Annotated in this window: 57 protein-coding genes and 2 pseudogenes (1 of these 59 running past the window's edge); 37 read left to right on the top strand and 22 right to left on the bottom strand. The window is 57.7% G+C overall.

Annotation, left to right across the window (positions count from 1 at the left end; all coding sequences use genetic code 11):
- The 3 genes in view from MOV14_RS02815 to MOV14_RS02805 are tightly spaced (at most 6 nt apart) and all read left to right on the top strand, a layout consistent with a single transcriptional unit that may run on beyond the window.
- A protein-coding gene (locus tag MOV14_RS02815; RefSeq protein WP_318537719.1) for a hypothetical protein crosses the window boundary here: on the top strand, positions 1–491 show its end. It extends 844 nt beyond the left edge of the window; 491 of the gene's 1,335 nt are visible here — the last part of the coding sequence; the start codon falls outside the window, past its left edge; the stop codon is at positions 489–491.
- Position 492: 1 nt separating this feature from the next.
- Positions 493–1,161 (top strand): hypothetical protein, encoded by a 669-nt coding sequence (locus tag MOV14_RS02810; protein ID WP_318537718.1) that lies wholly within the window; start codon positions 493–495, stop codon positions 1,159–1,161.
- 6 nt (positions 1,162–1,167) lie between these two features.
- Complete coding sequence (locus MOV14_RS02805; protein WP_318537717.1) at positions 1,168–2,562, top strand: glycosyltransferase; 1,395 nt, start codon at positions 1,168–1,170, stop codon at positions 2,560–2,562.
- 479 nt (positions 2,563–3,041) lie between these two features.
- Here MOV14_RS02805 and sppA read toward each other — a convergent pair whose 3' ends face one another.
- Positions 3,042–3,968 carry a signal peptide peptidase SppA gene (gene sppA / locus MOV14_RS02800; protein ID WP_318537716.1) on the bottom strand — a complete coding sequence of 309 codons (927 nt, stop codon included), beginning with the start codon at positions 3,966–3,968 and terminating at the stop codon, positions 3,042–3,044.
- Between the two features lie 40 nt (positions 3,969–4,008).
- Between sppA and MOV14_RS02795 the strand changes: the two genes are divergently transcribed.
- Both MOV14_RS02795 and MOV14_RS02790 read left to right on the top strand, forming a co-directional pair.
- Complete coding sequence (locus tag MOV14_RS02795; RefSeq protein WP_318537715.1) at positions 4,009–5,415, top strand: dihydrolipoyl dehydrogenase; 1,407 nt, start codon at positions 4,009–4,011, stop codon at positions 5,413–5,415.
- A 79-nt stretch (positions 5,416–5,494) separates the two neighbouring features.
- A complete protein-coding gene (locus tag MOV14_RS02790; protein ID WP_318537714.1) occupies positions 5,495–6,682 on the top strand; it encodes an MFS transporter in 1,188 nt (395 codons plus the stop codon).
- 65 nt (positions 6,683–6,747) lie between these two features.
- Here MOV14_RS02790 and MOV14_RS02785 read toward each other — a convergent pair.
- Positions 6,748–7,002 (bottom strand): annotated as a pseudogene (locus MOV14_RS02785) (DUF981 family protein); the annotation flags it as partial.
- 189 nt (positions 7,003–7,191) lie between these two features.
- Here MOV14_RS02785 and MOV14_RS02780 point away from each other — a divergent pair.
- Positions 7,192–7,488 carry a Sec-independent protein translocase subunit TatA/TatB gene (locus tag MOV14_RS02780; RefSeq protein WP_318537712.1) on the top strand — a complete coding sequence of 99 codons (297 nt, stop codon included), beginning with the start codon at positions 7,192–7,194 and terminating at the stop codon, positions 7,486–7,488.
- On the opposite strand, the gene MOV14_RS02775 is transcribed toward MOV14_RS02780, so the two are convergent.
- Positions 7,485–8,222, bottom strand: a complete 738-nt coding sequence (locus MOV14_RS02775; RefSeq protein ID WP_318537711.1) for a HesA/MoeB/ThiF family protein — start codon at positions 8,220–8,222, stop codon at positions 7,485–7,487. The two genes, MOV14_RS02780 and MOV14_RS02775, sit on opposite strands and share 4 nt — an antisense overlap.
- Before the next feature lie 58 nt (positions 8,223–8,280).
- Here MOV14_RS02775 and mobB point away from each other — a divergent pair, with 58 nt between their 5' ends.
- The 3 genes from mobB (at position 8,281) to MOV14_RS02760 (ending at position 9,870) form a co-directional block, all read left to right on the top strand.
- On the top strand, positions 8,281–9,024 hold the full coding sequence (gene mobB / locus MOV14_RS02770) for a molybdopterin-guanine dinucleotide biosynthesis protein B (RefSeq protein WP_318537710.1): 744 nt from the start codon (positions 8,281–8,283) through the stop codon (positions 9,022–9,024).
- Positions 9,025–9,143: 119 nt separating this feature from the next.
- A complete protein-coding gene (locus tag MOV14_RS02765) occupies positions 9,144–9,539 on the top strand; it encodes a HEPN domain-containing protein (protein WP_442786691.1) in 396 nt (131 codons plus the stop codon).
- Positions 9,526–9,870: a nucleotidyltransferase domain-containing protein gene (locus tag MOV14_RS02760; RefSeq protein ID WP_318537708.1), complete on the top strand. Its 345-nt coding sequence runs from the start codon at positions 9,526–9,528 to the stop codon at positions 9,868–9,870. Before MOV14_RS02765 ends, MOV14_RS02760 begins: the two co-directional genes overlap by 14 nt.
- A 109-nt stretch (positions 9,871–9,979) precedes the next feature.
- Here the strand turns inward: MOV14_RS02760 and MOV14_RS02755 are convergent, their stop codons facing one another.
- Complete coding sequence (locus MOV14_RS02755; RefSeq protein WP_318537707.1) at positions 9,980–10,342, bottom strand: nucleotidyltransferase domain-containing protein; 363 nt, start codon at positions 10,340–10,342, stop codon at positions 9,980–9,982.
- Between the two features lie 148 nt (positions 10,343–10,490).
- On the opposite strand from MOV14_RS02755, the gene MOV14_RS02750 reads away from it, so the two are divergent.
- A complete protein-coding gene (locus MOV14_RS02750; RefSeq protein WP_318537706.1) occupies positions 10,491–11,444 on the top strand; it encodes a hypothetical protein in 954 nt (317 codons plus the stop codon).
- Positions 11,444–12,136, top strand: a complete 693-nt coding sequence (sfsA, locus tag MOV14_RS02745; protein WP_318537705.1) for a DNA/RNA nuclease SfsA — start codon at positions 11,444–11,446, stop codon at positions 12,134–12,136. The genes MOV14_RS02750 and sfsA overlap by 1 nt, the downstream gene beginning before the upstream one ends.
- On the opposite strand, the gene MOV14_RS02740 is transcribed toward sfsA, so the two are convergent.
- Both MOV14_RS02740 and MOV14_RS02735 read right to left on the bottom strand, forming a co-directional pair.
- Entirely contained in the window at positions 12,133–13,905 is a 1,773-nt protein-coding gene (locus tag MOV14_RS02740; RefSeq protein ID WP_318537704.1) for an aldehyde ferredoxin oxidoreductase family protein, read from the bottom strand. The genes sfsA and MOV14_RS02740 overlap by 4 nt on opposite strands.
- A 6-nt stretch (positions 13,906–13,911) precedes the next feature.
- Positions 13,912–14,307, bottom strand: coding sequence for a 4Fe-4S dicluster domain-containing protein (locus MOV14_RS02735; protein WP_318537703.1), 396 nt, complete (start codon positions 14,305–14,307; stop codon positions 13,912–13,914).
- 94 nt (positions 14,308–14,401) lie between these two features.
- Between MOV14_RS02735 and MOV14_RS02730 the strand changes: the two genes are divergently transcribed.
- The 5 genes from MOV14_RS02730 to MOV14_RS02710 all read left to right on the top strand — a co-directional run bounded on the left by MOV14_RS02730 (position 14,402) and on the right by MOV14_RS02710 (position 18,674).
- Positions 14,402–15,520 carry a CBS domain-containing protein gene (locus MOV14_RS02730; protein WP_318537702.1) on the top strand — a complete coding sequence of 373 codons (1,119 nt, stop codon included), beginning with the start codon at positions 14,402–14,404 and terminating at the stop codon, positions 15,518–15,520.
- A gap of 399 nt (positions 15,521–15,919) precedes the next feature.
- Positions 15,920–16,276 (top strand): hypothetical protein, encoded by a 357-nt coding sequence (locus MOV14_RS02725; protein WP_318537701.1) that lies wholly within the window; start codon positions 15,920–15,922, stop codon positions 16,274–16,276.
- The gene (locus MOV14_RS02720; RefSeq protein ID WP_318537700.1) at positions 16,257–17,063 is read left to right on the top strand and encodes an ATP-binding cassette domain-containing protein; all 807 of its coding nucleotides are present in this window, start codon (positions 16,257–16,259) and stop codon (positions 17,061–17,063) included. Before MOV14_RS02725 ends, MOV14_RS02720 begins: the two co-directional genes overlap by 20 nt.
- Positions 17,064–17,229: 166 nt before the next feature.
- Positions 17,230–17,973: an ABC transporter permease gene (locus MOV14_RS02715; protein WP_318537699.1), complete on the top strand. Its 744-nt coding sequence runs from the start codon at positions 17,230–17,232 to the stop codon at positions 17,971–17,973.
- Between the two features lie 56 nt (positions 17,974–18,029).
- Positions 18,030–18,674: a phosphoribosyltransferase gene (locus MOV14_RS02710; protein WP_318538119.1), complete on the top strand. Its 645-nt coding sequence runs from the start codon at positions 18,030–18,032 to the stop codon at positions 18,672–18,674.
- A gap of 12 nt (positions 18,675–18,686) precedes the next feature.
- Here the strand turns inward: MOV14_RS02710 and MOV14_RS02705 are convergent, their stop codons facing one another.
- Positions 18,687–19,760, bottom strand: a complete 1,074-nt coding sequence (locus MOV14_RS02705; protein ID WP_318537698.1) for an L-threonylcarbamoyladenylate synthase — start codon at positions 19,758–19,760, stop codon at positions 18,687–18,689.
- Positions 19,761–19,914: 154 nt separating this feature from the next.
- Here MOV14_RS02705 and MOV14_RS02700 point away from each other — a divergent pair, with 154 nt between their 5' ends.
- The 8 genes from MOV14_RS02700 to MOV14_RS02665 all read left to right on the top strand — a co-directional run bounded on the left by MOV14_RS02700 (position 19,915) and on the right by MOV14_RS02665 (position 29,369).
- Complete coding sequence (locus tag MOV14_RS02700) at positions 19,915–20,613, top strand: dolichol kinase (RefSeq protein ID WP_318537697.1); 699 nt, start codon at positions 19,915–19,917, stop codon at positions 20,611–20,613.
- A gap of 155 nt (positions 20,614–20,768) precedes the next feature.
- Positions 20,769–21,428, top strand: coding sequence for a peroxiredoxin (locus MOV14_RS02695; RefSeq protein ID WP_318537696.1), 660 nt, complete (start codon positions 20,769–20,771; stop codon positions 21,426–21,428).
- Positions 21,429–21,521: 93 nt separating this feature from the next.
- A complete protein-coding gene (locus MOV14_RS02690) occupies positions 21,522–22,847 on the top strand; it encodes a DNA double-strand break repair nuclease NurA (RefSeq protein ID WP_318537695.1) in 1,326 nt (441 codons plus the stop codon).
- Positions 22,831–24,444 carry an ATP-binding protein gene (locus MOV14_RS02685; protein ID WP_318537694.1) on the top strand — a complete coding sequence of 538 codons (1,614 nt, stop codon included), beginning with the start codon at positions 22,831–22,833 and terminating at the stop codon, positions 24,442–24,444. The genes MOV14_RS02690 and MOV14_RS02685 overlap by 17 nt, the downstream gene beginning before the upstream one ends.
- A 2-nt stretch (positions 24,445–24,446) precedes the next feature.
- Entirely contained in the window at positions 24,447–25,610 is a 1,164-nt protein-coding gene (locus tag MOV14_RS02680; protein WP_318537693.1) for a metallophosphoesterase family protein, read from the top strand.
- Positions 25,604–28,141, top strand: a complete 2,538-nt coding sequence (locus tag MOV14_RS02675) for an AAA family ATPase (protein ID WP_318537692.1) — start codon at positions 25,604–25,606, stop codon at positions 28,139–28,141. The genes MOV14_RS02680 and MOV14_RS02675 overlap by 7 nt, the downstream gene beginning before the upstream one ends.
- Positions 28,142–28,175: 34 nt before the next feature.
- A complete protein-coding gene (locus MOV14_RS02670; RefSeq protein ID WP_318537691.1) occupies positions 28,176–28,619 on the top strand; it encodes an RpiB/LacA/LacB family sugar-phosphate isomerase in 444 nt (147 codons plus the stop codon).
- Between the two features lie 21 nt (positions 28,620–28,640).
- A complete protein-coding gene (locus MOV14_RS02665; RefSeq protein ID WP_318537690.1) occupies positions 28,641–29,369 on the top strand; it encodes a family 16 glycosylhydrolase in 729 nt (242 codons plus the stop codon).
- Here the strand turns inward: MOV14_RS02665 and MOV14_RS02660 are convergent.
- Positions 29,366–30,031 (bottom strand): DUF554 domain-containing protein, encoded by a 666-nt coding sequence (locus MOV14_RS02660; protein WP_318537689.1) that lies wholly within the window; start codon positions 30,029–30,031, stop codon positions 29,366–29,368. The genes MOV14_RS02665 and MOV14_RS02660 overlap by 4 nt on opposite strands.
- Before the next feature lie 229 nt (positions 30,032–30,260).
- Here MOV14_RS02660 and MOV14_RS02655 point away from each other — a divergent pair, with 229 nt between their 5' ends.
- From MOV14_RS02655 to MOV14_RS02645, 3 genes are read left to right on the top strand one after another with little or no spacing between them, the layout of a single operon-like run.
- Positions 30,261–31,253, top strand: coding sequence for a pyridoxal-phosphate dependent enzyme (locus MOV14_RS02655; protein WP_318537688.1), 993 nt, complete (start codon positions 30,261–30,263; stop codon positions 31,251–31,253).
- Positions 31,232–32,293, top strand: coding sequence for a DUF1611 domain-containing protein (locus tag MOV14_RS02650; RefSeq protein WP_318537687.1), 1,062 nt, complete (start codon positions 31,232–31,234; stop codon positions 32,291–32,293). Before MOV14_RS02655 ends, MOV14_RS02650 begins: the two co-directional genes overlap by 22 nt.
- Positions 32,293–33,759: a hypothetical protein gene (locus tag MOV14_RS02645; RefSeq protein WP_318537686.1), complete on the top strand. Its 1,467-nt coding sequence runs from the start codon at positions 32,293–32,295 to the stop codon at positions 33,757–33,759. The genes MOV14_RS02650 and MOV14_RS02645 overlap by 1 nt, the downstream gene beginning before the upstream one ends.
- 402 nt (positions 33,760–34,161) lie before the next feature.
- Here MOV14_RS02645 and MOV14_RS02640 read toward each other — a convergent pair whose 3' ends face one another.
- From MOV14_RS02640 to MOV14_RS02595, 9 genes and pseudogenes are all read right to left on the bottom strand, one after another.
- The gene (locus tag MOV14_RS02640) at positions 34,162–34,980 is read right to left on the bottom strand and encodes an ABC transporter permease (RefSeq protein WP_318537685.1); all 819 of its coding nucleotides are present in this window, start codon (positions 34,978–34,980) and stop codon (positions 34,162–34,164) included.
- A gap of 51 nt (positions 34,981–35,031) precedes the next feature.
- Positions 35,032–36,036: an ABC transporter ATP-binding protein gene (locus tag MOV14_RS02635; RefSeq protein WP_318537684.1), complete on the bottom strand. Its 1,005-nt coding sequence runs from the start codon at positions 36,034–36,036 to the stop codon at positions 35,032–35,034.
- Positions 36,037–36,509: 473 nt separating this feature from the next.
- A pseudogene (locus tag MOV14_RS10005) lies at positions 36,510–37,463 on the bottom strand (radical SAM protein); the annotation flags it as partial.
- 58 nt (positions 37,464–37,521) lie between these two features.
- On the bottom strand, positions 37,522–37,857 hold the full coding sequence (locus tag MOV14_RS02620; protein WP_318537681.1) for a PqqD family protein: 336 nt from the start codon (positions 37,855–37,857) through the stop codon (positions 37,522–37,524).
- A gap of 88 nt (positions 37,858–37,945) precedes the next feature.
- A complete protein-coding gene (locus MOV14_RS02615) occupies positions 37,946–38,683 on the bottom strand; it encodes a hypothetical protein (protein WP_318537680.1) in 738 nt (245 codons plus the stop codon).
- Positions 38,684–38,721: 38 nt separating this feature from the next.
- On the bottom strand, positions 38,722–39,516 hold the full coding sequence (locus tag MOV14_RS02610; RefSeq protein WP_318537679.1) for a hypothetical protein: 795 nt from the start codon (positions 39,514–39,516) through the stop codon (positions 38,722–38,724).
- A gap of 118 nt (positions 39,517–39,634) precedes the next feature.
- Positions 39,635–39,910, bottom strand: a complete 276-nt coding sequence (locus MOV14_RS02605; protein ID WP_318537678.1) for a DNA-binding protein — start codon at positions 39,908–39,910, stop codon at positions 39,635–39,637.
- 53 nt (positions 39,911–39,963) lie between these two features.
- The gene (locus tag MOV14_RS02600) at positions 39,964–40,815 is read right to left on the bottom strand and encodes a helix-turn-helix transcriptional regulator (protein WP_318537677.1); all 852 of its coding nucleotides are present in this window, start codon (positions 40,813–40,815) and stop codon (positions 39,964–39,966) included.
- 64 nt (positions 40,816–40,879) lie between these two features.
- Complete coding sequence (locus MOV14_RS02595; RefSeq protein ID WP_318537676.1) at positions 40,880–42,778, bottom strand: S16 family serine protease; 1,899 nt, start codon at positions 42,776–42,778, stop codon at positions 40,880–40,882.
- 155 nt (positions 42,779–42,933) lie between these two features.
- Between MOV14_RS02595 and MOV14_RS02590 the strand changes: the two genes are divergently transcribed.
- The 3 genes from MOV14_RS02590 to MOV14_RS02580 all read left to right on the top strand — a co-directional run bounded on the left by MOV14_RS02590 (position 42,934) and on the right by MOV14_RS02580 (position 44,977).
- Positions 42,934–43,281, top strand: a complete 348-nt coding sequence (locus MOV14_RS02590) for an Mth938-like domain-containing protein (RefSeq protein ID WP_318537675.1) — start codon at positions 42,934–42,936, stop codon at positions 43,279–43,281.
- Positions 43,282–43,322: 41 nt separating this feature from the next.
- Positions 43,323–43,583 carry a hypothetical protein gene (locus tag MOV14_RS02585; RefSeq protein ID WP_318537674.1) on the top strand — a complete coding sequence of 87 codons (261 nt, stop codon included), beginning with the start codon at positions 43,323–43,325 and terminating at the stop codon, positions 43,581–43,583.
- Between the two features lie 248 nt (positions 43,584–43,831).
- Positions 43,832–44,977, top strand: a complete 1,146-nt coding sequence (locus MOV14_RS02580; protein ID WP_318537673.1) for a transposase — start codon at positions 43,832–43,834, stop codon at positions 44,975–44,977.
- Positions 44,978–45,176: 199 nt separating this feature from the next.
- Here MOV14_RS02580 and MOV14_RS02575 read toward each other — a convergent pair whose 3' ends face one another.
- A complete protein-coding gene (locus MOV14_RS02575; protein WP_318537672.1) occupies positions 45,177–45,461 on the bottom strand; it encodes an ATP cone domain-containing protein in 285 nt (94 codons plus the stop codon).
- A gap of 153 nt (positions 45,462–45,614) precedes the next feature.
- Between MOV14_RS02575 and MOV14_RS02570 the strand changes: the two genes are divergently transcribed.
- Genes MOV14_RS02570 through MOV14_RS02560 form a run of 3 tightly spaced genes read left to right on the top strand, consistent with a single transcriptional unit; the run spans position 45,615 to position 48,083 of the window.
- Positions 45,615–45,947, top strand: coding sequence for a DUF4870 domain-containing protein (locus MOV14_RS02570; protein ID WP_318537671.1), 333 nt, complete (start codon positions 45,615–45,617; stop codon positions 45,945–45,947).
- A 53-nt stretch (positions 45,948–46,000) separates the two neighbouring features.
- Positions 46,001–46,654: a corrinoid protein gene (locus MOV14_RS02565; RefSeq protein WP_318537670.1), complete on the top strand. Its 654-nt coding sequence runs from the start codon at positions 46,001–46,003 to the stop codon at positions 46,652–46,654.
- Between the two features lies 1 nt (position 46,655).
- On the top strand, positions 46,656–48,083 hold the full coding sequence (locus MOV14_RS02560) for a trimethylamine methyltransferase family protein (RefSeq protein WP_318537669.1): 1,428 nt from the start codon (positions 46,656–46,658) through the stop codon (positions 48,081–48,083).
- On the opposite strand, the gene MOV14_RS02555 is transcribed toward MOV14_RS02560, so the two are convergent.
- A complete protein-coding gene (locus tag MOV14_RS02555) occupies positions 48,080–50,458 on the bottom strand; it encodes a plasma-membrane proton-efflux P-type ATPase (RefSeq protein WP_318537668.1) in 2,379 nt (792 codons plus the stop codon). The two genes, MOV14_RS02560 and MOV14_RS02555, sit on opposite strands and share 4 nt — an antisense overlap.
- 299 nt (positions 50,459–50,757) lie before the next feature.
- Between MOV14_RS02555 and MOV14_RS02550 the strand changes: the two genes are divergently transcribed.
- Entirely contained in the window at positions 50,758–51,003 is a 246-nt protein-coding gene (locus tag MOV14_RS02550; protein WP_318537667.1) for an AbrB/MazE/SpoVT family DNA-binding domain-containing protein, read from the top strand.
- Positions 50,979–51,437 carry a type II toxin-antitoxin system VapC family toxin gene (locus MOV14_RS02545; RefSeq protein ID WP_318537666.1) on the top strand — a complete coding sequence of 153 codons (459 nt, stop codon included), beginning with the start codon at positions 50,979–50,981 and terminating at the stop codon, positions 51,435–51,437. The genes MOV14_RS02550 and MOV14_RS02545 overlap by 25 nt, the downstream gene beginning before the upstream one ends.
- Before the next feature lie 75 nt (positions 51,438–51,512).
- Here MOV14_RS02545 and MOV14_RS02540 read toward each other — a convergent pair whose 3' ends face one another.
- Complete coding sequence (locus tag MOV14_RS02540; protein WP_318537665.1) at positions 51,513–52,592, bottom strand: hypothetical protein; 1,080 nt, start codon at positions 52,590–52,592, stop codon at positions 51,513–51,515.
- A 139-nt stretch (positions 52,593–52,731) separates the two neighbouring features.
- Between MOV14_RS02540 and MOV14_RS02535 the strand changes: the two genes are divergently transcribed.
- Both MOV14_RS02535 and MOV14_RS02530 read left to right on the top strand, forming a co-directional pair.
- On the top strand, positions 52,732–53,217 hold the full coding sequence (locus MOV14_RS02535) for a nitroreductase family protein (RefSeq protein ID WP_318537664.1): 486 nt from the start codon (positions 52,732–52,734) through the stop codon (positions 53,215–53,217).
- A gap of 11 nt (positions 53,218–53,228) precedes the next feature.
- Positions 53,229–53,771, top strand: coding sequence for a DNA-3-methyladenine glycosylase (locus MOV14_RS02530; protein ID WP_318537663.1), 543 nt, complete (start codon positions 53,229–53,231; stop codon positions 53,769–53,771).
- Here MOV14_RS02530 and MOV14_RS02525 read toward each other — a convergent pair.
- Positions 53,761–54,831 carry an ABC transporter ATP-binding protein gene (locus tag MOV14_RS02525; RefSeq protein WP_318537662.1) on the bottom strand — a complete coding sequence of 357 codons (1,071 nt, stop codon included), beginning with the start codon at positions 54,829–54,831 and terminating at the stop codon, positions 53,761–53,763. The genes MOV14_RS02530 and MOV14_RS02525 overlap by 11 nt on opposite strands.
- Before the next feature lie 6 nt (positions 54,832–54,837).
- Positions 54,838–55,662, bottom strand: an 825-nt coding sequence (locus MOV14_RS02520) for an ABC transporter permease (RefSeq protein WP_318537661.1), incomplete at its 5' end; no start/stop codon positions are given.

Here is a 55,662-nt window from a genome sequence, read left to right as displayed (position 1 = left end):
TCCTCACGGCTTTGATCCCCTACATCCCATACCCGCCTGCCCACGTCGCGATCTCCTTCATGACCTCGCTCACGTTCACGGGAGCTAACCTGCTAGGGATGCAGGTGTTCGCAGAGCTGAACGAGAGGCTCGGTAGAGTCCGAGCTTCCGCTTTCCTCGTCTCGGCTAACTACGCAGGCCTACTCGTTGCGTCCCTGATCTCCGCGTCAAGCATTTTAACTCCATTCAGCGGCCTGATCCTAGCCGCCTTCCTGAAGCTCATCGGCGTGCTGATGGCCATGCTCGCCATTCCCGAGACGGCTGTCATACCTGAGAGAAGGGCTTACGAGTACAGCCGGATGATCTACTCCACGAGCGTCCTCGGCTACACGTTCACCGTCCAGGCCTCAAGGGAGTTCTTTAAAACCTCCCTGGAAGCCCTCGCCTTGGCTGCACTGATAACACTGCTATACGTTATATACCGGTTGAGCTGGTTGATTGTGGGGCTGTAGCATGCCTCCTGAAGCTGACATCGTGTCGCAAGCCCTCCTGATCCTCCAGGACATTGCCCAGGCAATACCGAAGATCTTCCTAGCCAGCATCATCATCCTCGTGACCTTCCTCGTAGTCAAGCTGGTAAACAGGGCAATAAAGTGGCTTATAGCGGCGGGTAGGCTCGAGGACCTGCTAAGGGAAGTTGTCCCCGGCGGAGTGAGGCTCTCACTCTACACGATCTCCTCACTGCTTGCCGACGTCGCGGTCATCGTGGCCTCCTCCTCCATCATCGTGCGGCTGTATGTCCCCGAGGGGACCCAGCTGTACCAGGAGCTCGTAGGCTACCTAGCGAGGGCTGGCAGCGTCGTGGTTCTCTCGGTTCTCGCACTGGTCATGGTAGACGCCGTGGTGAAGTCAATCAGGCTTGAAAGGAAGACAGAGAGGTTCTTCGTGATGCTCACGTCCCTTATACTGGTCATCCTGGTTATAGACCTAGCAGCCTTAACCAACGAGGTGAAAATGGCGCTAACCGCGGGCCTAGCGCTCGGTGTGGGCCTCCTCATCGGGGTTTTCTCGCTCTGGGCCTTCTTCGGAGACTACCTAGAAGATATCGCCGCATCGCTTAGGACAAGGAGGGCGAAAGTCTCCTCTCGTGAACTGGTGGAGCAGGAGATACCGCCTGAGTGACGTTTTATGAATCCCGCGTACACCCTCTTCTTGATTTTCATCCTCCCCCTCTACCTGGTCCTAATCTACTACCTTGTAATAGCCGTCAAGGCGTACAGATCCCCCCGAAGGCCAGCCGCGTCGGGGAGTGAAGGTTGCCGTGGGCGCTCGCTGGAGGTTGTCATTCCCATAAAGAACGAGCCGATCAGCGTCGTCGAAAAAGCTCTCAGGAGAAACATGAGGGCTTTCGCCTCGGCCAGTTGCGTCAGCAGGGTCGTGGTTCTCTCAGACGACGACGCTGAGTACGTAGACCGTCTAAAAAGGGAGATCGGCGGCAACGGCCTCGTGGAGGTGGTGAGGAGGGAGAACCCGAAAGGGGGCAGGACGGGGGCTCTCGACAGCTTCTTCTCAGCGTCCCGGTCGAGCTACGTTCTGATTCTCGACGCCGACGCGGTCGTGGACCACTCGACGCTGGAGGCCCTCTGCAGAGAGATCGGCGGAGAGGACGCCTACGTCATCCCGTGGAGGGGCTACGCGTACGAGAAGACCAGGGTGGCGGAGGCGATGGCATTCTTCACAAACCTCGGCACAGCGCTGCTTTACAAGCTTAGGTGGAGGGCAGGCTTCTTCATCTTCCCCCTCGGCTCGGGGACAGCATACCGCCGATCCACCGTTCTCGAAGTGGGCGGGTGGGGGGACAGTGTAATCCAGGACGATATATTCATGGGTGTCAAGCTGGCCACTACGGGTCACCGCACGGCTCTGCTGGAGAACGGTGAGGTGAAGGTCCTCGTGCCCTCCCGCCTTCACGCCCTCCGCAAGCAACAGTCAAGGTGGGCATACGGCACGAGCGAGGTTCTAGCTGGTAGCATCAGGAGGCTTGCCGCGGCGAAGCTGCCGTGGAGCACGAAGCTAGAGATGGTGGCATACATGATGCACCCACTGCACACGCTGCCGACGTTCACCGCCTTCCTGCTCGCGCCTGCGATCACCCTTGCACAGCCGGTAGGCGTCTCCCTGAGGGCCCAGCTCCTGCTCGTAGCGTCCCTGGTGGCCCCTCTAGTCCTTCTCAGCACGATATACGGGTACCTCATGTACCGGCTGGTCCCCGAGATCTACGAGGGCGGTTTCAAGCAGTACATGGTGAACTTGGGGAGGTTCGCCGCAATCCTCACCGTGCTCTCCCCTCACTTGTCCGTAAGCGCCGTTAAAGGACTCCTGAGGACCGGCTACAGATGGGAGGTCACGCCGAAGGGAGAAAAAGAGAAGCAACTGCCAAGGGAAAAAACCCCCTACCTCATCGTCGTCTGGGCGCTCATTGGAACCATCCTGTCGCTCATTGCAAGAAACTTTTACACCTTCGCCATCTCAGCATCCTACCTAATCGCTGCCGCCTACAGCTTGCTAAGGCTGGAGCTTTGAGAGCAAGGTAACTCGCCTCTCACCACTTGATCACTTCTCGATTTCGCCCCGACCAGCCAGCCGCAAGGCAGGTTTACCGTCTTGAGGCTCAGAAGCTCTGAGTGCCTAGCTACTCCAGCGCCGTGAACGTGCAGAACACTGAACGGCTAAACTGCATAGCCTTAATAGGCGTCGACTCCCTGAGTTTCACGCAGGGTGTTGCAAATCTTTTGCCAATGTGTTACCGCTCCGTTGCTCTGAAAGCCCCCTCAGGCTGGCAGAGTGTTAAAGGCCTTCAAACGGCTCGGGGTGCTCCTGCTTCTTCTGCCCACACCAAACCACCGATTTTCATCATCCTTCTTCAGCTGGGGTGGCCTCACAGGGGCCAGCGTCGCCTGGCTTCGGGCCTCTCTCTCGGGGCGTTCGAGAAGAAGCGTAATGGTAGCTGAGTGGAACCGGTGAAAGCAAAGGCGAGCTTTTATCACTGTAGCTATGCATGTCTACGGTAGGACGATGTACTGTGGCGGAGGCCACATCGCTAAGTAGACTATGCTCGGCACACTGAGTGGGAGCCTCGAGCTCGACCCCCCGAACAGCAGGGTGAGCAACCCCGGCTTGGGGGGCGTTAGCTCCACTACTGGTGCGTCAGGCGGTAGGCCGGCGAGCTCCTTCGTCTTGTTTAAAGCCTCTTCGAGCGTGGTAACGCCGTCGATGAGCCCGGCTTTTAAAGCCTGCTGGGGGCTGTAAGGCCTGCCGGTGAACACCTCGTTGCTCACGTTCCCCCTGTTCTCGAGCACTATGCTCTTGAAGAGCTCGAAGTACTCGTCTATTATCTCCTGCATCACCCTCAGCTCCTCGGGGCTCATGCTCCTGTAGGGCGAGCCGATGTCCTTCAGCTCACCCGACTTAATCGTGTATACTTTAACCCCGAGCTTGTCCAGGAGGCCTTCAGCGGTCAGAACCGAGGTGTACACGCCGACTGAGCCCACGAGGGCCGAGGGGCTGGCGTATATCCTGGTGGAGGGGCAGGCGGCCATGTACGCCCCGCTGGCCATGGTTCCCCTAGCGTAGGAAACGACGACCTTCTTTCTTGCAAGCTCCTTCACGGCTGTGTAGAGGTCGTACGATGCCGAAACCGTGCCCCCTGGGCTGTCGAAGACCAGGATTACAGCCCTGACCGTGGGGTCGCTCTCGGCCTGCCTGATCAGGCTTATGTAGTCCTCAACCCCCGTCGTAGCCCCTAGGATCGAGGAGGCGGAGTAGTCGAGTGTCCCCGTTATAACGATCTTCGCTACGTGGGGGGTGAGGGTGAGCTGCGGCGCTGTGGAGTAGTACAGTGAAAGCGCTACCCCCGCAACCACGACGGCGATTATCAGGAGCAGCGGGAGCCTTCTCTTGAGCTTACCTGGAACCGTTTGCTGAGACATGCTTTTAAAGCCGCGCTGGAGCTATTTCTTCGTTTCGGGTATGGTGAAGCACTACGACGTGATAGTATTCGGAACAGGATCCGCGATGAACATTGTCTCAGAGCTGATAAACAGGGGCGCGAACCTGCGCTTCGCGGTCATCGAGAACAACATGGTCGGGGGGATCTGCCTGACGAGGGGGTGCATCCCCTCAAAGCTCCTGCTGGAGGTAGCGAGGAACATCAGGAGGATAAGAGAGGCCGAGAAGTTCGGGATAAAGGTCAGCCTCCAGCACGCCGACTTCACCTACACCATGGAGAGGGTGTGGAGGAGGATATACCGGGAAAGCAAGGAGATAGAGCACTCGCTGAAACGCCACCCGCTCATCGACCTTTACCAGACAGACGGGGTTTTCGTGGGGGACTACACCGTCGACGTCGGCGGGCGGGAGATCGAGGGGGAGAAGATCCTCCTTTCCACAGGCTCTAAGCCAGCCATCCCGAAGGTCCCGGGCATAGATTCGGTAGACTTCTACACGAACGACAACTTCTTCCGCGACCTGAGAGAGCTACCCAAGAGAACGGTCGTGGTGGGCACGGGGTACGTCGGCCTGGAGCTGGGCTTCTTCCTGGCGATGATGGGTAGCCAGGTAACGGTTCTCGGCAGGAGGCCCCGCATCCTCCCCGGCGAAGAGCCCGAGGTGTCGGAGCTCCTCCAAAGGGACCTCTCAAGGTACATGGACATAAGGACAAGCCACGAGGTGGTTGAGTTCAGGAAAAACGGTGAGAGGAAGATAGTCGTGGCAGAGAACAAGGTCACGGGGGACAACGTCGAGTTCGAGGCAGACGCTATCCTCATAGCGTCCGGGCGGGCCTCCTACAGCGACGTCACTCGGCCTGAGAAAACCGGGGTTAAGACAGACGAGAAGGGCTGGATCGTCGTCGACGAGTACCTGAGGACCACGAAGGAGGACATATGGGCGTTCGGCGACGCTACCGGGAAGCTTATGTACAAGCACAAGGCTAACTACGAGAGCGTCATCGTCTATTACAACGCGTTCCTCGGCGAGGAGGTCAAAGCAGACTACCACGCGGTCCCCCACGCGGTGTTCACCGAGCCTGAGGTCGCGAGCGTCGGGATGAGGGAGGAGGAGGCTAGGGAGAAGTACGACATCCTCGTGGGCTACGCCACTTACGACGAGACGGCTAAGGGGGAGGCGATGATGGTGAGCGACTACTTCGTGAAGGTCATCCTCGACAAGGACACCCGCAGGATCCTCGGGGCCCACATCGTCGGCCCGGAGGCTTCGATACTGATCCAGGAGATCGTCAACCTGATGTATACCGATGATCAGACAGCTGAGCCGATCTACAGGGGTATGCACATACACCCCGCCCTCTCCGAGGTCGTCGAACGAGCCTTCTTCCACCTACACGAGCCAGAGGAGTGGCACAGGCACGAGCACTGAAGCCCTTTACGGAAACTTCTCCCGGGAGAGAAGAGCAGATAGGTTAAAAAATCTTTAAACCCTTGCCACGTGAAGGTCGATGAAGGGGAGTAAGCTCTACCTCATGCTCGCCGTGCTCTACTCCCTTTACTTCCTCGTGTACATCCACAGGACGGTAACCGGGGTTCTGAAGCCTGAGCTAACGCAGATAGCTGAGTCGAACAGCTTCGACGTCGCCCTGCTCTCCTCGGCGCTCGCCTCCGCATACTTCTACGCCTACTCCGCCATGCAGTTGCCTGCAGGGGTTTTAGCCGACGCCCTTGGGGTCAGGAGGTACGTCGCGATAAGCGCTGGCGTGATGACAGCGGGCGCTCTTCTCTTCGCCACGGCGAACCCCTACCCCATGCTCGCCGGCCGGCTCCTCATCGGAGCGGGCGCGGCGGCTGTCTACGTGTCGATCCAGAGGATCATCGGGGTGTACGCCCCCAGAGATAAGGGAGGCCTGCTCACGGGCCTCGCCCTAGCCGTCGGGAATCTAGGAGCACTGTTCGCGACTCTCCCGGCCAGGATGCTCCTCGACTCGCTCGGCTTCCCGGCCTTCTTCGCAGCGCTCACCGTGGCGTCCGGCGCTCTCTCGCTCGTACCGCTCCGCACGATCGGGGATGAAGGCCTCAGCAGCAGGGGTTTTCTCGAAGGCCTGAAGCAGACTATCTCCCAGCTCAAGGTGGTCGCGGCGTCATACCACTCCATAGCCGTGGCGCTCGCGTACACCGGAACGTACTCTGCAGTCCTGGCCTTCCAGTCCTACTGGGCCTACGAGTACATGCAGAGGGGCTTCGGGCTGTCAAAGGGGGAGGCGGCTCAGGCACTGCTCCTCTTAGCCTTAGCGTTCCTCGCAACGGTGCCGATCGTAGGGTACGTGAGCGACTCCGTCCTCAAGAAGAGGAAGCCAATCCTCGTAGCAAGCTGCTTCCTCCACAGCGCGGCGTGGCTCGCGGCTGTGCTACTACCAGCGACGGGCTCCGTCCCCCTCCTACAATTATACATGCTAATGCTGGGCGGCATCGCCGCCACGCACATAGTCATCTCGCCGATGGCGAGGGAAGCGTACCCCTCAGAGTTCTCCGGGACAACATTCGCCTTCGTCAACATGGTGGGCTTCCTAACCGTCGCCGTCTACCAGAGTCTAGGCGCCATCTTAAACGACCCCCAGCCTGTGCTCATTGTATTCAGCGTAGCCTCGCTAATATCCGGAATACTTTCGATCAGAGCGAAAGAAACTCTCTAAAGAAAAAAAGTTATTTTAGCGTGGGGATTTACGGGGTTTGCACGGCGCCGTACAAGTGTGCCCACTTAGCCCATGCTTATGTGTCCAAACGTTGCACTGGCGCCGATGTATAGTGCAAGAAAGCCTGCGATCGCTGGTAGCGCGACGGCCAGCCAAGCCGAGACTTTGTTCTTCCGATAGAAGAGCAGTGGGGAGAGGGGGAGTGGCAGGCCTGTAAGGATGTACATAAGACCCGCTGCTTCGGACTCCTTCGTCATCCCATACGCGATGATAGCCGCGGTTAAGGGGTACAGGTGCATGAGGGCAAACGTAACGCGGAATGCCGCTTTTCTGCTGGATAGTCCTGACGTTAAGTGGAAAGTTGACTCCCAGGTTTTCCGCTGGAACTCGTCATGTACTACTAGTCACAAGGCTACGATGTCTGCATGTACGATGCTCTGAAGTTCGGGGTGCTACCGCTTCGAGCAGCAAACCGATAGCTATATACGCCTCGAAAACAAACTTCCTTTATGCTAGTTCCGGCCTCACAGCATATTGGCGCCTACTCTATAGGTCTTGGTCCGACAGAGATATTCCTTCTTGTGATTCTCGCCATCATACTGTTCGCCCCAAGGAAGCTCCCCGAGCTGGCTAAAGCCCTCAGGGAGTCGGCCGACATAATAAGGAGGGAGGCCGGCGAGGGCGAGGAAGCGGGCCCCGAGACCCCGGCGAAGCCCGGAGGGGACGACAGGGAGAAGGCTCTGAGGGAGATCGCGGAGAAGCTGCAGGCCGAGGAGAAGAAGAAAAAGAAGAGACGCCTCTTCTAGCCCAGGCTACCGCACACGGGGCAGTCACTCCTCCTCTGAACCTTCAAGACGTCGAAGGACATCCGCGCCCCATCCACCAGGACGAGCTTTCCCACAGAAGCCTCGCCGTACCCGGTTAGCAGCTTGAGCACCTCTTGGGCCTCGAGCGAGCCGAGGACCCCTGCCGTGGGGCCCGCCACGGGGAAAGGCCTCTCCTCTACGGGCTCTGTTGGGAAGATGCAGCGCAGGCAGGGCCCCTCGCCCGGCTTCACCACCGTGAGCTGGCCGTAAAGCCCCCTCACCGCGGCGTGGACCAGCGGCTTCCCGAGCCTCACGCACGCCTCGTTCAGGAGGAACCGAGTCCTCCAGTTGTCGAGGCAGTCTACAACCACGTCCGCTTTCCTAGCGACCTCGAGCGCGTCCTCTAGGCTCTCTATCCTCCTTGGGAGCACCTCAAGCTGAACGCGGGGGTTCAGCTCCCTGAGCTTCTCTGCGGCGCTCTCGACCTTCAGGCGGCCCACGTCGCGGGTCCAGTGCAGGATCTGCCTGTTGAGATTGCTGAGCTCCACCCTCTCGGGGTCCACGAGTATGAGCCTGCCTACGCCCGCTGCGGCAAGGTACATTGCGACGGGCGAGCCTAGACCGCCGAGACCCACGACAGCCACCGTGGCCTGTTTGAGCCTCTCCTGAGCCTCAACACCCCACACCCTTATCTGCCTGTCATACCTCTCCAGCTCCTCCTCTGAGAGCGTCATACAACCGTATCCAAAGCTTTACAGCAATATTAAATTTCAGGGCGCCACGAAGCTATCGATGAAAGCCGTAGCGGTTGTGGGGTTCAAAGGCACGGGCAAAACGACTGTTGCAGAGCTCCTCGTCAGGGGGCTGAAGGCCAGGGGCTTCCGCGTAGCCGCGCTAAAGCACGCGCACAGCGGGGTAACCCTTTACGGCGACGACTCGAGCAGGCTTTTCAGGGCTGGGGCAGACGTCTCAGTTGCGCTCTCGGAGGGCGAGGCCGTGGAGTACAGGCGTGGGAAGCTCAGCCTCTGGCAGTACATCTCGTCGCTGAGGGGCTACGACTTCCTGGTAGTCGAGGGCTTCAAGTCTGCTTTCCCCGGCTCGAGGATCGTCGTCGCAAGTAGCGTCGATGAGGCCAGGCAGCTCACGAGCCCGCTGGTCATCGCGTACACGGGCAGAGTAGCCAAGCAGGCTGCGCAGGCTGATCTGCCGGCGCCCGTCATCGACGCGGAAACCGAGCCCGAGAGGCTCGTAGACCTCACAGTGGAGCGCTCCATCGAGCCGCTTCCAGCCCTGAACTGCGGCTTCTGCAAGTACGGCAGTTGCGTCGCGCTGGCGGAGGCCATCGCCCGGGGGGAGGCGACGCACAGGGAGTGCACCGTGCTGGCCAGCCGCGTGAAGCTCCTCGTAGACGGGAAGCCCGTCGAGCTCAACCCCTTCGTCCAGGACGTCTTCAGGAACGTGGTGCTGGGGCTCGTCACCACCCTCAAAGGAGTCGAGCAGAACCCCAAGAAGATTGGGCTGGAGATCACCCTGTAACCTGTTAGCATAACACCCCCACCCTCGTAGAGGCGAGGGGCTGGAAAACCGAGAACCCGCGAGTGAGAGCAAGTGTTAAGTTTTTGCACTCGCTAGTAACGCACGGAGATGGAACCGGTATGGTGTCCCGGAGTGCCGACTGGCTTAGGCAGGCTCTAAGGGACCTGGAGCACGCTCAGAGATCTCTGGAGGCGGGGGATTACGAGTGGGCCTGCTTCGCCGCCCAGCAGGCCGCGGAGAAGGCGGTTAAAGCTCTCTACCAGAGCCTAGGTATTGAGGTACGGGGGCTTTCTGTGTCGCGCCTCCTGGCGAGCCTCCCCCGGGAGGTAAGCTCCCCGGAGGAGCTGGTGGATAAGGCGAAGGAGCTGGACCGTCACTACATACCTGCACGTTACCCTAACTTCCACCCAGAGGGTGCACCGATGGATTACTACTCTAAATCTGATGCGGAGAGGGCTGTCAGGTATGCCCGAGAAATCGTTGAGTTCTGCCGGAGTAAGATTGCTCAGGCTTGACTATGGGAGCGTGCTCGAGGCCTTAAAGAGCTACGCAGGGCGGGCGGTCGCTAAGGGAGCCCTGCTTGTGGTACTGGTGGGGTCCCTAGCGAGGGGCGACTACACGGCTTACTCAGACTCCGACGTGTTGGTGGTGCTGGAATCGTCCGATAAGAAGCCGCACGAGAGGATACCAGACTTCCTTGATCCAACTCTCCCAGTGGACGTTGACCCCTTTGTCTACACTCTCGACGAGATCACGAGGCTCGCCTACGAGGGAAGCCGCATAGTCCAGGAAGCTGTGGAGAGGGGGTCTTGCTGGCAGGCAGCGAGGACGTCTTTGCGCGGATAAAGGACGCGTTCTATGCAAGGCGGAACATATGCGCCGACTCGTCGCAGCGTTCCTGAGTCGCTTCCACCCTTGACAAATCCCAGGCGATTCTCCGGAATACCCAGACCTTTCAGGTTATCTCGATAACTCTCCTCGCATCCCTGAAGTACCTCTCGGCCTCTTCCCTGCTCACTATGTGTAGTTCCACGGGCGCGTCCCACGGGAGCTGGTACAGGTCGATCGCCCTCTCAAGGATGTCGACGAGAAGCCTCTTTTTCGTCTCCGTATCTACCCTCTCCAACACTACGAGGATGTCAATGTCGCTGTATATGGTCGGGGTACCCCTGGCAACGCTCCCGATTACAAACACTTTAGCTCCCGGAGCCAGGTCCCCGACAGCCCTCGCCACCTTCTCGGCGTACTCCCTCCACCTCCTCAAGTGGTTAAAGTGGTACCTGACCCAGCTCAACTTCTCTGCATGCTCACTGCACACCGAGAGCACCCAACTCTATTCAGTGGATATCAGTGTTTAGGAAAATATGTGTGTCGGGTTGCTACCAGCGTCGCTTAGTAGCTGATTCCCAGTTGTGGCAGGGCAAAAGTCAAAAGTAGCTCCGTTAGGAAGTAATGGGGGTTCAAGAGTGGTTGCGACGACTCTTGTGGGCAGTTTCCCGCTGGAGTACTCTGAAGCCAACATCCGGAGGGCTCTGGAGGATCAGGTTGATCTTGGCGTGACGCTCCCCGTCCTACCCCAGCTAAGGGACTTCGTCTACATGTTCATCGAGCCTATGGTGAGGGAAGGTGTTGTGGTGCAGGAGGGCTTGGGGTTCCGCCTCAAGGGGGATGTCGCAGAGGTCGAGCCCGAGCCCCCCGAGGATCTTCTCATAGCCGCAGACATCGCGCGCGAGCTGGGGGTGAGGTTCCGCGTCCCAGTCACTGGGCCGTTCACCATCGCCTCCAAGGTCTCTCTGCCTAGGGGGAGGGTGGGGGACATATCTTCTTCTCTTCTCACAGACGAGGAGCTGCGTCGCATGGTCGCGGAGTACTTGAGCGAGGTCGCGCTCAGGCTTCACAGGGAGGTCAGGGGGGAGGTGTACTGCGTGGACGAGCCGGTGCTGTCGGTGGTTGTGGGCGCAAGGAGCCTGATGTACGGCTTGACCCCCGAGGAAGTCGCCTCCACCCTCGACAGCGTCCTAGGCAGGCTCGGGGGAGCGCACAGGGGTGTCCACGTCTGCGGCAAGCTACCCCCGCTCCTCAAAAGCATTCTTTTAAGGCTCAAGAACGCCGACTTCCTCGACCACGAGCACAGCGACTTCCCGGCTAACAGAACATACTACGCCCGGGAGGAGCTGGTCAGCCACTCCAAGAGGCTCGCCTACGGCGTTGTCTCGCCAATCAAGCCGGTCGTCGAGAAAGAGGAGGAGGTGCTCGCGCTGGCCCGGGATGCCGCGGAGAGGTACGGTGACGCCCTGCTTTTCCTGAAGCCCGACTGCGGCTTCGGCGGCCTAAAAGGCTTCCTCGGTGGCCGGGAGTACGAGGAGATCGTTTTGAAGAAGATAAAAGTCCTCGTGAGCGTTGCCAGCAAGGTGGAGTAATGGAGCTGTTAAGGCTAGGGAAACCCGAGGTTTGCACCATAATCCGCAGGCTCAACAGGTTCGTCGTAGAGGTCGAGGTCGGCGGGGAGGCCAGCCTGGCGCGTATAACCAACACGGGACGCCTTCTCGAGTACCTCGTACGGGGCAAAACCGGATACTGCCTCCCGAACAGGGGGAAGACTAGCCACCGCTTGATAGCCGTGGAGGACGTGGAGGGGGCGGCCTTGATCGACACAGACTTGCAGATGAGGAGCTTCGAGGAGGCTTTGGGGAAAGGTGCTCTCCGCTGGGCTCCCTGTATCATCGCTTCGAGGAACCCCCGCGTGGGGGCATCAAGGCTCGACTACCTTCTGAGGTGCGGGGAGGAGCTCAAGTACGTGGAGCTCAAGAGCGCAGTTTTAAGGGAGGACGGGTACGCGATGTACCCTGACTGCCCCACCGCGAGGGGGCGGAGGCACATCGCCGAGCTCATCAAGATAGCCGAGGCGGGTGGCAGGGCGATGATCGTCTTCGTCGCGGCCCTCCCCAGGGTGCAGGCCTTCAAGCCTTACGTCCAGGGGGACCCGGAGCTGGCCGTGCTCCTGAGAAAGGCCGCGGAGCGCGGCGTCGAGGTCAGGGCTTTCTCCGTTCACTACGACCCAGCCGAGTCCGCCGTGCTGCTGGATAGGGAGGAGCTGGAGGTAGCCCTCTAGGCTTCGCCCGAGGTCACCCTCCTTATGAGCGCGACGTACTCCCTCTTCGCCTCCTCCATGTACTCCCGGCTCAGGACGCCGTGCGGGGTTGGTGTCTCGAAGATCCTCTTGGGGAACTCCACCTCCTCGGGCTTGAAGCCTTCCCTGATCTTGAGCCTGTACTTCTCACCGTATATCCTCTTTCCGAGCTTGAGGAGGTCGTCTGCTGAGAGCTCGAAGCCTAAGGGTCTGAGAGCTTCTGCGGCGTTCTCGGGCTTGTAGATCTCGCGTGCGAAGAAGCACACGACGAGGCTTGACAACACCTGGCGCCACGACTCCTCCTCGTAGAGCCTCTCGACGACCTCGCGAGGGGTCGGGGTCTTACCGATCGTCTTCTGGTCCAGGGAGTAGCCTGCGCTGTCGAGGTGGCTGTGCCTGGCGCCGAAGGCGAACGTGAGGTGCGCGGCGGGGCCGGTGTGGTATCCGGGCATCTCGTTACCCGAGAAGCTCAAGGCGAACTCCCTCCCTCCGAAGCGCTCCGAGGCGTACTTCACGCCTCTGGCCATAGCCTTGTAGAGCTCGGTTGGCTGCTCAACGATCCTCTTAACGGCCTCGATGTACGCGTCGTACCTGCCCCAGTCGAGCTCGACGCCGTCGAGGTCCTCTTTGGTGATTATGCCCCTCTTGTAGGCCTCGGTGGCCCAGGCCAGCACGACTCCAGTGGTCATGGCGTCCAGCCCGTAGGCCTCGACTACGTCGATGAGCTTCAGCATGCCCTCGGGCTCCCGCGCCCCCAGCATTGAGCCGAGAGCGTAGATCGGCTCGTAGTCGTAGCCCACGAAGGTCGTCTTGTAGAAGTAGGGCTCCTCCTCGTAGGGCTCCCTTAGGACCGCGAGGTGGATGCAGGCGACGGGGCAGTGGGCGCAAGAGACCCTTCTACCGAGGTACCTCTCGGCGAGGTACTCGCCCGAAATCTTCTCGGCGGTCTCGAGGAACGCTTGCTGTAGGTTGAGCGATGGCAGTGCTCTCAGCTCGTTCAGCTGTAGAACGTTCACGGGCGTGCCGATCTCGTGGTACTTCTTCATGAGGGGGCTCTCGACGATCAGCTTGAACAGCTTGTCGTAGACCTCCCTGTACGCCTTCCTGTCAGCCACAGGGATAGAGGACTTGCCCGTGACGACCAGCGCTTTAAGCCTCTTGCTACCGAAGACGGCGCCGAGGCCGAGCCTGCCGAAGTGCCTGTAGGTTTCCGTGATTACGTTGGCGTAGCTGACCATCCTCTCCCCCGCCTTGCCGATCCTCATTATCGTTCTCAGCCCTGAACCCGGCTCGACCTCGCGTATGATCCTTCCGACGGTGTGGCTGCTCGTCATCCCCCAGAGGGCGCGTGCGTCCCTAAAGAGCACCCTGTCCCCCTGCACGGAGACCCAAACGGGCAGGTCGCTTGCACCCTTGATCACTATCGCACCGTATCCCGCTAAGCGTATAGCGACGGCGCTCCTCCCCCCGGCGTGGCTCTCGCCTAGGTTGCCGGTGTGTGGGCTCTTGAACAGCGCCACGGTTTTCGAGGCAGTTGGGTAGAGCCCGTTGAGCGGGCCGACGGCGAAGACGATTACATTCTCCGGCCCCAGTGGATCGGCGTTTCTGGGGAGCTCCTCCTCGAGGAGCTTCACCGCTACACCGACGCCGCCCAGGAACTCCTCGAAGAGCTCTGACCTGTCTTCAACCCAGTACTTCTTGTTCGTCAAGTCGATGTACAGGACCCTACCCAGTGAGCCCAGCGTAGCCATCACACTTCACCTCGAGAGCGCGAGCACACCGTAGGGGCAGTAGCTTGTGCAGTAACCGCAGTGGACGCATATTATAGGCTTGTTGCTCTCGTAGTCCCACATGACAGCCCCGATGGGGCAGGCCCTCGCGCAGTTCCCGCAGCCGATGCACCTCGCAGAGTTGAGGATCACGCCCCCTCCCTTACGCTTAACCAGAGCACCCGTCGGGCACGCGGCGGCGCAGGAAGGCTCCTCGCAGCCCCGGCAGACGACGACCTTAAAGCCCCTCTCCACGCCGCCTATGCTTGCGACATGTATAGCGGACTTCGCCAAACCCCCCTCGCCGAAACGCCTGGAGCAGGCGAACATGCACGACATGCACCCAACGCACTTGTCAACATCCTGAACGACAAGCCTTGCCACGCTAAATCGAATGTTTTCCCCAATAAAATACCTTCTTACGTAAGACCAGATAAGAACGAGGTTTTTATACGAGCCCCGTGCTATTAAACATGTTATGAGCGACCTTCACTTGAAGCATTTTCTCGTTGAGCTCGAACCCCTCTCCCACAACCAGACGGTCTCCGTCGCCGCCGACAGAATGTGGCGCTACGAAACCCCCGTCGTCCCGGTCGTCGACGATGAAGGTAAGTACGCTGGGATCGTCTCGATATTCTCCATCCTCCGGACGCGCGTTCAAGGCGAGACGAAGCTGAAGACTGTTGCCGAGAAAGCCCCCACCGTAGCACTTCAATCAGACCCAGTGCAGGTGGCAAGGCTCCTCACGAAGACGGGTCTTCCAGGCTTGGCGGTGACCGAGGACGACAGGGTTGTGGGAGTCATCTCGGCCAGGCGCGTCATATATTTGCTAAACCTTGCCCCCCGTGTCCCCGCGAAGCACTTCGCGTACCCCCTTGAGCCCCTGAAGGCGGATGAAAGCATTGAGAAAGCCAGGAAGGTGATGGCGGAGGTGGGGCTTAGGCTCGCACCCGTCACCTACGAGGAGAAGCTCGCCGGAGTCGTGAGGGTCTACGACCTTGTAAACCTCATTTACAACACCCCTCTCCGCAGAGACAGGCTCGGGGAGGTCAAGGGCGATGTCGAGTACTTCCTCTCGCAGCCGGTCTCGAAAATCATGCTGCCAGCCACCAGGGTCCTGCAGGTGGATCACGTTCCAAGCAGGGAAGACATCGCCGAAGGCGCTGTCGTGGTCGACTCAAATGAAAGAGTCGTGGGAGTCATCTCACCGTACCTCTTCCTGCGCAGGCTCCTACCCAAAGTTGAGGAGGCAAAGCTCCTCGTGAGGGTAGAGGGGGTTGAGGAGCTGGACTTCATTGAGCAGAACCTCGTGCTCAGGAAAGCGCTCGAGACTGCGAGGAGCGTCGCCGAGAGGGCCAACCTCCTGAGCCTCGACGTCGTGGTCAAGCCAAGGGAGAAGGCCGGCGACAGGCGCAGGTTCGACGTGCAAGTGTCGATCAAGCTGGACAAGGGCGTGCACTCCGCGTCCTCATCCGGCTGGGACGCCGTGCAGGCGGTTTACGACGCTCTCGAGGCCGCCTACAAGAGCTTCGCGAAGACAAAGGACAAGAAAAGAGAACGCCGCATAAACCTCGCTAGGCTTAGGAAATTCTCGTAAATTAGGAATTCTATCAAACTGAAACAGAAGATTGAAGTAACGAAACCATACATTTGTTAATGCGAAAACAATTGAGAGGTAGGGAATAAATTCATGTTAAATAGAGGAGTTGAGATTTGCGTAGCTGGTATTTCTGCTGGGGAAGCGGAAAAAGGCTTGCTCCTAAGACTTGTCGAGAAGCTTAACGAGCTAGGGATTAGCGTGAGAAAAGTGCTGGCGGTGTTTTCACCTAAAGGAACAACTGCGGTCAAGTTCCCCCTTAACCAGTTAACACGTGTTGATGCAGTGGGTCTAATGTGGCAAGATGGGGATGAAGCCCGTAGGCTCCTCGGTTTCCTGCACAGCGTAGTGGAGACCTTTATGTTGATCAAAGGGTTAGCCCAGTAACTTCCTAGGTGGATGTTGGAGGGATTCGCCACGTACGCTGCGGTTCAAGCCCTCAGGTTGCACGATGAAGCGCTGGCCAAGAGGGCTGAGGAGGCGCTCCTCGCCACGCCACCTGTCAGCAGAGAGGAGCTTGAGAAGTGGAGCGCTGAGTCGCATTTTCAGGTTATCCAAGTGGGTAGCATGTCGGAGCTTTCGCAGCAGCTGGCAAGCGTGATGCCGGTACTTGTCTCTCACCTGCTGGGTGGGGACGAAAAGTACTATGCATCTGCCTATGTCTACGTGAGAGAGCTCGCGCAACAATGCAGCGGTAATCTCCTCGATCTGCTTACGTGCCTGAGGAGGGAGGTGAATGAGCCGGATTCCCGGTAAAGCGTCGGTGAGCGCCGAGTCTCTGTCAAAGTACACGCTCAGAGGGCTAACGTTTCACGCTGAGGCGCCGGGCGCCCTGTTGGTTCTCGGGCCGAACGGCTCCGGCAAAACCACCCTGCTGAGGCTCATCGCGGGAGTTCTGAGGCCGGAGAGGGGCCGCGTGCGAGTGATGGGGGCAGACCCGTTCCGCGACCACTGGGTCAGGGGCTTCGTGTCCTTCGCAGCCGAGATGCCGCAGGCCGATGCTTTGGAGACGCCTGCGGAGTACCTTCGCTTCTACGCCGCTACGAGCCCGAGGGAGGTTCGAGGTAGCGTCGAGGATGCTGCCGAGCAGCTCGGGCTCAGGGACCTACTCCGGAAGAGGCTCCACGAGCTGAGCGCGGGGCAGCGGAAGCGAGTCGAGCTCGCAAAGCTCCTCGTCAGGAGAGCCCCGATAATGCTCGCCGACGAGCCAACCATGGCACTCGATGTTGAGTACAGGGACAGGGTCTTGAGGCTGCTGAAGAATCTCTCCGAGGAGAGCCTCGTCGTAGTTGCCACGCACGACACAGGCTTGGTCAGCGAGCTGGGCGGGGCAGTCTTAACACTGGGCGGCCAGGTTAAACAGGGAGCCGGTATCGCAGGGCAAACGTTTTGCGCTGAAGCCAAGGCGGTCACCGATGGGGCGACCTTCGCAAGGCTGGGGGAGCTGGCTGTGGAGGGCGTGGGGGTGGAGGTGGAGGTAGACGTGGAGAGGTTGCTATCACTGCTGGGCGTCGACATCAAGGGGCATACACGGCCGTCGTAGCCAGAGCACCTGAAGGGCTCCCGGCGGGAGCTCGGGTGATCCATCACGAGGGCCCTGTGCCGGTCAAGGTCAAGGCCTGCGCAGACCAGCCGGGGAGGTTGATCTCCTTTCTCGCGAAGGTGGCGGAGCGAACCCAGATCGAGGATCTAAGGGTAGGGCGGCAAGAATGAACTCCGCTCGCTTGCTCGCTGCTGTGTACGCTCACACGCTGACCAGGCTCCTGAAGCGTAGGAGCGAGGTTATAGCGGCGCCGACCCTCTCGGTGATCCTCGAGTTCGCGCTACTCCCTTACGGCCTGATGCTCTACGGCGGGGCACTGCAGTTCCACGTTGTTGTCGTCACAGCTCTCGTGGCGACCTCTACTCTGGGCGCGGCCCTCGCAGCCGCAGTTCTCCACGTGGTCGAGTTGCGCCTAGGCTTCCTCGACCAGATCCTCCAGGTTCCGCTTCCGCGCCACATCGTCCTAATCGCGAGGGCGTTAGCGGCGGTGACCGCGGCGCTTCCCCCCGCCGTTCTCTCCGTACTCCTGTCCCGGGCCTACGTCTCTGTGACAGTCACCTTTATCGCGGTCGCGCTCACGGCATCGATACTGGCCGGTTTGAGCCTCGTCGGACTCGCCTCCCTTGTTGGATCACTTTCGAAGGACATATCAAGGGCCTCCTTTGCGGTGTCCCTAGCCTCTTCGGCGCTCACGCTGCTCAGCCCCGTGTACTTCCCTCTCTCGGTCTTACCCCATTGGCTCGCCGTGCTTCTGCTTTTCAACCCTTTAACGCCCGCGATCGAGCTGACTCGCTCGGTGGCGCTAAGAGGCGCGCTGGACGTCACCTGTGCTGTGGCTCTGCCTGTGTCGAGCGCAGTGTGGCTCACCGCTGGCACCGTGGCCTTGAAGCGCAGGATAGAGGAAGCCTAGCGCGCCGCGCGAAACCGATAAAGCTCCGAGAGTAGTGTAGGGGGCTTGAGTAGGTGATGGTTGGGATTTTCCGCGACCGGGTCCACGCGGGCAGGTTGCTCGCTGAAAAGCTGGGCGGCTCCGTAGACCCCCACGCGAGCGTCGTCCTCGGAATACCTAGGGGAGGCGTCGTCACCGCTTGGAGCGTGGCCAAGAGACTGGGCGCGCCGCTGAGCGTCATCGTCTCGCGCAAGCTGAGAGCGCCGTACAACCCTGAGCTCGGCATAGGGGCTGTGAGCGAGCACGACGCTGTCTACGTGAACTGGGAGCTCGTGCGGGAGCTGGGGGTGAGCGACGAGTACCTTAAGGGGGAGATAGAGCGGCAGAAGAAGAGAGTGCACGAGTACGTGGCGAGGTTCAGGGGCGGCGCCCCCCTGGAGCTGAGAGGTTTGACGGCGGTTATCGTGGATGACGGCGTCGCGACGGGTGCTACCGTCATCGCGGCGGCGATGGCCGCGAGAAACGCCGGTGCCGCTAGAGTGGTTGTCGCCACGCCTGTGGTCGCCGAGGATGTCGTGGGCCTGGTGGCGAGGCACTGCGACGAGGTTGTCTGGGTTTTGAGGCCCGCAGTGCTGTGGGCGGTGGGCATGTACTACGAGGACTTCAGCGAGGTGAGCGACAACGACGTCCTGCGTGCCCTTCGCGGCTCCGCTGTCAGTTGAGCCGGGGCAGGCTTAGCCTCTGATGACTTTGAACCCTGCGGCCTTCCTGAGCCTGTTCATCACGGTGAGGCCGAGGCCCCTCTCCTCGAAGCCCTCGGCTACGATGAAGTCAACACCCTCGCGGTCCAAATCCCTGAGCGCGGCGAACAGGTTCCTGGCGACGATGAACATGTTGCTACGCGGGCCGAGGCTTCTCACAACCCCCACCCCTTCGTAGAAGCTCGCCGTCTCGTCGCTGCAGAGCACGCCGACCCTCAGCCCGCTCGCCTTCTTGCTGAGAGCTATCTCCCTCACTACCCGGGCGAGCCTCGATAGCTCGGAGTAGTCTTCAAGCTCCACAACCACCATTTCCGCCCTTGGTGCGTAGTGGCGGTACCTGGTTCCTGGAGCCAGAGCTCTGTCTGCCTCGCCTAGACCCCTGGCGAAAGGCGGGATAACCAGCTTCACACCGGCTACCCTCTCGATGTCCTCTACAGGCAGAGCTCCCGGACGTAGCAGGACCGGGGGGCTCTGCGTCACGTCGACGATAGTTGACTCCACGCCGTGCAGAGTGTCCCCCGAGTCTATGACCGCCTCGATCTCGCCCTTGAAGTCCTCAAGCACGTGCTCCGCGCGGGTGGGGGAAGGCCTTCCGGACTTGTTGGCGCTTGGGGCCGCTACCGGCTCGCCGACTTCTTCAATGAGTGACAGGGCCACGGGGTGCGCGGGCACGCGGACGGCAACCTTGGGTAAACCAGCTGTGACCTCGTCTAGGACGCTTTCGCTTCTGTGGAGGATGAGCGTGAGGGGCCCCGGCCACAGCCTCTCAGCGAGCCTGTAGGCCACCTCCGGGATCTCTCGCGACACGCTGGGTAGCCAGTCGGGGGAGGCAAGGTGCAGGATTAGTGGGTTGTCCGGGGGCCTCCCTTTAACCCTGAAGATCCTCAGCACGGCATCCCGCCTGCTGGCGACAGCCCCGAGGCCGTAGACGGTCTCGGTTGGGAAAGCCACAAGTCCTCCTTCCTTGAGGATAGCGGCAGCTACCCTGACGAGGTCCCTCTCTGGTTTAAGGGGGTTTATCCTGAGGATCAGCGTCTCAGCGACCAAAGCGGGTCTCGAGGTCGGAACCGTCATGTTTTTATATAGTTTTAACTGATAGGAAAACGCAGTCTGTAGTTCTTTGAACCTCGTGGGAAGATTTCGTCAATTAACGTATTTTAAAAAAGCAATTGTTATATACTAGAAAAGCGGAGATGCCCCGATGCATCCCATATTAAGTGAAATATTGAACGCGGTACTACTACTAGCGTGGGTTCTATTCGTGGTCATCGTCATAGCGCGTGTAACCTACAACTACTTCGCCAAGCGCGAAACCCACAAGGTCGCGATATACTATGCCAGGAAGGTCATACACATATTGGCCGGCGGCCTTGTGGCCCTCCTTATCGCCTTATACCCCCTCTTCGAGACCCCACTGGTGCCTTTCGTAATGGGGCTACTCCTAGCCGTTTTCACGTACATTCCCCACAAAACAGGTAAACTGATGTACTGGTTCCAGGACCCCGACAACATCTACGAGGTCGACTTCTGCATAATGTGGGCCATATTTATAACGCTCGGGTGGTTTGCGGGGAAGCAGCTCGGCTACAACAGCCCCTTCCTCTTCGGCGCTTTACCGCTCCTCTTCATGGCTGTAGGCGACGGGGTGACGGGCATCGTGAGGAACGCGCTCTTCAAAAGGAGGGTCAAGCACTGGAGCGGTAACCTGGCGATGTTCATAGTAAGCGCGGCGATGGCGCTAGCCCTAAACTTCGGCCTCTCAGGTGTTTTATCTGCGCTCGCCGCCAGCTTGGTGGAGCGAGTCGAGTACCTGGGTGGCTTAAGGCTGGATGATAACATTACGGTCCCGATTGCCTCGTTCGCGACACTCTACGTGCTACAGTTAATGGGAATTTTCTAACGCTCCTGCCCGTAGAATATGTGTTCTTTACACTTTTTCTCGTATTCAAGTGCTAGCGAACTCATACCTTAAGTCATTCTGAATGAAAAGTTCGAAAAGTAAACCAAAAGGTTTATTAGCTCCTATTACAATTTAGAAGCGCTAAGGTGAAAAGTATGGCTGAAGGGAGGATACCGCTCCTAGGAGAAAAAATCCCAACGATGGAGGTGAAGACCACACACGGCGTCTTTAAATTCCCGGACGACTTCAAAGGAAAGTGGGTTGTCCTATTCTCGCACCCCGCCGACTTCACACCTGTCTGTACGACAGAGTTCGTGGCTTTCCAGAAGAGGTGGGATGAGTTCCAGAAGCTGAACGTCCAGCTCATCGGGCTGAGCATCGACCAGGTGTTCAGCCACATCAAGTGGGTGGAGTGGATCAGGGAGAAGCTTGGCGTCGAGATCAAGTTCCCCATAATTGCGGACGACACGGGTGAGATAGCGAAGAAGCTCGGGATGATCCACCCAGGCAAGGGCACGAACACGGTGCGCGCGGTCTTCATCATCGACCCTAACGGCGTCCTCAGGGCAATGCTCTACTACCCGCAGGAGCTCGGAAGGAACATGGACGAGATCCTGAGGATGATCAAGGGCCTCCAGACGGCTGACAAGTACGGAGTCGCTATACCCGCTAACTGGCCCAACAACGAGCTAGTAGGTGACCACGTTATCATACCGCCTGCGGCGGACGAGAAGACAGCGAAGGAGAGGCTCGAGAAGGCTGCTAAAAAGGAGATCGAGTGCTTCGACTGGTGGTTCTGTCACAAAAAGATTTAAAAATTAAATCCTGAATTTTTTATTTCTACGTAACGTTTTCGCTTTCATAATTATCTGCAGGAGGGTTATATACTTGTAAAGCTAGCTCTTACTGTGCCTGAGTTTCTAGACCTGTTGCTTGATGAGGTTAAGCGCAACCGAGAAGAGCTGGCAAAGGTTGCGGGAGGCTCCAGCACCACAGCGGAGTGGTACAGGGAGCTTGTCCAGAGGAAGTGGAATCGCTTCCCCGAGCGAGACCTGGAGAGCCGGGGTGTTTACGCCGTCGATAGCAGTAGCGGCACGGTGGAGTTGGCTGGTGGAGGGGTTCTTGTCGTAGCGCGCTCGATAGCTCTCGGAATAGGAGGGTTGCAGAAGAGGCGCTTGCGCCTGGAGGCTTTCTACCCTAAGGATCTGAGAGACTACGAGGACTACTTGCGGCTCCTGCGCGAGCACCTTGAGCACGAGGTGGCGCTTGACGCCCTCGAGATGGATCCTGAGTTCATACTCGTGGACGGCTCGCTGTACGGCAGGATGATACACGTGCTGAAGGAGGTTGAAATACAGGATAGGGAGGATTTCATGTTCGACTACGTTGAAGCCTACAGCGATTTCCTCAGCGCTGCTCTCAGGAAGGGGGCGGTTGTCGTGGGCGTCAGCAAGGATTCGAGGTCGACTCTTTTCAAGGAAGAGGTTCTCAAGGAGCAGGTTTTGCGCATTGCCCGTGAGCACGGTCTTGACACTCAAGAGATCCTCAAACTGTGGTCTGGGCTTAGGCGGAGGCCCCGCGAGGTAGTAGAGGAGGTGAGAAGGAAGACCAGCTCCGGAGCGTATCCCGCAGAGCTCTACAAGTTTTTCGAGGAGGCCAGGTCTCCTGTCCCCGACTCGAAGATCCTGTACCACCTGAACCTGGGGAGTGGGTACACGACGCCCCTCCTCCTCAAGCTGTCGAGGGTCCTGGCAGGCCAGCTTGACCTCGTGCTCGACGACGGCTCGGTTGACCATGTGGAGAGGCTGTCGAGGGTCTTTCAGAAGACGCGTGACAGGATTGGCTCTAGGTTTGAGGGTAGGGCTAGGGACCTCATCTCGAGGCTTCGGAGCTACCCCCCTGTTGCCATGTTTTACGTAGTCTTCGAGAGCGGGGAGGACCCTGTGCGAGTGGATGTCGTGGCGAGAGACATTAGCGCGCTGAGCGGGGCTAACGGGCTTCAGGGGGATGCGGGTCGCTTCATGGATGATAAGCCTGAGAGCCTGCTGAGAGTTATCGCCCTGCTGAGGGGGATGTACGCGGGGATCAGGGGCTACAACGTTCTTCTGCTTGAAGCTGACCGGAGGGTTAAAATCTCAGACTCCACACTTGACACTTACCGTGGGGTTCTGATGCGGGAGCTCGGCTTGTTCTTCCTCTTGTCGAGGGGTGAGAGGCGTGTACACTACCCTTGAACCGATCGGGAGGATCGTCGAGGAGGCTACACCGGAGAGCTTCGTGTTCGTCACGACCAAGGAGGGGCACCCGCAGAAGTTCGAGTACGTCGTAGTGAAGTCTAAGGAGAGGTTCGGAGGCCGGCTGCAGGAGGTCAGCGTTCTGGCTCAAGTAGTCGGAGTAGTGTCGAGGAGCAATGCCTTCACGTCGAAGCTGGACCTAGCGACGCTCGAGCGAGTGTACAGCGCAGGAGTGGATGACTCGAACATACTGTGCATGGCTAGAACGCTGGGCTTTCTAGCCGAGGAGAACGGCAGGAAAGTTGTGCTGATGCCGAGGCGCGCTCTATTCCCGGGCAACCCGGTTTACCTGGCGCCGGACGAGCTCGTGAGGGACTTCTTCTCGTATGACCCAGACGAAGGGTTGCACATCGGGAGTCTCGTCTCAAGGCCGTCCGTGCCCGTTTACCTGAGCGTCAACGGCTTCAGGCGGCACGTAGCGGTCATAGCTCAGACCGGCGCAGGAAAGTCGTACACGGTCGGCGTCATCCTCGAAGAACTCCTGAGGCTTGGGGGCACAGCGGTGGTGATCGACCCGCACGCGGACTACGTTTTCCTAAGTCGCACGAGGGACATGAGGAGGCACGAGTTTTCAAGCAGGATCCAGATCTTCAGGAACCCCAACAGCACGGGGAGGTACTCCCCGGATCAGCTGGACAACGTTCACGAGCTTATCTTCAAGCTCTCGGAACTGGACGGCGACGAGGTGGCGGCCATAGCGGGCATACCTGAGAGCTGGGCGAACGTGAGGAGCGCTGTAAGAGAGGCGGTGAGGGCCCTCAGGGAGGAGAAGAGAACCGCGTACGGGGTTAACGACCTCCTCGCAAAGCTCGACGAGATGGCGAGGTCCTCGGAGAAGAAGAAGAGGGAGGCAGCAAGCAGAGCGTACAACCACCTGCATAGCCTCGTCAAACTCCGCGTGTTCGGGGACAGAACGACGCCGCTGAAGGACGAGATTCTGAGACCCGGCCACGTCTCTATCCTCGACCTTTCAGGCTTGAACGACGCGAGCCAGGACTACATCGTAAGCAGGGTTCTGGAGGGGCTGTTTAACCTGAGGGCTACCGGCCAATTCCCGTACCCGGTATTCGTGGTGGTTGAGGAGGCGCACAGGTTTGTCCCCAGCAAGGCAGCGAAGAGGAGGACGATGTCCGCGGAGATCATTAACACGATCGCCGCCGAGGGGAGGAAGTTCGGCGTCTTCCTAATACTCGTGACGCAGAGGCCCAGCAAGATAGACGCCGACACACTCAGCCAGTGCAACAGCCAGATAATCCTGAGGATAACGAACCCGCTGGACCAGAGAGCTGTAGCGGAGTCGAGCGAGAGGCTGGGGGAGGAGCTCATGCGGGACCTGCCGGGGCTCAACGTCGGCGAGGCCGTGATCGTGGGTGAGCTCACCCGTATACCTGTGATCGTCAAAGTGCGCGAGAGGATGACTAGGGAGGGTGGAGCAGACATAGACCTAGTCGAGGAGCTACGTAAGACCCGCGAGGACCTGAACCTGACGGCGCCGAGGCTTCCTCCACCTGTCCGAGGGGGATTTGCGGAGGTGTGAGCATGATAAGGATCGTGCATACGGCCGACAACCACCTTGATCCTAAGCTCGGCCTCATGGGTCCAAAGGCGCAGGAGAGGAGGCTCGACTTCTACAAGTCCTTCTTGCGGGTCATCGACTTCGCCCTGAGCGTGAAGCCTCACGTTCTCCTGATCACAGGCGACCTTTTCGACTCGGTTAACCCTAGAAACCCTATACGCACGCGGGTTCTGCAGGCCTTGAGGAGGCTTAGCGGCGAGGGCGTCAGGATTTTCGCGGTAGGGGGGAACCACGACATGCCGCGCTCGCAGGAGGAAGGCATGTCCCCCCTCAGCGAGCTCGAAGCCGCAGGCTACGTGACGTTCTTCTCGGATACCGTCGAGTTCGGAGTGGAGCACCTCAGCGTCGAGGGCTTCGACGTCGCCGTGGCGGGCATATCATACGATCACACGATCGAAGCAACGGAGAACCCCCTTCGCTACCGCAACCTCAGGATTCCTGTCGAGGGCGATGTCAACATAGCTATGCTGCACTACAACTTCGCGGGCTTTAAGATACCGAAAAGCTGGTCTGCCCCAACGATAGCACCCGAGGATGTACCCGAGGGGCTCCACTACCTGGCCCTCGGCCACATACACGCCCACTCCTACACAACAGTTAGAAACGCCCTCGTTGTCTACCCCGGGAGCACCGAAAGGAGGAGCTTCAACGAGGAGACCGACGAGAAGAAGGGCTTCGTCTACGTGGGGCTCAACCCGAGGTCGGGGGCGTCTCTGAGCTTCGAAGAGGTCCCCACGCGCAGAATGAAAACAGTCTACGTCGAGCTCGAAGAGAGCGTGGAGAACCCCGTCGCGCGTGTGGTCAGCTCGACCCCTCCGCCCGACCCGCAGATGATCATCCGGATCGTGGTTTCGGGTAGAATCCCCCTTGAGAAACTCTCGAGGTACAGTAGGGCGGAGATAATGAGGAGGCTTGAAGACCGCTTTTTCCTGGTCACGATCGACGACTCAGACCTGAAGTGCGTCCTTAAAGAGGTGCGCGTGACCCTCGACGCAACGTCTCCAATAGAATCCTTCAGGCGCTACATGGAGGAGGCCATAAAGCAGTCCTCGGGTTATGAGGCGGAGATCGTGGAGAAGGCCCTCAGCAGGGGGTTGGAGGTCCTGCAGGAGGTGGGAGCGTGGTAGTCATCAAAAGTATCAGGGCGGTCAATTTCAGGAGGCTCAGCATACCCGACCCCTTACCCCTAGACAGGGGATTCATAATAATCAGGGGGCCCAACGAGGCAGGGAAATCCACGCTCATCGAAGCCGTACTCTTCGGGATCTACGGCGACCACCAGGCAATAGGCGCTATCAGGGGCAACCCTCAGAGAGGTTACGCGGAAGTCGTGAACCACAGGTCTCGCAGAGCGCTGGTCGAAGTTGAGTTCGAGGTTGAGGGAAAGAGGTTCAGGGTGGCTCGCGAGCTCGAAAGGGATGGGGACTCGATCAGGCAGGTGAGCGCCAAGCTGATCGAGATCACGGGTGGCGGAGAGAGGCTGATCGCAACGGGGGTTAAGGCAGTGAACGAGGAGGTCCAGCGCATTATCCGCGTCTCGTGGCGTGAGATGCTGTCGACGAACATCGTGGCGCAGAAGGACCTCGAGAGGATAATCGAGATGAACAAGGGTGACCGAGAGAAGATAATCAACCTGATGATGGGGCTTGAGAGCTACAACAAGGCCATGCAGCGGCTGGACGAGGAGAGGCGCGACAAGGAGAGGAAAAGGGAGGACCTCGCGAGGACCGTCGCAGAGCTTGAAGGGAAAATAAGGGAGCTAGAGGAGCTGAGGAAAAAAGTCGCTGAGTGGAGGGACCTATTGGAGAAGACTAGGGCTGAAGCTTCGAAGCTGCTGGAAAAAGAGAAAATCCTTAAAACCGCAAGGAGCTACCTAGAGGATCTTCGCAAATTTATGGAGCGCAGGCAAGAGCTAGAGAGGAAAATTGAAGCAGTCGAGAGAGAGGCGAAGACCATTCAGGACTACCTGGCGAACTCCGAGAAGAGCCTTAAGGACCAGGAGAACGACCTCAAATCCATAGGCGAACAGAAGCCCTATCTGCAAAGGAAGGTCAAGGATCTGGATGACGAGATCAATCAGGCTCAAAGCACGCTGGAGCAGCACTCGAAGCTACTGGCTGAGATCAAGAGGTACTACGATACGCGGGAGGAGATACTGGCGAGGATAAAGCAGCTCGCCGAGCAGATATCCGAGGCTGAGCTCGAGGTCAAGCGACTGGAGCTGGCCCGCGAAGAAGTCGAGAATATTAAAAGGCAGAAAGCGGCGCTGGAGCAGGAGCTGTCCAAGGTCAGCACTCCGGTCTGGTCCAAAGTAGGGGTAGCTGTATCCCTAGTATCCGCTCTGCTCTTCCTTGCGCTTAGCCCCCTGGTCTCTGTAGTTTCCATTCTAACCGGAGCTGTGCTTGCTCTAAGTGGTTTTCAGCTGAAGGCGAGAAGACAGCACGCAATAGCGTCTCAGGCGATGAAGCTTGACTCAGAGATAAAAGCCAAGGAGGCTCTGACATCCCGCCTAGATCGCGAGAAGAGCAGGTTGGAAGAGCTCACGAGGGAGAAGAGCAGTCTCGAGGACAAGGTTAGAAACCTGGAGGCTTCAATATCCGAAATTGCCTCGAAGTCTGGCCTAGAGGAGTTGAAATCACCATCAGACGTAGTTGACGTCGTCGAGGGAGAGGTTGAGCGCCTGAAGGCCCAGGTTGAGGAGCTAAGGCAAAGCAAGTCGAAGCTCGAAGCGGAGATAATGGCTCTGGAGAAGAGAGAGCAGGAGCTGAGAAGAAGCATTGAGAGGACGCGAAGCGAGATCGACTCGCTGAGGCTCAGGCTCAGCCAGCTCGCAGAGGAAAAGAGTAAGGTTGAGGCAGAGCTTAAAAGCATGTCGCCTCCAGAGCCACCTGAGGAGCTGTTAGGTCAGCCTAACTACATCGACGGTGCTTCTAGAAACCCAACCCTTGAATCCGTCAATGATGCTCTGAGGCGCGTCGACGAGGAGCTAAGCGACGTCAGCCAGAGGCGGGCAAGACAGGAAGAGACCATCAAGAACCTGACCGAGAGAATTAGTGAAGCCGAGGAGAAAATACTCCATCTGGACGAGCTAAAGAAGAACCTTGAAACCATGCGTACCGAGCTGCAGAAAATCGAGGAAGATGTGAAAGTCGCTCAGAAGGCTATTGAGGCCATGAGGGAGATCTCTAGGAAGAGGCGGGAGGCCTTCGCGCCGAGCGTTGAAAACCATATGAGCAATATTATCTCATACTTCACGGGCGGCAGGTACCGGGCTGTTCGGCTCGACCCGGAGACCTACGATATAGAAGTCTACGATACCGAGGCTGGAAGGTGGCTGAGGAGAGACGTGTACTCGGGCGGCACGAACGACCAGTTCCTCCTCGCCATGAGGATCGCTTTCACGCTAACCCTGCTCCCCGGGGCTAAGGGCTCCTACCCCCGTTTTCTGGTTCTCGACGAACCCCTCGGCTCCTCCGACGTTGAGAGAAGGGAGCGTATAATGAGGTACTTCAGCGAGGAGCTCACCAGGTACTTCGACCAGATCTTCCTCATAACCCACGTTGACGTAGACGAGCCCCCCAATTCAACTGTGGTTCACGTAGAGGACGGGAGGATAGAGCGCGTGGTAAGAGTAAGCGGTAGCATGGAGGAAATTTAACGCAAATAAACCCCTCTTGGAAGTATTAAACTGTATGAGAGTCGCTGTTGGCTCAGATGACACGTACTATATCGCTCGCTTCGTAGCAGACGAGCTCGAGAGGAGAGGTTTTGAGGTCATCCGCCTTGGCTCACTGGCAACCGGGAAGCCCTACCCATGGCCCCAAGTGGGCTTGGAGGTCGCCAGGCTGGTCGCCGAGGGGAAAGCCGATACAGGCGTGGTTATATGCTACACCGGCACGGGGGTCAGCATCGCAGCGAACAAGGTTAAGGGAGTGAGGGCGGCCCTCTGCTTCGACGCGAAAAACGCCAGGGGGGCTAGGCTCTGGAACGACGCAAACGTCCTCGCCCTGAGCGCCAGGCTCCTCTCAGAGGAGGTCGCCAAGGAGATCCTTGAGGAGTGGTTCTCCGTGAGGGAGCCGGATCCCTCCGAAAGGGAGAACATCGAGTTCCTTAAAAGAGTTGACGCGGAGGGGTGAGGGCCTCTGGCCAAGGGCTTCGTGAAGGACGAGAAGTCGCTCTTCGACGACTTCGAGGAAAAGACCCCCTACTGGGACTACCGCGTCGACAACTACGCGTCAATAACCGTCAGGGACAGCAAGGCCATTCTCTGTAGCGGTCCAACCGAAGCTCTCTACTACTCCAACGCCGAGATCTCTGACGGGAGGTTCGACGATCTCCCCTGGGAGGAGAAGACGTTCGAGGCCAAGATCAGGATGACAGACCTGCACTACGGCTCTGCAGGGTGGGGCTTCTGGAACCACTCGATGGTTTTCGACCTGAGCATGCCTATATGGTTCATACACCTTCAGAGCAGGGGTCCGTACCTCTTCCAGGGCTTCTTCGCCCAAGCCGACACGGGCTTCGTGCCAATAAAGCTGTACAGGGGCTCCCTACTCATCCCTAGCCTGCTCTCTAGGGCTACGGGCGGCGCCATAGGCGTCACCATATACAGGAGCAAGCCGGTTTTCCCCGACTTGGATCTCAGGGAGTGGCACGTGTACAGGGTGGAGTGGCGGAGCGAGAAGGCTAGCTTCTACATAGACGACGCGCTCATCGCGGTAATCCCCCTCAGCAAGAGAGCAACCTCGAAGGCTAGAGCTGACGTGTGGATCGACAACGCGGTTTTCGGGTACAACCGGCGCGACGCTGGGCAGGTCTACAGGCACCTGACGCAGGAGAACAGGTCCAGGTCCTGCGTCGAAGTGGACTACGTGAAAGTCTACTAGAACGTCAGGAGGAGCGGAAGGACGGCGGCGTAGAGTAAGGCGGGTAGGCCGTCGGCTACCTTGATCTTCTTCAACTCTAGGAGGTTTAAGCCCACGCCAACGAGCAGAACACCACCCGCGGCTGTCACCTCTCTAACAGCAAACTCCGGGAGAACCTGACCCGCTAGCCAGCCGACAAGCGCGAGAGAGCCCTGAAAGAGGAAAAGCGCGGGAGCACTGAAAAGAACACCGACGCCCAGCGACGATGCCAAAGCTACGCTCACCACGCCGTCCATAACCGACTTCGCGAGGATTATCGAGGGATCACCCATTCCGTCCCGTAGCGAGCCGACGATAGTCATTGGTCCAACGCAGAAGGTGAGGAAAGCCGCCATGAACCCCTCAACGAACCTGCCGTTGCCCCGGCTGTACCTGCTCGCCACCCTCTCAATGCCATCATGTATTCCGAGCGCGCCCCCCGTGGCGGCGCCGAGTATCAGCGAGAAGAGCAACGAGACCACTCTCTCGCTCTTCAAGGCCATTGAGAGCCCCAGAGAAATCGTAAAAAGCCCTACAACCTCTGGGAGAAATCTTACAACTCTACCGGGGATTCTTTTACCAGCGAAGAGCCCGATGGAGGAGCCCGCCAGGACGGCAAGTGTGTTTACGACCGTTCCGAGCATCGGAGCCTCTACGCAGGCGCATTAAAATCTTTCACTCCCCCGTGGAGGTAAACCTTTCAGACGAAGTTGTGCCTGTGAAAGTTACCTCACCACAGGCGACGGTGCGATGCTTAAACTCTCCAGCGTTTATTTCCCACTTCCACACAGAGAGACCACCTTTTCTCTATACTCATCCGAGTAGAGTCACATTAAAACCTCTGGGATGAAAGCGCGTGTATGAGGGTGAAAAGTGGAGGTGGATGATGACTCATCTAGTAAACAGCTCTTAGCCAGGTTGCTGGGGCTCCAAACCCCCCTTCTCAGGCTCCGCTCCCTCAACAGGCTTCTCGGCTTCGACGGCGCTCCCGTGTACGTGAAGTACGAGGGTACAAACCCAACCGGCACCCACAAGGACCGGGCGGCGAGGGCTCATATCGCCCGTGCAGTCGACCTCGGTATGGACACCATTACTGTCGGCACCTGCGGTAACTACGGCGTAGCAATATCCTACTTCGCGAGGCAAGCCGGTCTACGCGCCGTGATCTTCGTCCCTAAATCCTACGAGAACAGCAGGGTCGAGGAGATGAAGAGGTACGGCGCGCACGTGGTATTCGTGGAGGGCACCTACGAGGAAGCCGTCGAAATCAGCTCTCGCGCAGCTAGAGCCAACGAGTGGTACGACGCTAACCCTGGAACAGAGTCCGATGAGGTGAGCACGGAGGCTTACAGCTCTATAGCCCGCGAGATAATCAGCGTCCTTGGCGACGCGCCATACGCTGTCTCCGTCCCCGTGGGCAACGGCACAACGCTCGTCGGCATCTACCTCGGCTTCCTCCGCGCCTACCGCGAAGGCGAGGCGACGAGAATACCCAGGCTCATAGGCGGAACAACGAGCCTAGGCAACCAGATCGCGGCGAGCTGGAGGAGGGGGTCCGCGGAGCCCATCGCCCTGTCGAGGTCCGAGGTCAGGGAAACCCCGGTAAACGAGCCACTGGTAGCCTACAAGTCCTTCAACGCCCTCGAAGCCCTTGAAGCCATAAGAGTGACAGGAGGCAGGGTTTACGAGTTCAGCGACGAGGATATGCTGGAGATGGCCATGCTCCTGAGGGTGACGGAGAGAATCAGCTCACTCCCAGCCTCTGCCTCATCTATCCTAGCTCTAAAGAGGCTTCTGGCTGAGGGGGAGGTTGAGGGCCCGCTTGTCGCGGTGGTAACAGGGAGATGGAGGCGCCTAAAGCACTGATCCTTGCCGAGGGCCTCTTCAGGTCAACCGACGGGAAAACCGCGCACGGGCTCGTCAGGAAAAGCCTGCGGTACAGGATAGTCGGCGTGATCGACAGCACCCTAGCGGGCCGCGACGCCGGTGAGGTTTTAGACGGGAGGCCCCGCGGGATCAGGATCTACAGGAACCTGGACGAGGCCCTGGCAGAGCACCCTGACACAAAGTACCTCATCATCGGGGTGGCCACCCCTGGAGGCAGGCTCCCGGACCTCTACAGGGAGATCGTCAGGAGCGCCATACTGAGAGGTATAGGCATCGTAAACGGCCTCCATGAGTTCATAAGCGACGACCCTGAGCTCGGCCCCCTGGCCAGGCAGATGGGGGTTGAGGTGATTGACGTCAGGAAGATCTTCTACAACACGAGAATCTTCTACACGGGGAAGATTAAGGACGTGAAGGCGCTCAAGGTGGTCGTCGTAGGCACGGACTCCGCCATCGGCAAACGCACGGTGGCCCATATGGTGGCCGACGAGCTAAACGCTAGAGGGGTGAAGACCGTATTCATAGGCACGGGTCAGACAGCGTGGATGCAGGGCGCGAAGTACGTGTTCGTCCTCGACTCCGTTGTGAACGACTTCATACCCGGCGTGCTGGAGGACGTCGTCTGGAGGGCGTACACGGAGGAGAAGCCTAGGGTCCTTGTCGTCCCCGGGCAGGGCTCACTACTCCACCCTGTATTCCCCGGGAGCTACGAGATCCTGAACCTCCTCAAGCCAGAAGTGGTCATCCTGCAGCACGCTCCGGGTCGGAAGACACTGGATGGCTTCCCAGAGTACCCGATGCCCCCTCTAGAGAAGTACCTTAAGCTGATAGAGCTGATCACAGACAGGCCCGTCTTTGCGATAACCATCAACACGGAGAACTTGACGCACGACGAGGCAAAAAGGGTTGCCGCAGAGCTCGAGGCGAAGCACGGAATCCCCACCGTCATCCCGCTACTAGAGGGCGTGGGGCGCCTGGTAGACCTGATTCTCGAGCGCTTCCCCGAGGTGAAAGGCTAGTGTCGGAAAGGCTAAAGTGCTTCGACAAGATCGTTGTAGGTCCAGTCGCCGTCAAGCCCCGCTCTGCCAGGGTTAAGTACGAGCTACACTTCGACGGCGTCAGAAAGGAGTACACGCTCATCCAGTCGTACCCCGAGAGCGTGGACATCAGAGGGTTCGCCGAGATCTCTACCCTAGCGGGCGTTGTGCCCGCCATAAACTACGGCCTCTTCGCGGACACGATCCAGTTTAAGGCCCCTATCCACGAGCTCGACTACAAGTTTATCCTGGACATGATGGACGTCACAGCCCGCGACATATTCGTGAACAGGATTCTGAGCAGGACAGACCTCATCAAGGAGGAGTTTATACCGAGCGAGGAGGAGGTCACTCCGGAAACCGCGAAGCCGCGCGCGGAGGTGCAGGTCGCCGAAACCTTCCAGGGCAGCGACGTAGACTTCGAGCCGGACTACTCCAAGTGCGTGGTGATGTCCTCCGGGGGGAAGGAGAGCCTGCTAACCTACGGGTTACTCAGGGAAGCCGGCTGCGAGACCTACCCGTACTTCGTCAACGAGGCGGGGAGGCACTGGTACACCGCTCTTACCGCCTTCAGGGCGCTGAGAGAGACGGACCCGAAGACAAGGAAAGTGTGGACCAACGTAGACAGGCTCTTCGCGTTCATCGAGAAGAACATGAAGATCGTCGTCCCTAACTACTGGAGGAAGAACCGGGAGATCTACCCCGTTAGGCTCTTCTGGTACGCGCACTACATCTTCTCAGTCCTGCCTCTCGCCGCCAAGAACAATGTCGGGAACGTCGTGATGGGAAACGAGTTCGACGACCCCTCAGGCCTCACGTTCGAGTACAAGGGGATCAGGCACTACTACGCCACCTACGACCAGTCTCTGGACTTCGACCTCTACATGACGGACTGGATGCAACGGCGGGGGATCAGGGTGAAGCAGTGGTCCCCCCTGAGGCCCATAAGCCCCATAATCGTCCTGAGGATACTGTTCAACAGGTACCCGGAGCTCTCCGTGCTCCAGACAAGCTGCCACTCCACGCACATCGAGAACGGCGTCGTGAAGCCCTGTGGGACATGCTTCAAGTGCAACGGCGTACTCCTCATGATGCTCGCCGAGGGCATCGACCCGACGCTGATAAGGTACGACAGGAGGCACGTGGAGACGCTGCCCGAGCGAATACAGAGAGGCCTCGTACGCCTCGAAGAGTCCCTCGTCAAGCATTCCCTCTACCTCATCAGCCAGCGCGGGCTCTGGACGCTACCCGGAGCCGAGCCGGTGTGGCACGTCGAGATGATACACTTCGACAACGTCAACGCCAGGCCCGACTTCATACCCTACAGGGAGCTCCGCCGGAGGATCCTGGAGATCTACGAAAAGTACGCGAGAGGTTACGTGAAGCTGGAGGGGTCTAAGTGGAGACCCCTGAGCGAAAAGGAGGTAGAAGAGATTAAAAACACATGACAACGGAGTAAGTAATACTCTATTTTAGTTTTCCCCTTTTCCGGTTACGTTTGCTCCACGTTTTCCTACCTCGCAGAGTGGAGAAGGAGTCTATTCTTCACGTACGTGAGCGATGATCAGGTAAGCGCTTAAGAGTAGAAAGCGACACGAAGAGGTAGCTCAAGCTTACGGGTCATCTGAAGTCACTGAGGGTCTCAAGTTACCCGAGCTTGTTACCAGCGCGTTAGCTTTTGGGGCACTAGGCGCCGCGCTCACGCTCGAGCTGTTGCTCTCCGCAAGGCGAGCCAGGATGGTTGCGGTGGGCAACCTTGGGGTCGAGGAAGGATGGTGAATATTAAGTGGATGGGTGAGGGGAAAAGAAGTAGCGGACGCACAGGTGAACGGGTATTCGTGAGCTGTCTTTTACAGCTTGCGCGCTTTGTACGTGATAAAGTTCTCGGTACCTCTGTAAAGCAGGATGGCTACGGGTAAAAGGAGGGCATAAAGGGAGAGGATCGCTAGTTCCTCTGAAACACCCTCTAGCGGAACTCCTAAGAGGAGAGCTTTCCTTACTCCGCTGAAAACATACGTATGAGGTAATAGGTAGCTCAGCGGTCGGAGCCAGCTTGGTAGCACCTCAATTGGGAAATACGCACCTCCTACAACATTTGCTGCAGTTGTCACAAGCCATGTAAAGGGGTTAATGTGCACATCTTCTCGGTATAGGAACAGCCAGAATGTGTTAGCCAAGAGCAGACCGAGAGTAAGGCTAGCTAAGAAACCGAGAATGATCACCAGCAAGGCCGCTATGTAATTGGCGCTGGGGCTAAAGCTTACCCTGAACACGATAAGCCCGAGGATCAAGTATATGGAAGCCTCTATTAAAAATCGCAGTAATTCAAACGTGAAGCCAGCCACAGCAGCCACCGCTTTGGGTATTCCAGCCAGGTAGTAGTATGCCCACACTGGAACCCTGAAGCCTCCAGTGCTCACGTGCCCCCGGTAGAGGCTCCTCAGCGTAACTTCGGGTTGTTCAACTCCTATGTTAAGCAAAGGAACGATCATCAAGGCAATTAGTATGTACGAGAGAAACCACTCAGCCTGGCCTGTCGTCCCTGCAACGAAGCGCGTGTAGTAGAACCACGAAGCGAGCGTGAGTCCGATGTTGAGGAGTTCCGTGGGCACGTACGCAAACCACCACACGTAGACGTTAACCGTGTAATCCTTCAGGCTCCTTTTCAAGCTCCGTAGCAGGAGACGTATGGTTTCATGGTTTCTCCCGTTTTCACGGCTCTAGCCACCCGCTGTGAAAACATAGCAAGTTTTAACTTTATGCTCAAAGAGAGCCGGTGTAGCGTACTTGCTGAGAAGAGAAAGGTAAGCGTCCTCGAGAGTAGGCTCACGGACCCTCACGTACAGCAACTTGTTGTTTCCAGCTAGCACGCGGTTAATTGCGTGCTGTATGAATTCCCTGCTATCAGACGTGACCACGCTCATTTTTAGCACGTCTTCTTCAACTTCACTCTTGAGAAGCCTCTCAGCCTTCTCGCCTAAAGATGCCACGAGACTGTAAGGGTCTTCAACAACTTTAACCTCAAGCTCCACCGTCTCGAATAGCTCAAGCTCTCTTTTCAAAATGCTTGGAGTAGCGTCCGCGATGACTCTCCCATTGTGAAGGATGAGCACCCTGTCGCAAACCTGCTCAGCCTCGCTCAGAATATGCGTAGCATAAAGGATCGTGGCTCCCTCATTCACTAACTCTTTAAGCATCCTTAACAACCTGTTTTTTACTTCCGGTGAGACCCCGGAGAAGGGCTCATCCATTAGATAGACCTGAGACTCCTTAATGAGTCCAAAGGCGATAGCCAGGCGGGCAAGCTTCCCGGTCGATAACTCCCCAACCCTCCTGCTAGCATCCTCTAGAAGCTCAACGCGCTCTAAAGCTTCTCTCACGGCATCAGGCGTCAGACCAGCCAGATCTGCAAAACGCTTGAGATTCCACTCGACCGTCATTTCGGGTCTAGTGAAGAGGCTTATGGCAGCAAGCCCCGGGACATATGTGACCACTCGTGGTAGCTTTTCGTGGTCTCTCACCACATCCAGGCCAGCAACCACTGCTTTACCGCTCGTGGGTATAGTTAGCCCAGCCAGCACCTTCAGTAGCGTCGTCTTTCCAGAACCATTAGGACCCAGAACGCCCACAATCTCGCCGCTATGGGCGACGAATGAGACTCCATCGAGAGCTTTTACAACTCTTTTTTCATACTTCCCTACCCTTTCCCCAAAGAAGGTGAACAAGGCGTACAACCCGAAATCCGTCATTGGAACAAAGCCGAGATCTCATAGCTCTCGTACTCCTTTACCAAATTTTCGGCAAGCACCGTTGCATCATCAGCCACAATCTCACCCTAAACAGCCCAGTTCATACTCTCAAGCAAAGCTATACCCGCAGAGATTCAAAACCTTATTTGTAATTTTTCTACTTGGAGGGCAAATTCTCTTACGTCTTACTACACGCAAGATGCCTGCCTTCAAAAAAGCAGCTATTGCACAATACGCCTCATGAATTCCCAGCTTACACTGCTTTCTCGTGATACTTCAGTAATTATAATTATGTCTCCAAATTTTTCTTGATCCATATCATTGCTCTCAGCTCTGAAAGATATGCTTCTACTTGTGTTATTCGTCCATCCTGAGTGTACACTTTCAGCACGTTCGCGTTGGGGTCACTAAACCGTGATTCACGCCTCCCTATTAAGTACTGCTTTTTACACTCCAAGAAGAGGCTCCACCCTGGGGCAGAGGGGGTCTGGGGCTCTGACGTCGCCGTAAAAAGACGCTGCAGCACCCCTGCATCGACCATTGCAAGGGAGCTTACAAGTCCTGCAGGGCTCTAAGAGGTCGCTACGACGCAGCCTCCTCATAGTCTTTAAAATGGGGGAGTTATTCCATATATCGATGAGAGGCTTCATTCTTACATTACCACAAATGTAGCTATCAGGGAAGTACGAGCACGGCTTTACGCTTCCGTCAGGGCTTATGTGTATGGAGGTTGTTCCTGCAGGACATATCGCGTAATCACCTGTGAGTGGCACCTCTTCGAAGGGCCTCGGGTAATCCTCCAGGGAGATGCTTAAGATCCCGATGGCTCTCCGGGCAAACTCCCTGATTGGTTGTACTGCCCTGTTGAACTCCTCGAAACTAACGTATACCCTTTGGAAATTCGCCTTAGCTCTCCCGCTCGGGATCGCTCTATTGACACTCCACCCGTCTACGCCGAGCTCGCTCACCAGCCTGAAAAGATCGTAGAGTTGCCCTAGGTTATCCCTTTGGGCAACTGTTTTAATAAGTACTTTAAAACCCAGCTCCTTCGTCAGCTTTATGGCCTCCACTACTCTCTCAAAGCTTCCTGTAATCCCTCGTATCGAATCATGCACCTTACCTATCCCGTCTAGGCTAAACTGTAGTGTTAGGAGACCGGCCTTCTTGAGCTCTAACGCCTTTTCCTCTCGAGCAGAGTACCATTTGTCGCCACAATCACATCGATCCTGCGGGAGGTCAGTTTTTTCACTAGCTCTATGAGCTCCTCGAACCTGAGTAAGGGCTCACCGCCACCCACCGACACCTGAAGAACCGGCATCTCGATAAGCTGATCGGCCAACTCCAGTATCTCTTCAAGCGAGAGCTCATTTCTCGAGTCACGGGCTACATAACGGTGCAAGCACTCGAGGTTGCACCGGTAGGTTATCTCGAACAGAACCTGGGCTGGAGCGTACAGGTAGTTTAATAGTGTTTCACGTGGAGGTCCCCCTCGATCTCCGGTTTAAAGCCTTTGAAGCGCTTGCCGTCATTTGTTAGGAAACCTCTTCTCAGCCCCTCCAAGAGTACATTATACACACCTGCGATGCTCTCGGAGTGCTTTAGTAGGTACTCTCCCTCAATAGTTTCCAGGATTTCCTTGACGGTTTTTTCACCGTCACACAGGCTGAGTATCTTGAACGAGGTTTCGTTAACGTAATGTATTCCGCCCCTAAAGTCAAGGAAGGATGCCACAAAGTGCCCATCACCTATAATGCTGTTTTCCTTTCTAACCTTCTTAGCGAGGAAGATAGGTTTCATTTCTTGCGTCCCCTAACAGGATTTAGGTTTTTAGAACTCTGTAAGGGATAGCTGGTGCAGTAGTGAAGGCAGTTAGCGCCGTAGCGAGTCATATTGTTACTCGGAAGCCTCCATTTTCACGCACAATCAAGGCTCTCGCATTCTTTACCCCAAGCCGCTCAGCGGTCTCTGCCCACCTGCTCGATAGTGCTACAACAGCGACGGCCCCGACAATGTGAGCCTTCGCTTGCTCCACTAGCGACGCGAGCGCTGAGAGGGACTGGAAATCATTCACGATGCTCTTGACGACGAGTACTCTGCTTTCCTTCTCGATGCTATCCCTGGGAACGTGCAGGTAAATAATCTCGCCTCTCTCTCCTGACGTGTAGGACGCTGTGAGGAGCTTCCCCCAGTTTCCGTAAGCTCTCTCGGAGGCAACGGCGACGTCTGCGAGGAGCCACTCCGCGACAACAACCGCTAAACCGGCGTTGCGCTCCGGGTAAGTCAGGATGGTGTCCACCTCCAGTCCCGAGAACAGCTTCCAGACCACGTATCCGATGAGGTTCAGCACCCTGGGGTTGAACAGTAGCCTCCACTCCTCTACTATCTCGTTCTGGCGCGTCAGGCACTCCTTCAGGGCTTTCTCCACGAGCCTTTTCTCGCGTATCGCTTCGAGTATCTTCTTCGCGGTCTGCCTCTCGGGGAAGTGCGAGTAGCTGGTGTACCTCCACAGGACCTGCGACGGAATTCCGAGCAGCTCCTCGAGCTCCTTGAAGGTGTAAACCTCCTTTAAGCCGTTAAGCAGCCTGGCCACGATGTAAGAACTCTCCTCAGCCTCGGTTGACATTCACCAACCAGGGTAAAGAAAGAGCCCAGGTTTATAAGTTATTTCCGCCCTTCCCCGTCGCCCTCCCGTTGCTCGCCCATGATGCTTTCAAGCTCCCTGCGTGCCTCCTCCTGCAGCCTCTTGATCTCGTCAAGCTTCCCGCGAATCCTCTCAAGCCAGTCCCTGCTGGCCTCGATACCCTTGTGCACGAAGAAGGCGATACCCTCGTTCCTGCTCTTAAAGATCCCCGCCTCGACGAGGAGATCGATGACATTCAAATCAGCCTGCGGTAACCTGACCGAAGAGATTATGGTAGATGGAGTCCGCAGCCACGGGCCAGACAGAGTCTCCTTGATTATCCTGTCCACCTCCTCTAGGGCTTTCTCAAGTGCACGCATGCTCCCCTTTATGACGGTCGGGCCACCTGGACCGGAGATCGCGACCACGGGGAAACCTCTGCGCGACCTCCTATCCCTGATAGCCTCCTTTATATCCTCTATCAGAGTATCAAGCCTATCCTCAACCTCCTCAACCCTCTCCTCGAGCTCGTCGGCGATATCTTCCATGTACTCCTTCAGGTCAGAGTAAAACGGGCTACCCGAGCCCAACAGCGAGGCACGCTGCACTAGAAGCTCCCTAATCCTAGCCTTAAACCTGTGCTTCAGCTCCATCAGCTCCGCGGAGAGTCTCCTCGCCTCGGCGAGAAGCTCTAGCGCTTGCGCATCCGAAACCTCTCCCTCCATGCTTGACTCGATGTTCGCCAAACGCTTGCTGATTTCCTCGAGCTTGGAGGAGGTTTCTTCCCACAGCTTCCTTACCTCCTCGATCAGGCCCTTGAACTCATCGCTTTCCATGTGTAATGTAACAATACAGTTCTATATATGTTTTGCCCAGCGGAGAGCACGCAGTGGGTAGGATTTTCGAGCATATAAGCTGGGGTGAAGAGTGGTAGGCGCTCGATGTCCAGGAGCGCTAGAGGTGAGAAATTATCTCGATCTCGATCACTGGGACGGACTTTTCTTTCGCCTCCTCACCGACTTCCTCGCTGTAAAGCTTGATCTGTCCGTACGATACCTTATCACCTGTCATCCGCTTAATGCTCTCCGTGACTTCCGCGGCTTTAGATATGTTATGTCCCCTGGCCTTAACGGTCAGCTTTTTGGCTCCCTTCTTTAGAAGCGTGAGTACCTCAAGCACGTATGTGCTTGCAGGCTTCTCCCCAATATACACAGTTGATTCTTGAGACATCTTTTTTTCAAGGAAAATATTACACAGTCGGAATATTAACCTATTTGTCAGCCCTACCTTGCCAAGGCTACGAGTAGCCCTTCGGAGGTTCTCGTGGTTCTCACAATGCCTTTTTCCTCAAGCCTCCTCACACGCCTGAGGGCCGTGGTTGAAGGCATGCCCAGAGCGCTCCGTATCTCGCTGAGGTACGCCTTCCCGCCGCGGCTTCTAAGGAACTCCACTATCATTTCCTCATCCTCTGTTAGAACAGCACCGCCCCTCTTACCCCTCTTCGCGAGGTAGACCGCAACCCCCACAGCTACAGCAGCCACCAGAACGGCTGCGGCTACGGTTAACGGGTTTAAGCTACCGGATACACCGGGTGCCTGAGGAGCGCCCGGGCTCGGTGAGGGCGGTTGCTGCGTCTCCGGTGGAAGTTCGACAACGCTCAGCGAGAAGTCTTCCCCGAGCCTGCTGTATCTCAGGACAAGGTACTCTCCCTCCCTCTCGATGCGGTCCGGCACGGGCTCTACTCCCAGTAGCACGTAGCTACTGTGGATCCGGACGACTAGCGACTGATTCCAGGAGTCGACAACTATCGTAGCGGGGTCGCCTGACAAGATCCTGGACACGAAGGTTACGTTCACCGCTTCTCCGGGTTCAAGCAGCATGGCTAGAGTGCTGCCGGAAAGGTTGTACAGCGGGACTGCTCCCAGCGAGCTCCCCACACTGAGGGATTGGACCTGCCCCGGTAGCGTAATCGTGAACACGTCCTCGGCTGGAGAAGTCGCCGTGATCCTCCCCTCTATTATACCTCCAGGCAGCACAAGTAGCTCCTCAGAGCCCTGCAGGCTCTGGGCTAGCGCCCCCAGCGACACGACGAGCAAAAGCAACAAAGGAACTAATGCGGTGGCTTTACCGAGCACGACAGGGATTTAATTAAGGAGGCTTATAAAGCTAGCATCACGGCCAGTCGGCTCGACGATATGCCTACTTTCCTATGAGGCTTCTCAAGAACTTTACGACTCCTTCAATGGCCAGAGAGATCCTCACGTAGAGCTCGTTGAGCCACTCCGCTATCCGATCCCAGATGCCCTTTCTGGGCTGGGGCTGAGAGGGCTGTGGGGTAGGCTGGGGTTGCGGGGTTTCCTGAACACCTGGCGTTGGCATGGCGGTTGCGTTGAATGTCTTCGCAAGCTCGACAGTCAAGCTTCCGAGCTCTGAGGACAGCTTCAAGTAGGCTAGTTTGTCGGTGTCCGAGGTAGCGGTTAGGCTCTGGTTGTAGAAGTATATGCTTACAAGGAGGTTCGGGGCTGACGACGCGATCTCACTAGCCCTCCTTGAGGACACGTCAACGTAGACCGTAGAGCCGCTAGCACTCTCCTGGAAGTCGAGCATCGCCGCCTCAGCTAGGGCAATGCTCCTAGCCGCGGCAACGGCCGATAGGAAGTACTTGCCTGAGCTGAAGAGCGACGTCGCCGCTGAGTAGTACGTGCTAGCGTAGTCGAGGAGGGTGGAGGGTGAACCAGTCTGTGATAGTACCGAGTACACGTACGGCCACGTCGTCCTCGCGATTGAGAGGTACGTGCTCGCCTGCTGGAAAGCGCTAGTGGATTGATCTTGGGAGAGGCCGTCGAGCCAGAGCTTAGCCTCCTCGAGTAGCGCGGAGGCATAGGCTAGGCTCTGCAGAGCGCTCTGCGGGTCTGAGGACCACTGGGAGGCTGACGCGTTGTAGAGCCTTGAGGCTCTTATCGCGAGGTCGGCGGCTAGAACCTTGAAGTTTAGCTGCGCGAAGTCCTTTGCACCCGCTTTCTCCGCGAGTGAGAGGTAGGTGGCTATCTCGTCGCGGATGCTGTTGACTTGAGCCTCTAGGCTCCTCCCCTCCGAGTAGTCTACGACCAGTTTAACCCACCTCGACTCCGCTATGCTCGACGTGAGGAGGGGTATGCTCCCAGCGTCGCCCCTGCGCTTCCTCGCCGCGTCGAGGTAGGAGCCAGCGTAAGCGTTCAGGTACCTGAGAAGGGCGCTCTTGGTTAACGACGTGAGGGTTGAGGCGTTCACGTACGCCCTCGCCGCGCTCAGCTCGTCGGACGCGAGCTTCTCCAGCGCTGACCAGACGCTGTTGACCTTGGCTCTCACGTCGTCCGTGACGATCGGTTTGGCTTGGCTAGCCGGCTTGAGGGGAGCGTTGAAGAAGTAGTGGAGCGCCTCCTCGATGGTTGAGACTTCGACTACGCGAAGACCCCAGTTTCTCATAGCGTAGTCGGTGAGGTTCAAAGTCACCGGTTGAGTCGAGTACACCTGGAACGGTCCGATCCTCCTGACCACAACCTTATAGGTAGTGACCACGCTCTGCCCCGGTGGGACGAGGAACAGCTTTACGCCGCTTGAGGCCATGGCCTGCGCCTTCTCGTAGACGCCACCAACCGGTCCAACCGTGCCGTCAGGGGAGATCATCCCCGTAACAGCCACAGACCTGTTTACGGGCTCGCCTGTGAGAGCCGAGTAGACCGCCACGGCCATGGCGACGCCAGCGCTAGGCCCCCCTATTATCACTGCGTTGCTCGCGACCTTGAAGTAGAAGTTGTACTGGCTGAAGTTGAGCCCGAGAACGTTGCACACCACTCTCGCGGCTGCTGTAGCCGCGCCCTGGAAGTCCTCCTGCGTCAGCGAGTACGTTGAGACGAAGACGTCACCCCAGCCCTCGGTGACGAGCACGCTGATGTTCGTGGCTGAGCCGACGTAGCCGGTATCAGTCTGCGACACAGCCGGGGCAAGCACCCACGCCGAGCCGATCACCTTCAGCTGCTGCGGGGCAGGGGAGGTGAATGCAAGTGTGCTGAGTAGAACCAACGCGAGCAAAACGCCAGAGATTGTCTCTCTCAACATACATTAGGAAGGAGCTACCCCGCATAATTAAGGATTATGTACTTCTGATTCAAACCCATCGTGTCACGGTGCTGGATTGGGCAGACCGAGCATTCCAAATGAGAGAGGGGAAAACACTTATCAGATGCGAGCCAAGTTCAGAGGTAGGGAGTCCCGTGATCGAAGGTTACTCCTTCGGGAGGATCAAAGTGCTAGGGAAAGTTTACCATCGAGACGTAATCCTCGGCAACGAAGGGGTAATAGTTGAGAACTGGTGGAGGAGGGAGGGCCACCTACTGTCCCTAGAGGACATACAGGGCACTTTAGAGCAGTACAAGCCTAACGTGCTCGTCGTCGGCGCCGGGTCCGCTGGAGCCCTGAAGGTTCACCGGAGCGTTCTCGACTACTGCGCAAAAAACGGCATCAGGGTTATCGTGGAGAAGACGGGGAAAGCCGTTGAGACGTTCAACGAGCTTGTCTCCAAAGGGGAGAGAGTGGTGGGGGCTTTCCACCTGACCTGCTGAGAGAAAAAGATATCTCAAACCGTTCGGACGTCTCTGAGGGGATGACGAGGGGTCAAAGCGCTGCTGAGCCGCTGACGAGACCGCTACAGGCCGACCTCGCAAAAGAGGCGGTGGTCGGCGACTTGAGGTACATCTACCCAACGGGGAGGACCTGCGGCCTCCTAGCCCTGCTCGGTTACGGCCCCCGAGGAGCTGACCTGCGGCTACGCCGCCTCGAGGTTTATTCGACGCGCAGCCGGAGCTGTCTCCTATGGAGCATGAAAGTGGCGATGTGCGTGCATATCCTGGCCTTGCACACGTAGCCGTAGGCGCGGAAGAAGCATTCAGCCTTCAGCGAAGTGTAACAATGTTATACTTTCAGCGTTAACATCGGAGCACATATTAACCCCCTCTGTGCAGGGAAGAATGAGGCCCGCCGCCGATGCATTGGCCGGTGAAGGGGTGAGCCGGCATTAGCGGCACGGGCCAGGGTGCTTCCCCGAGAAAACTGGTGCCGCATAGTGTCGGTTGCACTCTCGGGGAAAAGAAGAGAAGCGGGTGGGGGAGTGGTGTGGCTGACCCCCGTGATAGCAGGGTAACTGTTGAAGGCTTCAGGGTGCTGAGGTTCAGGGCTGAGCTGCCGGAGGAGCTGAGGGAGTTCATCGAGAGAGTCTACCAGCCGAGAGCATCGATGCGCTACTGGCAGAGGCTGCTCGGTCTCGACGGCGAGGAGCTCGAAGACGTTTGGAAGCAGGTTCCCTGGAGCTACAGGAAGGCTTTCGAGGACATTGCGGCACTGAGGATGCCGAAGAGGAGGAGCTACGTAAGGTTTCCATTGATGTCGTGGACGCTGAAGGATCATGGAGCAGACCTTCGGGGAAATGAGCTGGTCGTCAGGGTTTACAGGAGAGCCTACAGTATTCCGTTGCCTGAGCGCGGCTTAGGGTGGCTTCGCATGCAGGAGGAGGCTTGCAGGGAGTCTGGAGGGAGGCTGACGAGGTACGTCGCCATCAAGGGAGAGGGAGAGATAAACCTCGTGCTCCACTGCTCGCACAGCCTGGGCATGGAGGAGCTGCTCGAGGGCTTGGAAGTAATCGCGGTCGTAGATATAAACAGCAGCCACGGCTTCTACCTCTTCGCGTACGACCTGCGGAGCGGCGGCTTCAGGATCCGCAGGTTCAAGATACCAAAGGTGAACTGGAGGAGGATAAAGGAGCTGCAACGAGCCGCGGCTAAGTCCAGGAAGCCGGGCGCATGGGCCACCGCGAGGTGCGCGCAGAGGAAGGCTTACAGGCGCCGCAGGGCCGCATTGCTGAACGCCGTCGCAAAGATAGCGGGGGAGCTTAAGGGTAGAAGGGCTATAGTCTTCGTGGACGTCCCATTCGACGAGTCTTTGAGGGGCAACGGCCTGCAGAGAACTCTGCGCAGCTTCGCAAAGAAATTGGAGAACGCACTCGGATTCCATGGAGTACTGGCGATCGAGAGGACGCTGCCCTCGAAGCGCTGCCCCCTCTGCGGGAGCAGGCTCGAGAAGGCAGAGAGGAGAGGTGAAACAAGGGTTATGAAGTGCACGGGCTGCGGCAGAGCCTTCGAGAGGGACAGCGTTCCAGTGTTGCACGCACTAAAGCTATTCATAGAGGAAAGCGAGGTCGAGGAGCTCGCTGAAAAGTTAGTGAGGCACTACCGCTTAAGTAGCCAGAAAAAGCAGAGCAACTAGAGGCTCTGGCCCGCGGTTGGCCGCCGCTGCCCGCAATGGGCGCCGCGGTCGCCGGTTGCCCCTCCCCGGAAGCCCCCTCGAGGGGCAGGCCCGAAGAGGCGATGCGTCGCCCCCGTGTGGGCAACCCCGAGGCCGACCAAGGATGACGAAGATTTAAGGGGGCCAGCAGGGGGCAGAAAAGGAGGGGCAGGCCGACCTCTCACTCAACCTCCTTATCTGAGGCCCTCCTCTTGACGGCCTTGTCGAAAACTATCCAGTTCCTGTACCATTCCTCGTTCTCCTCTTTCAGCAGCGTGAGTACCTCCTTCATGAGCTCCTTCGTCGTGATCTCGCTGACCTTTCGCCTCAGAAGGTCGCCCTCGACAATTTTTCCTATTTTCCGCGCCACTTCAAGCGGTGCTCCGGCCTTCAGGCAGCTCACGACTATTTTCTCGACGGCGAACTCCTCGCGAGTCCCATCCCTCTTAACTACTACGATTCCCACATGTTTTTCGCCGAAAAACTCATATAAAAACATGGCCTTGAGGGAGCCACGCTGAAAATCAACATAGGCATTACACCTAATTACCTAAATATTTTTTTGGCATCGAAGCACGTTGGTGAAGTATTTAAAGATCTGCTCCCAGTAGAGAGGTCGATGGCGAACACGACGCTTGGGCTCGACGAGAAGGTTGAAGCCGCTCTCTCCTACCTGCTGTTCTTCGTCTCCGGAATCATCATACTCATCCTCGAGCAGAAGAGCTCCTTCGTCCGCTTCCACGCCGCTCAGTCAACAGTCACCTTCATAGTCCTCTACCTACTCTACCACTTCGCGGCGTTCTTTCCCGGGAGGTGGATCCTAACCCCGCTCATCTCCGCCCTCTTCGTAATCCTGTGGATCGTCGGCATGGTTAAGGCCTACAGCGGGGAGCTCTACAAGTTCCCGCTACTGGGAGACATCGCCGAGACGCTGGTTGGGAAGCTTCGATAACCGCGGCTCATTAAAGCTTAGCCTTTTTAAAGCACGGCTTCCTGTGGCCCCGTATGCCGGGAGAGAAGTCCGGGGCGGCGCAAAAGCTCTTCAAAGCCGTCGTAGATGGAGACGAAGAGCTTTCGCGCGAAGCGACGAGGGAACTACTCGGCGAGGGCTGGGATCCCCGTAGCATCATCACGGAGGTGCTCGTGCCCGCGATGCGCAAGGTCGGCGAGCTCTACGAGCGGGGCGAGTACTTCATACCCGAGCTGGTCATGTCAGCGGAGGCTTTCAGGGCAGCGATGGATCTTCTAAGGCCCCACTTCAAGGGGTCAGGCGCGCCCGTGAAAGCCGTAGCGGTCTTCGGAACCGTTAGGGGCGACATCCACGAGCTGGGCAAGAACCTCGCAGTGGCGGTCTTCGAGGCCGAGGGCTTCCAGGTAGTGGACCTCGGGGTCGACGTGCCCCCGGAGAGGTTCGCCGACGCCGTGGTCGAGCACAACGCCAGGATAGTGGGTATGAGCGCCCTCATGACCACCACGATGCTCGAGCAGAGGAGCGTTATCGAGGAGCTGAAGAGGAGGGGTCTGCGCGACAAGGTCATCGTGATAGCCGGGGGAGCGCCGGTGACGGAGGAGTGGGTTAAGGAGATCGGCGCCGACGTCTGGGGCCGTGACGCCTTCGAGGCGGTTCGAATCGTGAAGAAAATGCTCGGGGTTGAGTAGCATGCCCAGGCCGGCTCTCACGCTCCTCTCGCGGGACGAGGTAGAGGAACTGCACTCGAAGGCGCTCAGCCTGCTCGAGAAGGTCGGTGTCTTCTTCGAGGACAAGGGGGTGGAGAGGCTTCTCACGCAAAACGGCCTCGAGCTCAGAAACGGCCGCGTGCTGTTCACGGAGAGCTGCATCAAGGAGGCTCTCTCGAAGGCGCCGAAACGGATCCCCCTCTACGACAGGGAGGGGAGGCCCGTCTCAGTGCTGGGTGAGGGGAGGACTGTCTTCAACCCCGGCTCAGCGGCCATCAAGATACTGGACTTCGGCGCGAGCGAGCCCCGCAACCCCACTCTGAAGGACCTTCGCGACCTCGTGATACTCGTCGATGCGCTCAAGGGCTTCAAGGCCCAGAGCACGGCCCTAGTGCCCTCAGAGGTGCCGAACGAGGTTAAGGACGCCGAGAGGCTCTACGTCGTGCTGAAGTACTCCGCGAAGCCCATCGTTACCGGGGCTTTCACCGTCGAAAACCTCCCTCTGATGGTGGAGATGCTCAAAGCCGTGAGGGAGGACTACCGCACTAGGCCATTCGCCATCTTCGACGTGTGCCCAACCCCGCCGCTGAACTGGAGCAGGGTTACCTCGAGGAACCTCGTAGACCTAGCAAGGCTCGGTGTTCCAGCCGAGATCATATCGATGCCCGGGCTTGGCGGCACATCCCCTGTCACCGTCTACGGCGCGCTGGTCCAGCACCACGCCGAGGTCCTAAGCGGCATCGCGCTCAGCCAGATCGTCTCGCCCGGCGCGCCGGTCATCTACGGGGGGTCGCCGACGCTGATCCACCCCTACTACGGCACAGCGGTGATAACCTCACCAGAGTCCGTCCTGGTCACGCTGGCGTACAGGGACCTGGCTAGGCACTTCTCGCTCCCAGTGCACGGCTACCTCGGGCTCAGCGACTCAAAGGCTGTAGACTACCAGGCAGGGGCGGAAGCCGCCTACACGGCGGTCCTAGCGGCTGTAGCGGGGTTCGACGTCGCGTCTGGGCCGGGAATGCTCGAGTTCGAGAGCGTCCAGTCTCTCGAGAAGCTAGTACTGGACAACGAGGTTTGCATGCTGGCGGATAGGATCGCCCGGGGCTTCAGCCCCGACGCAGAGGTGGTAGAGGTTATCAGGGAGGTGGTCCTCGAGAAGAGAGGCAACTTCCTAGCCCACAAGCACACCAGGTCGAGGTACAGGGAGGAGCTACACCTGCCCAAAGTCTGGGACGTCGCGTCGAGAGGAAAGGAGGCGAAGCAGTCCCTGCTTCACTGGGCCCACGAGGAGGTGCTGCGGACGCTCAGGGAGCACGCACCGCCTATACTCGACGGGGACAGGCTGGCTAGACTGAACAGCGTAAGGAAGGTGCTATGGGAAAGAGTTGGCCAACGCCCCCCCGACGTTTAAAAAAGCCTTTTCGCAAGCTTGACCTTCAAGGGGTCGGAAACAAGCACAGAAGCGGAGAGCGCGAACGCGTAGGCCGCTTCTTCCACTGTGAGCCTCGCTATCACGAGCCCCGTTAGAGCTAGGAGGGTGAAAATCAGGCTGGTCAGTATCATCGACAAAGCCAGCTCGCGGCACGGCTTAGAGCTCCAGAAGAACCTCCTCTCTCTCACTTGGAGGATCCTGAACTGGCTCATGTAGACCAGTGCCAGGAGGAGCAGGCTACGCGAAGCGTGCCAGTCGAGGCCGAAGCGGAAGTAGGATAGCCACAACACAGCGGTTGCGGGAACCAGGTAGAATACTGCAAGGGGAAGAGATAGCACCATAACGCCCCGGAGGTTCCACCTTGCGGGCCTCTGAGACGGGTATTGGTTGTCGGTTGCTATAGACATGGTGAGGAAGTCGTTGGCCAGCAGCAGCAAAGCCATATCGAGCGGCGTGAGCGCCATCTTTCTGAGCCACACCATGGCTATGAGCACGACGCCTATAACTTGGACGGTTTTAACAACCTTGTTTACAACCCACGTTACAGCCCTCTCGTGGATAACCCTGCTGATCTTCACAGCGTCTACGATCACCGACAACCCAGGTTTCACGAGGACTATGCTCGCGGCGCTTTTCGCCGCATCCGTGGCGTTCTCAACAGCGATCCCCACCTCAGCCTGGCTCAGGGCGGGCGCGTCGTTGACCCCATCTCCCGTCACGGCCACCACATGGCCCCTCTCCTGGAACTTCCTGACAACGTTAAACTTGTCCTCAGGAAAGACCTCCGCAAGGCCGTCGAGCTCTTCAATATCAACTCCCCTCTCCAGCTTGCGCACAGAGACAACGTTCTCACCGAGGCCTACGCTCCTCGCTACTTCACGCGCGACAGCTTCGTTATCACCGGTCAGCATCACTGGGCGTACTCCAAGCTTTTTCAGCGCGCTTATCAGCTCCCTAGCCTCAGGCCGTGGAGGATCGATCAAGTGTATTAAGCCGACCAGTCTCAAACTTTCACCCCCTTCTTCCCCAACCGCCACAGCCAGCGTCCTGTACCCCCGTTTCGCAGCGTCGGCCAGCTTCTCCTCAAGGAACCTCTCCTCGCTCTCGGTTCTCGAGCACAGCTGAAAAACAGTCCTAGGCTCTCCTAGAGCTATCCGCAGAACCCGACCCTCCTCCTCGACGAAGGCCTCGCTCCTCTTCAGGGACGGGTCAAACGGGATGAAGCGCAGAAGCTTGAGTCTGCCCCTCTCCAAGCCGATGCCTTTAGCATACTCAATAACTGCAAGGTTCAAGGGGTCAAGGGACTCTTCCCGCGTTGCGTACAAAGCGTACTCGACCACCCTGCTCTCCTCAATGCCCAGTGCATCCACACGGACGACGCGGAGCTTGTTTAGGGTGATCGTACCCGTCTTGTCGAAGCATGCGACATCCACCGCGGCGAGATCCTCGGAGGCGCTGAGCCTCGTCACTAAGGCTCCTCGCCTTGAAAGCTCCAAGGCGCCGTACGCTTGAAGGATCGTGAGGACAGCCGGGAGAGCCACCGGAACGGAGGACATGAGGAACACCACAGCCAGGCTTGCAAGGTCTACAAACCCCCACTTCTCGAACACTCCTACCGCGCCCGCCACCGCTAGGCTAAAGAGGCCGAAAGCCACCATGTAGCGGGTGACAGCCAGAACAGTATCCTCCTGGAGCGACCTCGACTTGGCGGACTTCACCAGCTCTACTGTTCTGCCAAAGTACGTCCTGCTTCCAGTGTTCACGACTACGCACTTCGCCTCACCCCGCTTGATGACCGAGCCCGAGAAGAGCACGTCTCCTTTCCTTTTCTCAACCGGAAGGCTTTCGCCCGTCAGGGCGGACTGATCCACTAGAACGTTCCCCTCCATGATCTTAGCGTCCGCAGGCACAATGCTCCCGAGGCGTAGAAAGATCACGTCACCTGGGACCAGCTCCCTGGCGTCCTTCTCAACCCACCTGCCATCGCGCAGGACGCTAACCCTTATACTCAGACTCCTCTTCAGGGCCTCCACAGCCTTCCTGCTCGACCTCGCGTGGAAGTGCCCAAGCGTGGCGTTAAGCGCGAGCAACCCGGCCATTATCCAGGCCTCGAGAACTCTGCCCGTCAAGTACGAGAGAACAGCCGTCGCCTCCATGAGCCACGGGAGAGGCCCCCAGTACCTCTTCAGATACTCGAGCACAGGGTTCTCCCTCTTTTCCATGACCTCGTTGGGACCCACTTCAGCCAGCCTCCTCTCCGCCTCCTCGTTGCTGAGCCCCTCAGGGGATGTGTTGAGAATTCTCAGCGTCTCCTCAACGGTAAGGCTCTCGAAATAAAGGGTGCGGTGAGACACGGAAAAACAATAAGTCGTGCGGTTTAAAACTTAAGTGACTGGTTTTCGGGCTAGAGGGGGTGGTGTATGACTGCGTGTCGCCCCCCAGGGTTTTAGTCCTGCACACGCTACCTGGTGTGGGAGAGGTAAGTATTCGAAACTAGCTTGAAAACTGTGCAATCGAATTAACGGAAGAGGTTTGTCTAAGCTCCAGATTCTCAGCGTCAACCCTAGTCCTCCGGAAGATCACGCGATTTCGTTTTAACCTGAGGTTAAACTTTTTATGTTGGCTCCTCAAAAGGTAACGGGGGTATGAAGCAGTGGCTGTAACTAGGGTTTACAGAAAAGGCATTATAGTTCTTCCTAAGGATATTAGGGAGAGGGCCGGGGTAGAAGAAGGCATGTTACTTGAGGTTTCCGTTGAAGAGGGGAAGATCGTCTTAAAGCCGATTGACCTTTGGGACAAAGTGTGGGGTTGTGGCAAAGGCAGGGGGTCGGCAGAGGAGGCGGAGAGGGAGCTTGACGCCGAGGAGGAAGAATATTGGCGGAGGAGGTTAGAGAGGTAATTGTAGATACCTACGCATTGCTAGCGATGGTGTTTGATGAGGTTGGTGCTAGGGCCAGAGACATTCTCGAAGAGATACGCTGGGGGCGAGTTAAAGGGCTACTCCCTGTCACAGTTGCTTACGAGTACGTGCTACACTGGCTGAGGGGGAGGATTCCTGCATTTAAGAGCTCGATTGAAGTGTTAACGTACCTTAGAAGCTATTTTAAAGTTGTGAACCTTTCTCTGGAGGAGTATGTGCAGGCGGCAAGAGTGAAGGTAAGAGGTGATGCGCTTCTGGAAAGGGCTGAAGATGAGAGTCTTCGGTCAAGAAGGCTCAGCATAGTGGATTCAACAGTAATAGCTCTAGCCCTCGGGAGGAAGGTGCCGATACTTACTGGCGACAGAGACTTAGCATACGTTGCATTGAAAGAGGGAGTGGAAGTAATCTGGTAGATACGGTGGTAACTGCCACAGCTTCGAATACCTCACGGCGAAGAAGGAAGACGAAAAAGATTGGTAAAAAAAAGTTTAAGGCTTACCCTGAGCTCTCCTTGCTCTGCACGCGAACCTGGCTTCAGCCATCAGGCTCCGCAGGTTTTGCGAGGTGCCGAGTACCTTGGCCATATCCCTCGACTTTATCGCGTCCAGTAATGCGTTGGCCGAGGCTTCGAGCTCTTTCGCTAGGGTTGCGTTGCAAGGCCTTACAACTCCCGCGAGCTGCTTCGCCGCTCTAGCTAGGTTCTCGAGGCGCGTGGCCTGTGTAAGCAGCACCATGTAGTCCCTGTACTCGAGCATGAGGCGCCTCAACTCAGCCAAGGCCTCCGCGTTCTTCCCGGCTGAAACTAGGGCCTCTATCTTCGATACTTTTTGCTCGAACCACGCCCTGAACTCCTCAGCTACCTCTGGTGCGACCTTGCTGAGCCTCGCGTATGTTACGTTAAAGGCGGCTTTGAGGTGTTCAAGGTCTTTAGATAGGTACCTAGCTCTTAGCTGCGTGGCAAGCGAGAAGACTAGCCTCTCTGCCTCCTTAACCTTGCCCCAGGCCTGCTCGACCAGCTGCGCTGCTCCAGCAGTGTCGTTGGCTTTCAGCTTCTCGGAGGCTTGGTCTAGGAGGCCGGAGGCCTCGTTCAGGAGGGCTAGAACCTGGGATGCGTTCACGCTTTTCTCCTGCATCCTCGAGGCCACGTTCTGCATGGCCTTTATTTGGTTCTGTAGTGCGCGGATCTCGGCCTCTAGGCTCCTGGCGACGAATTTCTTCCTCTCCCCTAGGATCACGGGGACCAGTTGCCTTGAGACCGAGACGAGCTCAGCCCTAGCCTCCCTCAGCAGGGCTAGGCTCTCGTTGTAGCTCCCGGCGTTGGCTAGGCGGGATGCGTTGTCTAGCAGCTCCTTAACGACACTCAACTGGCTCAGTAGCTCCTGCTGCTTCGTGGCGTTGGTGACCCTGCTCTTCACCACTTTTTCAAGCCTTGCCGACTCGTTCTCCAAGATCGAGATGAGTTTCTGGATTCTGTCAGCCTGGGGGCTCTGCGCCTGGACGGGTGCGAGGATCAGGGGGTATGTTAATAGCAGCGCGATCAGGATTGCGGATACAGCCGCTTTGCCCACGCTCTTCACCGCCACATACCCCGCGAGGCAGATTGATAAGGATAGCAACGGTTTTACATGAAATCACCGTTTTTTGTGAAATGAAGGTGATGAATGGTTAAAAGTATGGTTTGCGTGAAGCCTGAAGGGGGCCTTCGCGGTGGCTGTGGATCTGCTACTATCCCGCAGAAGTATAAGGGTTTTCCAGGACAGGGACGTACCGGAGGACCTAGTCCGCAGGGCTGTTGAAATCGCAAGGCACGCTCCGAGCTCTAGGAATCGCCAACCCTGGCGCGTGATTGCAGTCAAAGACCGCCGCATTCTCAAAGAGCTTGCAGGCGTAACGCCTGGCGCGAGGCCGCTCGCCTCAGCCCCTCTAGCTCTGTGCGTCGTGGTGAGGCCTGAGGTGAGCCCGACCACCTACTTGCTGGACGGCGCCATATTCACCACCTACCTGTGGCTCGCTCTGCACGCCCTCGGGCTTGGAGCTGTCTGGATAAACACCCTCCGGTGGCCCAGGTACTCCGAGATCCTCACCATCCCGCCTGACGAGGTCCTTGTGGCGGCGCTGGCCGTCGGCTACCCTGCGGAGCATCCGCCGCCTAGACCCCGGAAGAGCGTTGAAGAAATATTAACGTGGTTATAAAAGCCAAGAGTGTGACAGAGCACGGGGTCCTTCCTCAGTCCTTTTACGCCAGGAGGCCTGACGCTGTGGCCTTGGAGCTGCTCGGGAAAATGCTCGTGCGTGTCTTGGGCGGCGTCACCATGCGTGGCGTGATCACCGAGACAGAGGCGTACTTCGGGCCAGAGGATCCCGCAAGCCGGGCGAGGCACCGCAGGGGGAGGCTCACCGAGGCGATGAAAGGCCCGGCTGGCTACACACTCGTCTACGGGATCCACAGGCAGTGGCTGCTAAACGTGGTGGCGCACGCGGAGGGCGAGGCCGGCGCAGTGCTCATACGCTCGATCAAGACGGAGTTCGGGGAGGTGAGGGGTCCCGGACGCGTGACACGCTACATGATGATCGACAAATCGATGCACCAGCAACCGGTTTTCTCACCCTCAAGCCCGTTGCAGGTTCAGACGTATAAGGTCCTTCCGGATGATTGCGTAGAGAGGAAGAAAAGAATCGGGGTTAGCAGGGATCTCGATACGCCGTTGAACTTTTCGGTAAAAAAGGACTGTAAAGCTATGTTGTAGCTTCAGGTACTATGATCACGTCGTCCGGGTTTATGTAAACGGTGAGTATTTGTTTTTCAGCTTCGGCGCTCCCCGTCTTAACGAAAGTCCTGAGCTCTCCTAAGTTCGCTACGCTCAGCCTGACGTCGACGGTTGAGCCCAAGAACGTCTTCCGCACTATTATTGCTTCAAAGACGTTGTGCCTCGGAGCAGATGGTTCCAACTGGATGTGCTCTGGCCTTATCACGGCGAAGCCCTCACCTCCCACAGCTATCAGGGACTCGCGCGCCAGGAGCCTGGCGCCTTCGCTGGTCTGGAACTCGAAGTAGCCTTCAGGAGTGCGGCTGACAACTCTGCCCTTAATCAGGTTTACAACTCCGAGGAACCCAGCCACGAACGTGTTAGCCGGCCTGCGGTATATCTCGTCTGGGGTTCCGATCTGTATGATCCGTCCTTTACTCATTATGGCTAGCCTGTCGGAGACGACGAGTGCCTCAGCCTGGTCGTGTGTGACGTATATGCTTGTTATCCCCAGCTTCTTCATCAGGTCTCTTATCTCGAACCGGAGCTGCTCCCTTAGCACTGCGTCTACGTTGCTCAAAGGCTCATCGAAAAGTATCACGTCGGGGTTGGGGGCGAGAGCTCGAGCCACTCCCACGCGCTGTTGCTGACCGCCGCTGAGCTGGTGCGGCTTCTTGTTCTCGAGCCCCTCGATTCTGAGTAGCTCCATGACCTCTCTAACTCTCCTCTTGATGTCCTCCTGGCTCCACCCGCGCATCTTAAGCCCGAAAGCTATGTTGTCGAATACCGTCATGTGGGGCATCAGCGCGAAGTTCTGGAAAACCATCGTGATGTTTCTCTTCTCGGGCGGGACGTCGTTCATCAGCCGGCCGTCGAAGTAAACGTTACCCTTGTCAGGCTTCAGGAGGCCAGCGATTATCCTTAGGGTTGTAGTCTTCCCGCAACCAGAGGGTCCTATCAGTGTGAAGAACTCCTTGTCTTTAACCTCGAAGGAGATGTTGTCGAGTATTTTCACACCAGTCAAGTACTTTTCCACGTTTTCCAATCGCACTCCAACCATTCCGGCTCACCCCTTAATACCTGCACCCGCTATAAACTCAGTCCTAACGTACTTTTCAGTCAATATCAGGAAAACAATCGAGGGAACAAGCAATACTATGGAAAGCGCGCTCACTGGTCCGATAGCTACGTAGTAGCCGCCCACGTACCTGAAGATCTGGACAGGGATAGTTATGATGTCCGGGAGGCCGACCAGCGCCGTCAACAGGTACTCGTTGATGCTCCAGGAGAAAGCGAAAATGGTCCCCGAGAGCAGTCCTGGCGTCACGAGAGGGAGGTAAACGTGGATGAACACCTTGAACGTTGAAGCGCCCAATACTCTTGCTGCCTCCTCGAGGGCTGGGTCAATTGCCTCGAAGTTCGCCACCAGGCTCCTGAACATGTAGGGCGTTGCGCCGATCATGTGCGCGAAAGCCACAGCCCAGATGTTGCTCTTCAGGCCAATGTTCGTGAAGTAGCCCAGGAGACCGACTCCCGTCGCCACAGGCGGGACGATCAAGGGCAGCATTAGGAGAGATATGACGAGCTCACGACCCTTAAACTGCTTAGTCCCCACCGCGTACGCGGCTGGGAGAGATAGCAGAGCAGAGAAAGCCACCACGATCACTCCGATGACCACGCTGAGCGTCAGGGGCCCTATTAGGGCTCCGCTGTCCAGAAGTAGCTTAAACCACTTGAGGCCGTACTCCGTGGGGACAAGGCTCTCGCCCGGCCACTTTTCCGAGAAAGCCCAGAGAGTCACAGGTATAAGCGGGAAAATGAAGAACACTGTAAGCGATCCAAATATTACGTAGAGCAGTGCCCTGAACAACTTCTCGCCTATCATACCTTC

The organism is Infirmifilum sp. NZ (genome assembly GCF_022693705.1).
Classification (GTDB): domain Archaea; phylum Thermoproteota; class Thermoprotei; order Thermofilales; family Thermofilaceae; genus Thermofilum.
Note: the sequence above shows the minus strand (reverse complement) of the source record. Positions and strands in the feature narration are given on the sequence as shown.

What these genes read in the sequence shown, in the direction of transcription:
- MOV14_RS02765 (WP_442786691.1), top strand. Translation starts at nt 9,144, where the DNA reads ATGGTGTCCCGGAGTGCCGACTGGCTTAGGCAGGCTCTAAGGGACCTG.
- MOV14_RS02650 (WP_318537687.1), top strand. Translation starts at nt 31,232, where the DNA reads ATGGAGGCGCCTAAAGCACTGATCCTTGCCGAGGGCCTCTTCAGGTCA.
- MOV14_RS02715 (WP_318537699.1), top strand. Translation starts at nt 17,230, where the DNA reads ATGAACTCCGCTCGCTTGCTCGCTGCTGTGTACGCTCACACGCTGACC.
- MOV14_RS02595 (WP_318537676.1), bottom strand. Translation starts at nt 42,778, where the DNA reads ATGTTGAGAGAGACAATCTCTGGCGTTTTGCTCGCGTTGGTTCTACTC.
- MOV14_RS02560 (WP_318537669.1), top strand. Translation starts at nt 46,656, where the DNA reads ATGCCCAGGCCGGCTCTCACGCTCCTCTCGCGGGACGAGGTAGAGGAA.
- sfsA (WP_318537705.1), top strand. Translation starts at nt 11,444, where the DNA reads ATGGAGCTGTTAAGGCTAGGGAAACCCGAGGTTTGCACCATAATCCGC.
- MOV14_RS02795 (WP_318537715.1), top strand. Translation starts at nt 4,009, where the DNA reads ATGGTGAAGCACTACGACGTGATAGTATTCGGAACAGGATCCGCGATG.
- mobB (WP_318537710.1), top strand. Translation starts at nt 8,281, where the DNA reads ATGAAAGCCGTAGCGGTTGTGGGGTTCAAAGGCACGGGCAAAACGACT.
- MOV14_RS02740 (WP_318537704.1), bottom strand. Translation starts at nt 13,905, where the DNA reads ATGGCTACGCTGGGCTCACTGGGTAGGGTCCTGTACATCGACTTGACG.
- MOV14_RS02660 (WP_318537689.1), bottom strand. Translation starts at nt 30,031, where the DNA reads ATGCTCGGAACGGTCGTAAACACACTTGCCGTCCTGGCGGGCTCCTCC.
- MOV14_RS02680 (WP_318537693.1), top strand. Translation starts at nt 24,447, where the DNA reads ATGATAAGGATCGTGCATACGGCCGACAACCACCTTGATCCTAAGCTC.
- MOV14_RS02790 (WP_318537714.1), top strand. Translation starts at nt 5,495, where the DNA reads ATGAAGGGGAGTAAGCTCTACCTCATGCTCGCCGTGCTCTACTCCCTT.
- MOV14_RS02720 (WP_318537700.1), top strand. Translation starts at nt 16,257, where the DNA reads ATGAGCCGGATTCCCGGTAAAGCGTCGGTGAGCGCCGAGTCTCTGTCA.
- MOV14_RS02700 (WP_318537697.1), top strand. Translation starts at nt 19,915, where the DNA reads ATGCATCCCATATTAAGTGAAATATTGAACGCGGTACTACTACTAGCG.
- MOV14_RS02810 (WP_318537718.1), top strand. Translation starts at nt 493, where the DNA reads ATGCCTCCTGAAGCTGACATCGTGTCGCAAGCCCTCCTGATCCTCCAG.
- MOV14_RS02615 (WP_318537680.1), bottom strand. Translation starts at nt 38,683, where the DNA reads ATGTCAACCGAGGCTGAGGAGAGTTCTTACATCGTGGCCAGGCTGCTT.
- MOV14_RS02610 (WP_318537679.1), bottom strand. Translation starts at nt 39,516, where the DNA reads ATGGAAAGCGATGAGTTCAAGGGCCTGATCGAGGAGGTAAGGAAGCTG.
- MOV14_RS02780 (WP_318537712.1), top strand. Translation starts at nt 7,192, where the DNA reads ATGCTAGTTCCGGCCTCACAGCATATTGGCGCCTACTCTATAGGTCTT.
- MOV14_RS02570 (WP_318537671.1), top strand. Translation starts at nt 45,615, where the DNA reads ATGGCGAACACGACGCTTGGGCTCGACGAGAAGGTTGAAGCCGCTCTC.
- MOV14_RS02730 (WP_318537702.1), top strand. Translation starts at nt 14,402, where the DNA reads ATGAGCGACCTTCACTTGAAGCATTTTCTCGTTGAGCTCGAACCCCTC.
- MOV14_RS02565 (WP_318537670.1), top strand. Translation starts at nt 46,001, where the DNA reads ATGCCGGGAGAGAAGTCCGGGGCGGCGCAAAAGCTCTTCAAAGCCGTC.
- MOV14_RS02670 (WP_318537691.1), top strand. Translation starts at nt 28,176, where the DNA reads ATGAGAGTCGCTGTTGGCTCAGATGACACGTACTATATCGCTCGCTTC.
- MOV14_RS02525 (WP_318537662.1), bottom strand. Translation starts at nt 54,831, where the DNA reads ATGGTTGGAGTGCGATTGGAAAACGTGGAAAAGTACTTGACTGGTGTG.
- MOV14_RS02605 (WP_318537678.1), bottom strand. Translation starts at nt 39,910, where the DNA reads ATGTCTCAAGAATCAACTGTGTATATTGGGGAGAAGCCTGCAAGCACA.
- MOV14_RS02775 (WP_318537711.1), bottom strand. Translation starts at nt 8,222, where the DNA reads ATGACGCTCTCAGAGGAGGAGCTGGAGAGGTATGACAGGCAGATAAGG.
- sppA (WP_318537716.1), bottom strand. Translation starts at nt 3,968, where the DNA reads ATGTCTCAGCAAACGGTTCCAGGTAAGCTCAAGAGAAGGCTCCCGCTG.
- MOV14_RS02585 (WP_318537674.1), top strand. Translation starts at nt 43,323, where the DNA reads ATGACGAGGGGTCAAAGCGCTGCTGAGCCGCTGACGAGACCGCTACAG.
- MOV14_RS02710 (WP_318538119.1), top strand. Translation starts at nt 18,030, where the DNA reads ATGGTTGGGATTTTCCGCGACCGGGTCCACGCGGGCAGGTTGCTCGCT.
- MOV14_RS02725 (WP_318537701.1), top strand. Translation starts at nt 15,920, where the DNA reads ATGTTGGAGGGATTCGCCACGTACGCTGCGGTTCAAGCCCTCAGGTTG.
- MOV14_RS02805 (WP_318537717.1), top strand. Translation starts at nt 1,168, where the DNA reads ATGAATCCCGCGTACACCCTCTTCTTGATTTTCATCCTCCCCCTCTAC.
- MOV14_RS02695 (WP_318537696.1), top strand. Translation starts at nt 20,769, where the DNA reads ATGGCTGAAGGGAGGATACCGCTCCTAGGAGAAAAAATCCCAACGATG.
- MOV14_RS02620 (WP_318537681.1), bottom strand. Translation starts at nt 37,857, where the DNA reads ATGAAACCTATCTTCCTCGCTAAGAAGGTTAGAAAGGAAAACAGCATT.